The 54,173-nt window shown below is 43.6% G+C and carries 41 protein-coding genes, 2 tRNA genes and 1 riboswitch (1 of these 44 running past the window's edge); of the genes, 10 read left to right on the top strand and 33 right to left on the bottom strand.

The genetic code is table 11. From position 1 onward, the window contains the following. Positions 1 to 276 carry the end of an LPS export ABC transporter permease LptG gene (lptG, locus tag VPNCDNU1_RS09025; protein ID WP_104400039.1) on the top strand. The gene continues 795 nt to the left of window position 1, outside the view, so 276 of the gene's 1,071 nt are visible here — the last part of the coding sequence; the start codon falls outside the window, past its left edge; the stop codon is at positions 274 to 276. A gap of 68 nt (positions 277 to 344) precedes the next feature. Here the strand turns inward: lptG and VPNCDNU1_RS09030 are convergent, their stop codons facing one another. Then, positions 345 to 815: an RDD family protein gene (locus VPNCDNU1_RS09030; protein ID WP_104400040.1), complete on the bottom strand. Its 471-nt coding sequence runs from the start codon at positions 813 to 815 to the stop codon at positions 345 to 347. A 193-nt stretch (positions 816 to 1,008) separates the two neighbouring features. Here VPNCDNU1_RS09030 and VPNCDNU1_RS09035 point away from each other — a divergent pair. Further along, a tRNA-Leu gene (locus tag VPNCDNU1_RS09035) sits at positions 1,009 to 1,093 on the top strand. Between the two features lie 366 nt (positions 1,094 to 1,459). Continuing rightward, on the top strand, positions 1,460 to 2,275 hold the full coding sequence (locus tag VPNCDNU1_RS09040) for a hypothetical protein (RefSeq protein ID WP_104400041.1): 816 nt from the start codon (positions 1,460 to 1,462) through the stop codon (positions 2,273 to 2,275). 115 nt (positions 2,276 to 2,390) lie between these two features. Here the strand turns inward: VPNCDNU1_RS09040 and VPNCDNU1_RS09045 are convergent, their stop codons facing one another. Both VPNCDNU1_RS09045 and pmbA read right to left on the bottom strand, forming a co-directional pair. Further along, positions 2,391 to 3,401, bottom strand: a complete 1,011-nt coding sequence (locus VPNCDNU1_RS09045; RefSeq protein ID WP_104400042.1) for a DNA cytosine methyltransferase — start codon at positions 3,399 to 3,401, stop codon at positions 2,391 to 2,393. Between the two features lie 224 nt (positions 3,402 to 3,625). Beyond that, on the bottom strand, positions 3,626 to 4,969 hold the full coding sequence (pmbA, locus tag VPNCDNU1_RS09050) for a metalloprotease PmbA (protein WP_104400043.1): 1,344 nt from the start codon (positions 4,967 to 4,969) through the stop codon (positions 3,626 to 3,628). Between the two features lie 121 nt (positions 4,970 to 5,090). Here pmbA and yjgA point away from each other — a divergent pair, with 121 nt between their 5' ends. After that, on the top strand, positions 5,091 to 5,618 hold the full coding sequence (yjgA, locus tag VPNCDNU1_RS09055; RefSeq protein ID WP_101113389.1) for a ribosome biogenesis factor YjgA: 528 nt from the start codon (positions 5,091 to 5,093) through the stop codon (positions 5,616 to 5,618). Between the two features lie 111 nt (positions 5,619 to 5,729). On the opposite strand, the gene tldD is transcribed toward yjgA, so the two are convergent. The 26 genes from tldD to VPNCDNU1_RS09185 form a co-directional block, all read right to left on the bottom strand. After that, positions 5,730 to 7,175 carry a metalloprotease TldD gene (gene tldD, locus VPNCDNU1_RS09060; RefSeq protein ID WP_104400044.1) on the bottom strand — a complete coding sequence of 482 codons (1,446 nt, stop codon included), beginning with the start codon at positions 7,173 to 7,175 and terminating at the stop codon, positions 5,730 to 5,732. Then, the gene (locus VPNCDNU1_RS09065; RefSeq protein ID WP_104400045.1) at positions 7,172 to 7,999 is read right to left on the bottom strand and encodes a carbon-nitrogen hydrolase family protein; all 828 of its coding nucleotides are present in this window, start codon (positions 7,997 to 7,999) and stop codon (positions 7,172 to 7,174) included. The genes tldD and VPNCDNU1_RS09065 overlap by 4 nt, the downstream gene beginning before the upstream one ends. Before the next feature lie 37 nt (positions 8,000 to 8,036). After that, positions 8,037 to 11,909 (bottom strand): YhdP family protein, encoded by a 3,873-nt coding sequence (locus VPNCDNU1_RS09070; protein ID WP_272897565.1) that lies wholly within the window; start codon positions 11,907 to 11,909, stop codon positions 8,037 to 8,039. Positions 11,910 to 11,920: 11 nt separating this feature from the next. Then, a complete protein-coding gene (gene rng / locus VPNCDNU1_RS09075) occupies positions 11,921 to 13,390 on the bottom strand; it encodes a ribonuclease G (protein WP_101113392.1) in 1,470 nt (489 codons plus the stop codon). Between the two features lie 19 nt (positions 13,391 to 13,409). Then, on the bottom strand, positions 13,410 to 13,982 hold the full coding sequence (locus VPNCDNU1_RS09080; RefSeq protein WP_104400046.1) for a Maf family protein: 573 nt from the start codon (positions 13,980 to 13,982) through the stop codon (positions 13,410 to 13,412). Between the two features lie 17 nt (positions 13,983 to 13,999). Further along, positions 14,000 to 14,488: a rod shape-determining protein MreD gene (gene mreD / locus VPNCDNU1_RS09085; RefSeq protein WP_104400047.1), complete on the bottom strand. Its 489-nt coding sequence runs from the start codon at positions 14,486 to 14,488 to the stop codon at positions 14,000 to 14,002. Beyond that, on the bottom strand, positions 14,478 to 15,371 hold the full coding sequence (gene mreC, locus VPNCDNU1_RS09090; protein WP_104400048.1) for a rod shape-determining protein MreC: 894 nt from the start codon (positions 15,369 to 15,371) through the stop codon (positions 14,478 to 14,480). Before mreC ends, mreD begins: the two co-directional genes overlap by 11 nt. 32 nt (positions 15,372 to 15,403) lie before the next feature. Further along, a complete protein-coding gene (locus tag VPNCDNU1_RS09095; protein ID WP_101113396.1) occupies positions 15,404 to 16,447 on the bottom strand; it encodes a rod shape-determining protein in 1,044 nt (347 codons plus the stop codon). Positions 16,448 to 16,619: 172 nt separating this feature from the next. Then, entirely contained in the window at positions 16,620 to 21,053 is a 4,434-nt protein-coding gene (locus VPNCDNU1_RS09100) for a DUF6701 domain-containing protein (RefSeq protein WP_104400049.1), read from the bottom strand. 5 nt (positions 21,054 to 21,058) lie between these two features. Continuing rightward, positions 21,059 to 21,505 carry a hypothetical protein gene (locus VPNCDNU1_RS09105; protein ID WP_104400050.1) on the bottom strand — a complete coding sequence of 149 codons (447 nt, stop codon included), beginning with the start codon at positions 21,503 to 21,505 and terminating at the stop codon, positions 21,059 to 21,061. Next, the gene (locus VPNCDNU1_RS09110; protein ID WP_104400051.1) at positions 21,495 to 22,238 is read right to left on the bottom strand and encodes a PulJ/GspJ family protein; all 744 of its coding nucleotides are present in this window, start codon (positions 22,236 to 22,238) and stop codon (positions 21,495 to 21,497) included. Before VPNCDNU1_RS09110 ends, VPNCDNU1_RS09105 begins: the two co-directional genes overlap by 11 nt. Further along, entirely contained in the window at positions 22,238 to 22,804 is a 567-nt protein-coding gene (locus tag VPNCDNU1_RS09115) for a type IV pilus modification PilV family protein (RefSeq protein WP_104400052.1), read from the bottom strand. Before VPNCDNU1_RS09115 ends, VPNCDNU1_RS09110 begins: the two co-directional genes overlap by 1 nt. Continuing rightward, positions 22,794 to 23,291 carry a type II secretion system protein gene (locus VPNCDNU1_RS09120; RefSeq protein WP_167404755.1) on the bottom strand — a complete coding sequence of 166 codons (498 nt, stop codon included), beginning with the start codon at positions 23,289 to 23,291 and terminating at the stop codon, positions 22,794 to 22,796. The genes VPNCDNU1_RS09115 and VPNCDNU1_RS09120 overlap by 11 nt, the downstream gene beginning before the upstream one ends. A 115-nt stretch (positions 23,292 to 23,406) precedes the next feature. Continuing rightward, a complete protein-coding gene (locus VPNCDNU1_RS09125) occupies positions 23,407 to 23,886 on the bottom strand; it encodes a type II secretion system protein (RefSeq protein WP_104400054.1) in 480 nt (159 codons plus the stop codon). A 46-nt stretch (positions 23,887 to 23,932) separates the two neighbouring features. Beyond that, entirely contained in the window at positions 23,933 to 24,502 is a 570-nt protein-coding gene (locus VPNCDNU1_RS09130) for a prepilin-type N-terminal cleavage/methylation domain-containing protein (RefSeq protein WP_104400076.1), read from the bottom strand. 88 nt (positions 24,503 to 24,590) lie between these two features. Then, positions 24,591 to 25,037, bottom strand: a complete 447-nt coding sequence (locus tag VPNCDNU1_RS09135; RefSeq protein ID WP_104400055.1) for a hypothetical protein — start codon at positions 25,035 to 25,037, stop codon at positions 24,591 to 24,593. Positions 25,038 to 25,051: 14 nt separating this feature from the next. Further along, positions 25,052 to 26,275, bottom strand: a complete 1,224-nt coding sequence (locus tag VPNCDNU1_RS09140) for a type II secretion system F family protein (RefSeq protein WP_104400056.1) — start codon at positions 26,273 to 26,275, stop codon at positions 25,052 to 25,054. 9 nt (positions 26,276 to 26,284) lie between these two features. Further along, positions 26,285 to 28,012 carry a GspE/PulE family protein gene (locus VPNCDNU1_RS09145; protein WP_104400057.1) on the bottom strand — a complete coding sequence of 576 codons (1,728 nt, stop codon included), beginning with the start codon at positions 28,010 to 28,012 and terminating at the stop codon, positions 26,285 to 26,287. Beyond that, entirely contained in the window at positions 28,002 to 29,306 is a 1,305-nt protein-coding gene (locus VPNCDNU1_RS09150; protein WP_104400058.1) for a tetratricopeptide repeat protein, read from the bottom strand. Before VPNCDNU1_RS09150 ends, VPNCDNU1_RS09145 begins: the two co-directional genes overlap by 11 nt. Next, positions 29,303 to 30,148, bottom strand: coding sequence for an ExeA family protein (locus VPNCDNU1_RS09155; RefSeq protein WP_101113406.1), 846 nt, complete (start codon positions 30,146 to 30,148; stop codon positions 29,303 to 29,305). The genes VPNCDNU1_RS09150 and VPNCDNU1_RS09155 overlap by 4 nt, the downstream gene beginning before the upstream one ends. A 2-nt stretch (positions 30,149 to 30,150) precedes the next feature. Beyond that, on the bottom strand, positions 30,151 to 31,809 hold the full coding sequence (gene mshL / locus VPNCDNU1_RS09160; RefSeq protein WP_104400059.1) for a pilus (MSHA type) biogenesis protein MshL: 1,659 nt from the start codon (positions 31,807 to 31,809) through the stop codon (positions 30,151 to 30,153). Positions 31,810 to 31,824: 15 nt separating this feature from the next. Beyond that, the gene (locus VPNCDNU1_RS09165) at positions 31,825 to 32,154 is read right to left on the bottom strand and encodes an MSHA biogenesis protein MshK (RefSeq protein WP_104400060.1); all 330 of its coding nucleotides are present in this window, start codon (positions 32,152 to 32,154) and stop codon (positions 31,825 to 31,827) included. Continuing rightward, positions 32,147 to 32,791: a type 4a pilus biogenesis protein PilO gene (gene pilO / locus VPNCDNU1_RS09170; RefSeq protein ID WP_104400061.1), complete on the bottom strand. Its 645-nt coding sequence runs from the start codon at positions 32,789 to 32,791 to the stop codon at positions 32,147 to 32,149. Before pilO ends, VPNCDNU1_RS09165 begins: the two co-directional genes overlap by 8 nt. Beyond that, complete coding sequence (locus tag VPNCDNU1_RS09175) at positions 32,792 to 34,222, bottom strand: MSHA biogenesis protein MshI (protein WP_104400062.1); 1,431 nt, start codon at positions 34,220 to 34,222, stop codon at positions 32,792 to 32,794. 10 nt (positions 34,223 to 34,232) lie between these two features. Continuing rightward, positions 34,233 to 36,218, bottom strand: coding sequence for an RNase E specificity factor CsrD (gene csrD / locus VPNCDNU1_RS09180; protein ID WP_104400063.1), 1,986 nt, complete (start codon positions 36,216 to 36,218; stop codon positions 34,233 to 34,235). 274 nt (positions 36,219 to 36,492) lie between these two features. Further along, on the bottom strand, positions 36,493 to 37,050 hold the full coding sequence (locus VPNCDNU1_RS09185) for a single-stranded DNA-binding protein (protein WP_104400064.1): 558 nt from the start codon (positions 37,048 to 37,050) through the stop codon (positions 36,493 to 36,495). 452 nt (positions 37,051 to 37,502) lie between these two features. On the opposite strand from VPNCDNU1_RS09185, the gene VPNCDNU1_RS09190 reads away from it, so the two are divergent. From VPNCDNU1_RS09190 to VPNCDNU1_RS09205, 4 genes are all read left to right on the top strand, one after another. After that, complete coding sequence (locus VPNCDNU1_RS09190) at positions 37,503 to 38,162, top strand: LuxR C-terminal-related transcriptional regulator (protein WP_167404756.1); 660 nt, start codon at positions 37,503 to 37,505, stop codon at positions 38,160 to 38,162. A 91-nt stretch (positions 38,163 to 38,253) separates the two neighbouring features. Next, positions 38,254 to 39,123, top strand: coding sequence for a UTP--glucose-1-phosphate uridylyltransferase GalU (gene galU / locus VPNCDNU1_RS09195; RefSeq protein ID WP_104400066.1), 870 nt, complete (start codon positions 38,254 to 38,256; stop codon positions 39,121 to 39,123). 127 nt (positions 39,124 to 39,250) lie between these two features. Next, positions 39,251 to 42,073 (top strand): excinuclease ABC subunit UvrA, encoded by a 2,823-nt coding sequence (uvrA, locus tag VPNCDNU1_RS09200; RefSeq protein WP_104400067.1) that lies wholly within the window; start codon positions 39,251 to 39,253, stop codon positions 42,071 to 42,073. A gap of 71 nt (positions 42,074 to 42,144) precedes the next feature. Continuing rightward, the gene (locus tag VPNCDNU1_RS09205; RefSeq protein ID WP_104400068.1) at positions 42,145 to 43,932 is read left to right on the top strand and encodes a PglL family O-oligosaccharyltransferase; all 1,788 of its coding nucleotides are present in this window, start codon (positions 42,145 to 42,147) and stop codon (positions 43,930 to 43,932) included. A 35-nt stretch (positions 43,933 to 43,967) separates the two neighbouring features. On the opposite strand, the gene VPNCDNU1_RS09210 is transcribed toward VPNCDNU1_RS09205, so the two are convergent. Beyond that, a complete protein-coding gene (locus VPNCDNU1_RS09210) occupies positions 43,968 to 45,083 on the bottom strand; it encodes a pyridoxal-phosphate-dependent aminotransferase family protein (RefSeq protein ID WP_104400069.1) in 1,116 nt (371 codons plus the stop codon). Positions 45,084 to 45,280: 197 nt separating this feature from the next. Beyond that, positions 45,281 to 45,454: riboswitch (Lysine riboswitch) on the top strand. 118 nt (positions 45,455 to 45,572) lie between these two features. Here VPNCDNU1_RS09210 and lysC point away from each other — a divergent pair. Then, positions 45,573 to 46,943: a lysine-sensitive aspartokinase 3 gene (lysC, locus tag VPNCDNU1_RS09215; protein ID WP_104400077.1), complete on the top strand. Its 1,371-nt coding sequence runs from the start codon at positions 45,573 to 45,575 to the stop codon at positions 46,941 to 46,943. Between the two features lie 58 nt (positions 46,944 to 47,001). Here the strand turns inward: lysC and metH are convergent, their stop codons facing one another. Next, positions 47,002 to 50,628 (bottom strand): methionine synthase, encoded by a 3,627-nt coding sequence (metH, locus tag VPNCDNU1_RS09220; RefSeq protein WP_237324111.1) that lies wholly within the window; start codon positions 50,626 to 50,628, stop codon positions 47,002 to 47,004. Positions 50,629 to 50,882: 254 nt separating this feature from the next. On the opposite strand from metH, the gene VPNCDNU1_RS09225 reads away from it, so the two are divergent. Beyond that, entirely contained in the window at positions 50,883 to 52,151 is a 1,269-nt protein-coding gene (locus tag VPNCDNU1_RS09225; protein ID WP_104400071.1) for a cation:proton antiporter, read from the top strand. Positions 52,152 to 52,193: 42 nt separating this feature from the next. On the opposite strand, the gene metA is transcribed toward VPNCDNU1_RS09225, so the two are convergent. Together metA and VPNCDNU1_RS09235 are read right to left on the bottom strand one after the other, a co-directional pair. After that, positions 52,194 to 53,138 (bottom strand): homoserine O-acetyltransferase MetA, encoded by a 945-nt coding sequence (gene metA, locus VPNCDNU1_RS09230; RefSeq protein WP_101115574.1) that lies wholly within the window; start codon positions 53,136 to 53,138, stop codon positions 52,194 to 52,196. A gap of 866 nt (positions 53,139 to 54,004) precedes the next feature. Then, positions 54,005 to 54,081, bottom strand: a tRNA-Asp gene (locus VPNCDNU1_RS09235). Between the last annotated feature and the right edge of the window lie 92 nt (positions 54,082 to 54,173).

Here is a 54,173-nt window from a genome sequence, read left to right on the forward strand (position 1 = left end):
CGCTATGATTTGGCTTTCTGGCGTAAAGCCACTCAGCCCATATCGGTCGGAGTCATGATGTTTGTGGCCATGTCCTTTGTGTTTGGTCCACTTCGAAGCGTGACCATGGGGGCAAGAATTCTTTCTGGTGTTATTGCGGGATTTGGTTTCTACATTTTTGCCGAAACCTTCAGTAACGTCAGTTTACTCTATAAGCTCCCAGCCCCTGTGGGTGCACTGGTTCCCAGTATCGTATTTATGAGTATCGCTATTTTATTGATGCGGCGAAAAGTGTGAGCACTCCCCAACAATAGAAAAGGAGGGCACCCTCCTTTTCAAATTACTTTGAGCAAACGTGCTTTGAGTTAATTTGCTTTCGGCAGAACAACCACTTGTGTTTTTGCCCAAATGTCATGAAAGGCACGCTTCTTGGGATCAAATGGTACCGTAAGGTTTGCTAAGCCAAAACCAGAGGTTGCGACTCGGATGAGCGCTTGAGTCAACGAGATGGATGAACCATCTTCGTTTTGCACACGTAGCTTCCATGCTCGCATACCTAAAGTCTGTCCCGCTTTTGTCCAGAAGAATACAATAAACCCAATCCAAACTGCCGCGAGATACGCCGTGTACATAGCACTCCATACAGGGTGGTTGGTTAGAAAATCGCTGGCGTCGGCATAGCTTCCATAACTCATCAAACCTGCCGCGTGAAAGGCAAAGAGAATCGCAATTACTAGCCCCCCAGCCATCATTTCTATGGCGAGTATAATAAGGGCGTCGTACATCAGTGCGCCTAGCCTTCGAAGCAATCCTGCAGGTTTCGTTTGAAAAGACATAGTTCTCACATGGGTAATCGTTGGAAAGCGACAGAATATAAACTAGTACCAGAATTTGGAAGTGACTTAGCGCACAGCACGAGCACTTGTGTTGAAATAATCGCCAAACGAATGGTTTTTAAAGATTTAACTCTTGCACCCGCTTAAGTCATCCGTATAATGCCAATCATCGAAAGGGCAATAGCCCAGAGATGCCGGTGTGGTGAAATTGGTATACACGACGGATTCAAAATCCGTTGCCTTCGGGCGTGGCGGTTCAAGTCCGCCCACCGGTACCATTATTTAGAAAGGTCGCTATTTTTAGCGACCTTTTGTCGTTTTAGACTCTCAAAAAATTCGGCGTGACGTCAGGGATGCCTGTCCAATCAATCCGCCTCACGATACCACTATTCAGAAGCCACAATTTTAACGATCTTTCGTCGTTTTAGACTCTCAAAAACACCCACTCATTGAATTCTCTTCAAACAGCTACCGAGTAATATCCCACCTATCCCCGCTCAAGAAAATTAGCTTGTTATCAATTACCTGAATTATTTTAGTTACTCGCAAATATGGCAATAACTGAGCCACAATCCACATGTATTAATCACATAAGTGCATAATACCCATCTTTCAAAATTGCTGATGATGGTTGTAGGGGAAACATGTCTAAGAAAACCGATAAATTTGAAAAAGACGTTGCTGCGAGCGTAAACATTGGAGACACACTACCCAATGACTTACCTTCATGGATGAAAGATATCGGTGTAAAACCAGGAGCTAAAGTCACCTCCGTTCAAGCACAAGGTGCGATTGGTGGTAAGACAGATATCCTAATAAAGCTGTCGGATGGCTCCCCTATTAAGATTTCAGCAAAGATGAGCAGCGCGCATTACTTTGGCAACTGGTATTCGCACAATCGAATCATTGAAGATTTTGGAGTTAGAGCTTTTAATAAGCTGACAAAAGATTGCACTCAATGGGCAAAAGAATGGGTAAAAAGCCCTTCAGCTTCCTTTTTCGTTGGTGTCAGTATTTGTTTTGGAAAACGTTCAGGAAAAACAGCTAGAGAGTTTACCCAAGTCTTTGACTATCAGGATATTGTGAAGATAGTAGCAGGCGTAGGTAAAGGAAATTCAGTTGCTAACTGCCTATTGGTGAACAATAAAGTTCCCAGTAACTTACTTGAGCTCATACAAAAACTTGAACCGATAAACAATGAGGTAATACAAACATTAAGCCGCAATTTTAAAGTCGTTTACCGTCCAATTAATCCAAAAACGGAAGGAAGTAACCGAGGGAAGTGTACTTATACTCAATTTCGACCAACAAAGCGCTTAAGTAAGATGACAAAAGTCGAAACCCTTAAAGATCTAACGAGACTTGGCACCTTCGAGATCGTTTTGCCGAATGGTCTAAACCACAACCGCCTAATCCAAAATTTGAGAACCTATAATATCGACATTCCCACCAAGAAATAACCACCGAAAAAAACCTCAGTATTCGGCAAGAAACTGAGGTTTTTGTTTAGGCGGCACCAAAGGAGCGGGATCTAGCAAGAACAGTTAGACAACGAAAAGTAAACGAATGTCATGATTACGTAGCTTGAGATTTACCAATCGCTCCTGCTTTAGCCAGCGCACCTTTAATGCTTTCAGCAATGGCCGCAGCAAAATTCACCGCCACGGCATTGCCAATCATTTTGTAGCCCGCCCCAAGATCCTTGTAAATAAATTCAAAGCTGTCCGGAAAACCTTGGATTCGAGCGCATTCTCGAACACTTAAACGGCGATATTCGTGCCCATCCACAAAGACAAATTTGTCGGTTTCGACTTTCTGCATTTTCGGTGCACTAGGATGCAACGGTGCATGGCGTCCACCCGCTTGAATCGTAAATGAGGGCTCATCCCAAGTACGTACTCGGTTTCGACTCATAAACATGCTTGAAAAGCCTCCCGTCATGTATTCATGATTAGGAATTGCAACCTCTGGATTAGGCTTGGACTTTGCTATAGCAGGGACGGCTAATCCGTCTATATCTTTCAGGCAATCTTTTAAACTTGGCTTATATTCGTGTGGTTCAGGAAAATGATAATCGATATTGAGATCGGAGCGAAAGCCGATGAATATCACTCGCTTTCTATCCTGGGGAACATCGTATTCTGCAGCATTCATCAACTTAAAATGAAGATCGTACCCTGCTTCTCGGAACGTTTCTTTTATGTTTTCGAGTGCTTGTTTATGCCTTGGCGCCAGCATCCCACTCACGTTTTCTGCTAGAAAAAATTTCGGCCTTTTATCGGTAAGAATACGAATGAACTCGTAGAACAACTGCCCGCGGTGATCGTCTATTCCACGCTTGCTGCCCGCTTCACTCCAGCTTTGGCATGGTGGACCACCAATTATGCCATCGCAGTCTGGTACTTCTTCGCTTTCAATATTAACGATACTTCGACGATCCAGCTCAGTGGATGGGTGATTATGCTCGTACGTATCCCAGATTTGCTTATCGTACTCATTGGCGAAAGGGATGTGGAATCCCGCTTTTTCAAAGCCAAGATCTAAGCCACCAGCTCCACTGAAAAAAGAAGCGACCGTTAATTTCATTGATGCACTCGTTTGGTATCGGTTATGACAAGATTAAAGCATTTTACTGTACAAAACGTCAGTAAAAAGGGCGGGGATTATACCATATACATTCATTTTTGTGAGGAACAATGGTAGGAGAGGCAAGGGTAAAAACAAAAAAACGCCAATAAGTCATTGGCGCTTTTTCATAAGTATTAAGGCAAATATAAAAGCGTGGTCCTTTTCACTTAAGCCGTATGTTTCTACTCGCCTGCAATCTTCATGGATTCAATTAAAATAGACCCTGTTTGAATCTGAGAACGCGTTTCCACATCACTACCCACGGCAACGATTTTCTGATACATGTCCACGAGATTACCAGCAATCGTCACTTCAGATACTGGGTACTTTATTTCCCCGTTTTCAACATAAAAACCAGCCGCGCCACGAGAATAATCGCCAGTTACAGAGTTCACACCCTGCCCCATTAGCTCGGTGACTAAAAAACCCGTACCTAACTCTTTAAGCATGGCATCAAAGCTTTGTCCCGTTGATTCTACAAACCAGTTATGAATACCACCAGCGTGCCCTGTTGGTGTCATGTTCATTTTACGCGCGGCATAGCTCGTCAGTAGGTAAGTAGATAGAACACCATCCGTAATGATTTGTTTGTCTTGAGTAAAGACACCTTCGTTATCAAACGGGCTTGAAGCTAAGCCACGAAGCATATGCGGTTTTTCGTGAATGTTAAACCAAGATGGCAGAATCTGTTCGCCTAACTTGTCCAACAAGAATGAAGATTTTCTGTAAAGATTTCCGCCACTGATAGCCATCACAAGGTGACCAATCAAGCCAGTTGCAACATCCGCAGCAAACATAACGGGCATTTTCCCAGTTGGTAAACGCTGTGCATCTAAACGGCTTATGGTCTTTTCAGCCGCTTTTAAGCCAACCGTTTCAGGTGACCATAAATCTTCTTTTCGGCGTGAAACAGTGTAGTTGTAATCACGCTCCATATCGCCATTTTCACCCGCACCAATCACACAACAGCTCATGCTGTGTCTGCTCGAAGCATAGCTAGCCAGTAAACCGTGGCTGTTGCCATACACTTTTAAGCCATAATGGCTATCGTAGCTTGCGCCGTCACTCTGCTTGATTTTGTCGCTGTAACTGAGTGCCGCTTCTTCGGCTGCAATAGCGAGCTTAGCCGCTTGGTCTGGTTCCGGTTCGTCTGGGTGGAAAAGATCCAAATCAGGGATGTCCTTAACCATCAATTCTTTAGGCGCAGGACCTGCACAAGGGTCTTCAGATGTGTAGTTTGCGATATCAAGCGCTGCCATCACTGTCTGTTGAATTGCTTTTTCACTCAAATCAGATGTCGAGGCACTGCCTTTACGCTGGCCACGATACACAGTGATGCCTAAAGCACCGTCACTATTAAATTCGACATTTTCAACTTCACACATGCGAGTTGATACGCTGATACCGGTGCTTTTGCTAATAGCGACTTCAGCAGCGTCTGCCGTTCCTGTCGCAATTTCCAATGCTTTGCTGACAGCTTCCTCTAATTCCAACTTTTGTTGTGCGATTTGCGCTTTTACGTCCATACCGAAATAACTGTTGTTTAAGGGATTATTGATTAAGGATAACAAGGTTTTCGCTTTCGCCCCATAATTCTTGTTAAAATAAGCGATAATTGAACACTGATATCGAAGTAGGCAGACAGAAATGGCACGTAAAAACCAAAAAGCGCCGTGGGAAGAGGAAGAAGAAATCATCTGGGTAAGTAAATCCGAGATGAAGCAGGATATGGAAGAACTGCAGAAGCTAGGTGAAGAACTGGTGGAACTAAAACCGGCGGTATTGGAAAAATTTCCACTCAGTGAAGATCTGCGAGACGCCATCGCAGACGCGCAACGTTTCAAAAATGAAGCCAAACGTCGTCAGCTTCAGTACATTGGAAAACTGATGCGTACAGAAGATCCAGAGCCTATTCAAGCCGCATTGGATAAAGTTCGCAACAAGCACTCCCAAGCCACTGCGGAATTGCATAAATTGGAGCAATTGAGAGATCGCGTTATAGAGGAAGGCGATAGCGCGATTGCGGAAGTGTTAGAGCGATTCCCATCTGCAGACAGACAGCGCTTACGTCAGCTTTCTCGTCAGGCAAAAAGGGAAAAACAAAACAACAAACCGCCAAAATCCTCTAGAGAGATTTTCCAAACTCTAAAAGTACTTTTCGAAGAGACAGAATAGAGACACAAAAAAAAGCTGCCTAGGCAGCTTTTTTATATCTAACTGGTTTATTTCTACAACTCGGTCACAGCAAACAAAGCAAACTGCTATCCCGAGTTCAGGTTAAGTCATTTACTCTGTACCACCAACAGTGATGGAATCCAGTTTCAGTGTAGGTTGGCCGACACCCACTGGCACGCTTTGCCCAGCTTTACCACAGACACCAACACCACGATCTAAGGCAAGATCATTACCAACCATCGATACCTGCTGCATCGCTTCAATCCCTGAACCAATAAGCGTCGCACCTTTAACTGGTCGAGTAACCTTACCGTCTTCAATCAAATACGCTTCTGACGTTGAGAATACAAATTTGCCCGAAGTAATATCTACTTGTCCCCCACCAAAGTTAGGGGCGTAAAGGCCGTTTTTCACCGTTGAGATGATTTCTTCAGGAGAATGTTCACCAGCCAGCATGTAAGTATTGGTCATACGAGGCATTGGAAGGTGCGCGTATGATTCACGACGACCATTACCCGTTGGTGCAACCCCCATTAATTGGGCGTTGTGCTTATCTTGCATGTAGCCTTTTAACACGCCATTCTCAATAAGAGTGTTGTATTTGCCAGCGACACCTTCGTCATCAACGTTCAAAGAACCACGCAAGTCGGGCAAGGTTCCATCATCAACAATGGTGCAATGTTTTGATGTGACTTGTTCACCCACTTTGCCCGAAAACACAGAAGAAGCTTTCCGGTTAAAATCACCTTCTAATCCATGACCAACCGCTTCATGTAGAAGAACGCCCGGCCAGCCTGCCCCTAAAACAACAGGCATGGTACCAGCAGGAGCTGCGTCCGCTTCTAAGTTAACCATAGCTTGACGAATGGCTTCATCCGCAAAATCAAAAGCACGCTTTCGACCACCTTCTTCTTGAAGGAAAAACTCATAGCCATATCGACCACCACCACCAGAACTGCCACGCTCTCGACGATCGCCTTTCTTCGCCAATACACTGATAGACAATCGAACGAGAGGTCGAATATCCCCAGCATAAGTACCATCTGTCGCGGCTACCAGCATCTGCTCGTAAACGCCACTGATGCTAACCGAAACTTCTTGTATCAAGGGCTCTTTAGTACGAATGTACGCATCGAGCTGCTTTAGCAACTCAATTTTTTGCTGCTTCTGCAAACTTTCTAGCGGATTAACTGAACGGTAGAACTCCGGAGCTTGGTTGCGAGAAAACGCTTTAACTGAACCCGTTTGGCCTTGAGATGCGATACCGCGAGCTGCAATTGCACTTTGCTTTAATCCATTAAGGTCGATTTGATCGGAGTAAGCAAAACCCGTTTTCTCTCCGGTGATAGCACGAACACCCACACCACGATCAATATTAAAAGAGCCATCTTTTATAATACTGTCTTCCAGAACCAGAGATTCATGCCAGCTCGACTGAAAGTACAGATCAGCATAATCTACATCTCGGCTGGCAATCAGACCTAATGTCTCAGCAAGATCTTTCTCAGTGAGACCCGTAGGTGCCAGTAATTCTTGTTCAATTTGATTTATTGTCATTTGATCGGCTCTTTCTTCATTACGTTGCTAAAGCGATTGTGCTCTATCAACGGCATATTCTTTCTGATTGAGGCAAGCTGTTCTAAATCCAGCTCTACCAATAATGTTCCTGATTCTTGTTCTAATGAAGCGATGACTTCACCCCAAGGGCTTACCACCATTGAGTGTCCCCAAGTTTCACGCCCACATGCATGTGTTCCGCCTTGGTTTACTGCGATGACAAAGCACTGAGTTTCTATGGCTCTCGCTCTTAACAGAATCTCCCAGTGCGCCTTACCGGTGACGGCAGTGAATGCGGCGGGCACAAATATAATATCCGCACCTTGGTTTCTAAGTTCGCTAAATAGAGAAGGAAATCTTAAGTCATAACAAATTGTTAGACCAAGTGTAGCAGAGGGCGTATCAACTAGCGAAATCTTGTTGCCGTAGGCAAAGGTGTCGGATTCGCGATAGTTCCCCTGTTTGTCTACGACATCCACATCAAATAGATGAAGTTTGTCGTAGTGAGCAACGCATTCACCTTTTGGGTTATAAAGCAATGACGTTGTCGTGATACCTTTGGTTTGTTGAATTGGAAAACTGCCAATATGGAGCCAGACACCATAAGTCTGAGCTAAGTTCTGAAAAGCTTGTTGAAGCAACCCCTCCCCTAGCTTTTCGGCAACGGAGTGATACTCGTCTCGACTACCAAATACGAGTGCGTTTTCAGGGGTAGAAATCAGCTCTGCCCCCTGTTTGGCCAATGATTCAACCCCTTGCTCAATAATGTTTAAATTATGCTGAGGCAAAGCGTTTGACGTCATTTGAATCAGTCCTACTCGCATGTCCTTCTCCTTAGGTTTCAAACCTCAAACTACAAACTTAGTTTTGAGAGGTGTTGTCAGGTACCGTATATTCACCCTTACTTCTAGATATCTCCGTTACGCTTGGGTTATCCAATGCCCCTTTCACTGCATAATTTACCTTGGTAAACACTTCCACTACTGGAGATAGCGCGGTGGTTATCGCAAAAACATATATAGCGGTTTGTGGTGCCACTGCAAACGCGGTAATGACGGGAATACCTGATGTTAGATCGGGTACAAACTCTACTTCAGCATCCACTACTTGTGTTTCTAGGTTTGCTAATCCTTTAATTGACATGCGTCCTGCTACAGCATCCATCTCAATATCATTAGTAACAAAAATACCGTTCTTCACTTCACCAGATCCCGTAATGCTATTGAACGCCATCCCCTTATCAAACACATCACTGAAATCGAGCTGCATTTTACGAATAATGGAGTCTAAGCTGAACAGCCCAAGAAGACGCGCTGCACCACTCACATCGGATATTACACCTTTCCCTAGCTTAGAGGAGATGGTTCCATTCATAGAAGTCATTTGGGGCAACCAAGGTGCGCCATTCCATTCAAGATCTGTCTCCACGTCAAATGGCGCCTTTTGAATGCCGGAAGTAATACCGAAACGTTCCATCACTTCTGTATTGTTCTTACCAGACATCACCATTTTAAATTTAGAGCGACTTTGGTTCTCTTTGAGCATCCACCAACCGGAAGCCTTAAACTTATTGTCGCCACTTGAGAAGGAAATATTCTTCCATTCAAGACGATCGCCTTGCCTTAAAAAGTCCACATTGACCTTTCCGATCTTATAGCCTTGTAACCAAAAGTCGTCTATTGCCAACGTTAGGTTGGGTACCGCGTCATGAAATACTCGGTCAAAAGGTCGAATCAGAGGTTGGGGTTTTTCATCATCCAAAGCGAGTGGCTCAGGGTCTGTCGATTCATCGAAACCAGGGATATAGAGTTGCAGTCTATCCAGTGAAACCGTTAAATCATACGGTTCAAGGTAGCTTGCTTGACCTGATATCTCAGCCCCCTCCGCTTCCATCTTCCAGCCAAGACTCTTCTTGCGAGCGCTAAAGTTTAAATCATGCCATTCGACCCCGGCTAACGTCAGCGCTTTGCTCTCCACTTTAACGCTTTCTGGAACGGGGATTTTAGGCACATCTAATTCGCTCACTAGCGGTTGGGGACCGGTGACAGGTCCCAAAAAGAGCTCTAACCAATGATCCAGATTGAAGTTATCACGACGCACAACCGCACTGTGACCAACAATGGGGCTTACTCGGAATGCGCCACGCCCGACCACTAGGTGAGAGGCTCCGAATTCGGGTCTTTCATTGCTAATATCAATTTCAGCCTGATATTTAAATTCAGGAAGCTGTAAGCGTGCAGAAATGGTTTCTTGGTTACCAGAGGCTTGTAGCCTAGCACTGCCTTTCTCACCCAATGCTTTACCGAGAGGCTCTGGATATTGGCTGGCAATAAATTGAGTTTCCGCTTTCACATCAACCTGATAGGTAAAGCCGACATCGTTAATTTGCAAATCAACATCCATACTCCACGGCGCATGACCTTGTACGCGCTTCAACCACGTTTCGCCTACATACGGCACCAATGGTTGTACGTCCCAATCCCCAAGAACATCGATATTTACGTTGTAGTTCTTGCTCTGAGTTTGCCCTAAAAAGTCCAGAGAAATAGGCTGCCCTAAGAGTTCCGCAGATAGACCAGAGGACCGAACCACATCATTATCAAATTCGATTAAACCAGATGCATTACTTAGCGTCATTGAGGGTGTTTTAATATCAACTTGATTATCTGGTAGTTTTGCCCAGCCCCAAGCCCGAGTATCGCTTCCATCAAAAGGAATCTTTAGTTGAAAATCCGCATCAACCAAGCCTTTAACTTGAACGGCAGTTAAAGCGGCACCAACAGAATCAACCAAAGGTGTGGCCATCATGTAATCACGAACGGCATCACCTTTACCTCTTGCTGTGGCTTCTATTTCTATATGACCATTTTCCGACAACGACGGGATTCTTCCCGTAATTCGACTCGCCTTCACATCCATGAGTGTCGCGCTTCGAGAATCCATAAACATGGCTTCATTTTGGAATAACAAATCAAGCTGAAGGTTCTTAAGCGGCGGCCACGCCGTGTCAAAACTAAACTGCGACTGCTTTAAATTTACCAGTGCTTGGAACATGCCATCATTGTTAGAGTATGGGAATCGATCCAAGCTGCCATACCAGAGCAACTTAGATGTGCTCGCTTTACCTGCTTGAATCGCTGTTGATAGGTAATCCGTCAATTCCGTACCTAACGCCAGAGTTGGCAGATAGCGCCACGTTTCACCTGCGTTGAAGGCATCAGCTTCGGCATAAAAAGAAAGGAATGGGCTTTTCCCTTTAGGGAAATCCAATTTAAAGGCACCTAATACTTGGAGATCAGGTGTTGCTGCTGTTACTTTGTCTGCCCATAGGCTCCAACCCCAATCACCCAGATCTTTCCATGTGATGTCCACTTGGGCTTGGCGAATTTTGAGCGGGGCTTGAAATACATCACCATAAGGCAATTCATCATCAATCAAAGAAACACGAGCATTGATCTGCTCTAGAGAACCAGACACTTGAGCACTTAGGTGATGCAATTCAGGTAACAGCTCCCACTGTTTCATTGCTCCATCTTCAAGAATGGCAGAAAAGCGCATGCTCGACGGATCTTTGCCCATGGATACACGAATGTCTTCTACTCTACCTCCGAGCTGAACGGTATCCAGCCACCCGTTAAGCTTATCCGACTCAGGCATCAAGTGAACGAATGGCGTTAAAGTTGCGACATTGACTTCAGATACATTTAACTGCCAGTTTTCTTTGTTGAATTTAAATACCGCATCCAACAAGGGCCAAGGTGTATCATCTGTTCGGAGTCTAAGTGAGTGGGCATTCACTTGCCAGCCTGAGCCTGATGGAGCCATGCTAACAATACCGTGCTCCAGCATTAAGCTATGCTGCGCTTCCTTATTCCAACTGATTTCGCTTGGTAAAATTTCTAAGTAAGCGTTTTTAGGTTGCCCTTTGTCCAACGTAATCCAAGAATTAAAGCTAGCGTGCCCCTGAGCAATGCCTACTTTGTCTTTCAAGTACTTTGTAAGCCAAGGCGTCACTTGAAGGTTTTCGGCACTAACGAAGAAATCACCACTGATTCGAGACAAATCTCCCGACTCGGTAAAATCAGCTTTCACCGTTAGGCTATTTATGTCGTCATCTGCAATGCCAATAACGCCATCAGCCCGATGCTGGTTTCCAAAGTTCTGCCACTTTAAATGCTCAATTTCCAACGTTTTTATATCGCCGGTAAACGTCTGGTAAGTTACGTTTGAATTGGCAATCGAAAAATCGTTCAATTGGCGCAGAAGTAAGTGTTCAATGTCGCTTAAAACACTTTCAGATGAAGGGGAAGATACCTCTGGCTTTCCAATAGCTTGGTTGCTTTCTTTCAACCATTTAATGTGCTGAATATCTAAACTCAGCCCATCAACACGTAACGTCGACACGACAGGGGTTAGTTGGCGAAGTGAGGCAAAAATGTCTAGTTCTATTTCAGCTTCTCGGATAAGGATTTGGGTTTTATCTTCATCTGGAAGAATGGCTTGCAGGTTTTCTAATGCAATGAAAGGGTGAGTATTTTTCCAGTAGCCACTGACCTTTTCACTTTGGAATTCGATTCCCGTGGATTGAGAAACCCACGTTTCGATATCAGCTTGATACTTATCTAAACGAGGAAGAGAAACACGCAAAACAGTAACGGTGATCGCAAGGATCACCATTACGGTGACTAAACTCCAAATGAGCGTGCGCCAAAGTAGAGATGGCAGAAACTTCACTGTTGCTCCATTTACATCATAACGACATCAAATTGTTCCTGGACATACAGTGGTTCAGGTTGAATTTTCACTTCTTTTCCAATAAAGACTTCAAGCTCTGCCAATGCATGTGACTCTTCGCCAGTCAGAGTATCTGAAACGGCAGGAGACGCATACACGACAAATTTATCAGCATCGTAAGCGCGGTTTACACGAGTCACTTCACGCAGGATCTCATAACACACCGACTCGACCGTTTTCACTGAACCACGACCTTTACAGGTTGGACACTCGGAGCACAGAACATGTTCAATACTTTCGCGAGTTCGCTTACGTGTCATTTCAACCAAACCCAGCTGTGTGAATCCGTTGATGTTCGTTTTAACTCTGTCGTGAGCAAGCGCCAATTCCAAAGAAGTGATCACTCGCTTACGGTGTTCATCTGACATCATGTCAATGAAGTCGATAATAATGATGCCCCCAAGGTTGCGTAGCCTAAGCTGACGAGCAATCGCTTGAGTCGCTTCAACATTCGTATTGAATATGGTTTCTTCCAAATTTCTGCGACCAACAAAAGCTCCGGTGTTGATATCGACTGTTGTCATCGCCTCGGTCTGATCGATGATAAGGTAACCACCGGACTTAAGCTCAACTTTTCTGTCTAAAGAACGTTGAATCTCATTCTCGGTATCGTACATATCGAAAATGGGTTTATCGCCTTCGTAAAGCTTCAGTTTCTCATGCAGCTCTGGCACGAATTCCGATACGAATTCTCTAAGGTTTTCGTATACCAACCTTGAATCGACTTGAATGCTATCGAGTTCTGTTCCAACAAAGTCTCGTAGAATTCTCTGAGCTAACCCCAGTTCACCGTATAGCGTTGAACGAGTTTTGTATTTCTTTCGGCGCTCGATGACTTTCATCCATAAACGCTTTAGGAAAGCGGCATCTTGAGACAATTCTTGCTCATCTGCCCCTTCTGCAGCGGTACGGATGATAAACCCACCGTGTTCATCGCAATAACTGGAGACCGTTTTTTTCAATCGTTCGCGTTCATCTTCACTTTCTATACGCTGAGATACACCCACGTGGCTTGCGCCTGGCATAAAGACTAAATAACGGGAGGGAAGCGTGATGTCTGTAGTAAGGCGGGCACCTTTTGTGCCAAGCGGGTCTTTAACGACCTGTACGACAATGTCTTGTCCTTGGCGAACCAGCTCAGAGATATCTCTGACTTGGAATTGCTGCTTTTCATTTTCAGCAACACATTCTGTATGCGGAACGATATCAGAAGCATGGAGAAACGCGGCTTTTTCCAAACCAATATCGACAAATGCTGCTTGCATTCCTGGCAATACTCGGCTCACGCGTCCTTTGTAAATATTGCCTACAATGCCTCTTTTCGACTCACGTTCAATATGAACTTCTTGTAGTATTCCACCTACAATCATCGCCACTCGAGTTTCGCTCGGAGTAACGTTTATCAACAACTCTGCACTCATTCGTGTGCCTCAAATTAAATTAGAAAAACTTGTGCAAGAGCTGGTCAGTTTCCATCAATGGTAGCCCCATAACGGCATGGTAACTCCCTTCAATGCGAGAGATAAACTTCCCACCAATCCCCTGAATTCCATAACTGCCAGCTTTATCGCACGGTTCGCCTGTTTCCCAGTAACTTGTTATTTCTTGTTCTGACAGGGATTTAAACCATACGTTTGTTTCAACAAGTACAGACTCACTGCGAGTTTTGTCTAATACAGTCACGGCGGTTAGCACCTGATGACTGCGTCCTGACAAGCGGCTCAACATAACTCGTGAGCTTTCAAAATCTTCTGGTTTCTCTAGCGCTTCACCGTCAACAACAACAATGGTATCAGAGCCAATAACAATATCGGCTTGTTCAGTCATCATTAGACCGGCCTGCGCTTTTTCTTTAGCAAGTCGAACCACGTATTGGGAAACGGACTCACTGACGCTTTTTTCTTCTATGATATCTGGAGAAACCGTATCAAACGGGTAGCCCAACTTACCAAGTAATTCTTTTCGTCTTGGTGAGCTAGAAGCTAAGGTTAACCTGCGCTCTGTCTGGGACATACCTTTTTCCTTATCAATTACCGAATATGCCAATGGCGTCTCACTCGACGCAGCAAAAGGAATATCCATGGCCACAAAATACAGTTCACTACCGCAGCCCAAAGTGACAATGGGTTAAACGTGACATCCTGAATGAGGTATTCACCAAAAAACTCTAGTAATTCAGCCAATGCCGTCAGCGCACCAATAATGATGGCTTGCTGCCACAGTGCCATATTTCGTAAAACAAGAAAATTCATAGCCACTAAGTAAACGGTGATTGACATCATCATGCCACGTATACCTAGGGTGGAACCCAGTAGCAGATCCCAAATCAACCCAAGTACTAACGCTGTACCTACATTGACTCGATGTGGCAAAGCCAAGACCCAGTAAAACACGATGAGCAACAACCATGCAGGGCGGAATATTTCAAACATCCCCGGCCAAGGAATGGATTGAAAGACCAAAGCTATAAGGAAAGTCGCCCAAATGACCATGCGCCCCTTTAGAACACTATTCGCCATCACTCACCTCACTGACAGATTCACTGGTATTTCCATGGTCCACTGGCTGAATATCTTGTCTATTTTCACTTGGCCAAACCAATAGCAGATAACGTAATCGGTCAAACGCCACCACAGGTTCAGCAGTGATCGACGCGAACGGACGTCGATTATCGCGCTCAACAGTGGTGACGTAACCAACCGGGTAGCCTTCAGGGTATCGATCGCCTAGACCAGAAGTGACCAGTAAGTCACCCTCTTCAATTTCTGTACTGCTTGGGATATGTTCAAGCTGTATGGTATTGATGCTCCCGTTACCCGAGGCAATAACACGAATATCATTTCGTACCACTTGTACGGGGATGGAGCTGTTGGTATCGGTGATCAGTAATACGCGGCTATTGTGAGCGGCAACAAAGGTTACCTGACCAACAATGCCTTTCTCGTTGATAACAGGCTGACCGACATATACCCCATCAATTTGACCTTTATCGATCACTACTTGGTGGCGATAGGGTGAAGAGTCCACAGCCATTACTTCCGTCACTACCTTCCTTTCATCACGAATAAAAGGGGAGCCTAGTAACTTTCTTAAGCGTTGGTTTTCTTCACGGTACTGATCAAGTAGAGTCAAATTACTTTTGAGCCTGAGAACTTCTCGTTTCAATGCTTGGTTAGACGTGAGCAAGGTTTCGCGCGTGTTCATTCGCTCGTACATGCCATCAAACATGGTACGAGGTAAATTCGCCAAGTATTGGATTGGCGCAACGGAGCTGTTTAAGAAATAACGTACGCTGGAAAATGTGTCTAAACGACTATCAGCCAGCATAAGGCTGGCTGATAGTATGACCGCAAAAAACAGACGCAGTTGCAGGGATGGTCCCCTGCCAAATATCGGTTTCATCGCTGTTTACCCGAAGTTAAAAGCAGCAAGGCTTACTCTTCGCTAAACAGATCGCCGCCATGTACGTCGATCATTTCTAGCGCTTTACCGCCACCACGAGCAACACAAGTCAGGGGTTCTTCTGCCACAACAACAGGAATGCCTGTTTCTTCTGTCAGAAGACGGTCCAAATCTTTCAGTAGTGCACCACCACCAGTAAGAACCATACCATTTTCAGAAATGTCAGAGGCCAATTCTGGTGGGCATTGTTCAAGTGCAACCATAACAGCAGAAACTATACCAGTTAGAGGTTCTTGAAGTGCTTCAAGGATCTCATTGGAGTTCAATGTGAAGCTGCGTGGCACACCTTCTGCTAAATTGCGACCGCGCACTTCGATTTCTTCTACTTCATCGCCAGGGTAAGCGGAACCGATTTCGTGCTTAATTTTTTCTGCTGTCGCTTCACCAATCAAACTGCCGTAGTTTCGACGAACGTAATTGATAACGGCTTCGTCGAATCGGTCCCCACCGATACGAACAGAAGAGGAATAGACCACACCGTTAAGCGAGATAACGGCAACCTCTGTTGTACCACCGCCGATATCGACAACCATTGAACCAGTTGGCTCTGACACGCGTAAGCCTGCACCAATTGCTGCCGCCATTGGCTCATCAATCAGATAAACTTCACGTGCACCCGCCCCAAGAGCAGATTCACGGATAGCTCGGCGCTCAACTTGAGTAGAACCACACGGTACACAAACCAAAACGCGAGGGCTTGGTTTCAAAACGCTGTTGTCATGCACCTGCTTTATGAAGTGCTGAAGCATTTTTTCAGTAACATAAAAATCAGCAATAACGCCATCTTTCATAGGACGGATTGCTGAAATATTGCCCGGAGTACGACCCAGCATTTGTTTCGCTTCGTGCCCTACAGCTGCGACACTTTTTGCGGTACCAGCGCGGTCCTGTCGAATGGCCACAACGGAAGGTTCATCAAGGACAATGCCCTGACCTTTTACGTAGATAAGAGTATTGGCTGTACCTAAATCGATAGAGAGATCGTTTGAAAACATGCCACGAAGTTTTTTAAACATATTCTTCGTTCATCCTGCAAGCATTAAGAAGACATAAAATTGCACTAAATGTACCAATGCCTTGCGTTATCAGCAAGGCATTGACATGTAAACATGGGCTGAATCTCGCTTTTTCTTGCAGATTCTTTACTTAAGCCCTCATTTTTAATGTTAAGCGGTGAAAACCTCAGTTTTATCGACCAGTGATTCTTGGCTCTCCCCGGTAAATAATCCGGTCATTTCCTCGGTAAGTTCCAAAAGTGATAACTGCCGAAGGTATTTCATCCCCAACTCCTCTCCAATTGTATTTCAACCAATCTTGGTTTCCTGAAGAGCTCCAACATTCTATGTTGTTATCCGTTGGGTTTATTTTTCCTATCTGCCCAGTACCAATTCTTAACCATAGGCGCACTTGTTCTCTTATGGTGGCATTTTGTTTCGCAATTAGCTCATCACTCTCACCATGGGAAACTCTGCCAGATTCATTGAAACTCGCCGTTGAAAGCTCACTGCCTAGACTGTTCCATATTGTTTGACGGCAGAATTGATTTCCGACGAAGCTACTTTTGCTGTCGTCATTATTAACAACAAACTCTTCACCATTCCAAAATTCAGTACGCATGGGGACAGATACTCGACCATTCGATTGTGTACCCAGATCTTCCAAAATCATTCGACCATATCGAACATCTGGCTGTTGAGGTAAACGTATACGTTCTTCATCCGAGTTAGCGGAGAAACTCACAGGATCCACACCGCTGATTTTCAAGTCTATCTCTGTCGCGGTTGAATCAAGCACCGCTAAAATTCCGGAGTAATTAAACAATTTATCTGGATAAGTTTGAGTGCTACTCACCATTAAACGTGACCAAGTGACATCATCCGACGGATTGAATCGCCACAATGCATCGTTGCCCCACAACCCACTTCCGAGGTCGGAATCCTTAATAGAAAGCCGGTCTGCATGTTCTCCCACCAACGAGAAAGAGGCTTTTAAATGCTGGCTGTAGTGTTCTCCATAATTTAATGTCGGGAGAGGTACATTTCTTTCAGTCATAGCTGACAACGCTTTTACTTCAAAAACTACATCTTCGAAAGGCTGGTTCATGTAAACAAAGTTATTCTGCCCAGTAGGGTAAATAAATTCTGCTTTTTCAAGAGAGAAGTGAGATGGATAAAAGCGACCAATGGGGTGTTTAATAAAAGGCACAGACATACCATTTAAGTAGTTGTTCTTTTCAACCCACATCTGAATGCTGCCTACTTCAGACCATCTAAAGCTTTGATCAGAAATCCCCCGTTCATTGAAATTCACGGATATAGGTAAATAACCATTACTTGAGTTACTTATCTGATTTGCCATCTCAAGTATCCCTTTATGACCCAAGGAAGGAGTATGAAGGTCAAAATGCACATCAGCAGAGACTTCAAAACCGGTCACACTGTCTTCTAAACACAATAGCGGATCCATGTAACCGCCATCAGGAACACCATCATTATTAGTATCAGCGCTGGAATACCAGCGTAAAGCCCTTAGTCGCGAATCCACAAAATTACCTGAGCCAGTAAATTTATAACCTCCACTTGCGGTACCAGAAGGAAACAACTGAAAAGAGCCACCTTGTGGAGCATGACAAATTGATAAAGCGAAAGGACGGCTATTTATGGTGGCGCTTCCTGCTAAACCAGACCACGAAGGCATGCTGACTTGTGATGGTTGCCATTTCGCATCCGCCACATGGAGCTTGAACTGACCAGCTGACGAATAAACACTATCTAAGACTGCAACACCCTTATCAAACTGAATATTGGGTACAGTAGCTCCGGCAAGTGGATCGCTTCCTTTCGGAATGTCAGTATTGTGAACAACAAGAGAATTGTAGCTATTGATAAGTGATGGGGCAATCAGCTCATAGGACATGTTCAAGGACTGATGCCCGGAGTAATCTTCAATCGTCTGACATTGCCTAGGATTCGCTGCATTTGATGCGACTGCAGACACTTTAACACTAAAGGGACGACTTGCGACTTGCCCTTTATTGTCGTCGACTCGGTTTTCATCGGCAACTTTAAAACCATACGGAACAAATTGATATGGTCCGGCATCCGCAGACACATTGGTATTCTGAAGTAGCTTCCCTTGAATGTGGACGGGAGATAAAGAGGTACTGGACAAAGTTTTCGTCACAATCGCGTCTTGTCCTGCTACAAATTCATGCAGGAAAGGTGTCGTACAACGAACAGGGTCAGAATCGGAAAGCCAACAAGATTGCCCTGCAGCATTATTAGGAATGTCTACGCTAAGTGTGCCCGAATAGTTATTAAGTAGCTGCTTTGTGGCTTTATCCACCAATTTAAATGTTACTGGGATCCCGTCACAGGCAAGCCCTGTGGCAGCATCGGGTGTAATCACTAACTCGGGCTGTGAGAAACATTGGCTTTCACCGGTGATTTTGGCGCTATTCGACATGTTCAAATTCAGTGCGGTTACAGCACCATAAATATGAACACTATTGGACAGGTTAACCGTCGCTTCACTGTAAATAAGCCCTTTAAGTTTGTCATTTTTAGTCAAACTGATAACACAGCCACCAGCGGGACAAGATCCACCACTCTTTTCCGGATTGTACCCCACAATAAATAGGTGATCAGGATTACCCATATTATTAAACTTGGAGTCGTTAGAAAGTGTTAATCGCTGAACGTGCAGCACCACTTTTCCTTGAATGTTAATTGTTGTTTTACTATTGATATCTAGATTTTCAAAATAGTAATGACCCGATTGAAGAGTCACATTGGAACGCCCGATATTCAGTGTCTTTGATCGCAGTGGCGATAACGTGACCGTTTCGTCCCAAATATTAGAGATCGACGTATTGAGTGAAAAGTCAGGCAGTTTATCCATAGAAACCTGATAATTGGCATCATTGGCACAAGTACCACCATCACAGTTTGCTTGGTTGTTAAAGTTAGCGGATGAGAAACCAACGGTACGCTGACCATTGATCAATCGAGCATTTAAAATAGAAGCATCATTGGACATAGCAATATGACTGTTGCGACCCTCTTTCCACCCTTGAGCAGCAGACGGAAACAGTGTGCAAACATTAAATCTTGGAGTTGGAATATGTTGTTGTCCAAAAGCAAAATACCCCACCTCTTCATCCACATGTGACCGCTTAGAATTTGACCCAGATTCCGAAAGATCTTCGTCAATGACAAAACTCACTTCGTAATCACCATCATCGTCATCACTGGAGTCATCCTCACTGGACAATTTACAACGCCGCAGCCATCCACCATGACTACCACTTCGTTTTTGTTTATTAGCAATGATACCTGGCTCTGTTTTGTAGCCATGTTCGAGTTCTTCCAGGTCATTACAGGCATCTTGTATCGGAGTATTTCCACTGTGCTCATTAACCTCGACTTTTCCAAATTCGTAATGGACACCATTGGCTATACCTTTCCCTTCATCACTGACCAGGAAAGCGATTTTCTCTGTATTCGTAACGGGGGTATTTCGATTCACTCGAGTTAGCTCTAAAAACAAATCAATTGAATCGTCTTTAACGTTTTTGATACCCGCAGTCATCCATCGATTCGTTGGAGAGTTGATTTGTGCTAACGCAATAGGTTCATCAAATGTCGTATTTGAGAAGGAGGAATAATTCACTTTCACTTTATTGGGTGTACTGCTGGTTTGATCACCACGATACGCTTGTGTGTAAACATAACCTGCAACTACTTTATGCGCTTTGGTATCATCATCGTCGTCGTCATCGTCATCGTCGCTTCGACTCACAAATGTTGCTGTACCCGGTTCAATCACCATATAGCTTATTGAGTCCATCAGTACTTCATCCATACCATTGTATTCAGCAGCAGTGGGGGCGGTATCCTGAATAAAACTGAAGGACTGTTTTGTAACCGATGTAACGGATAACGCAGCAGGCTTATCGTTGTCGGCATTACTTGAAGCGACAGTTGGCATCAAAAATACCAATGGCTCCGTTCGATATTGTTTCGTAAATCGAATACTGCAGCCATTCTTACAATTCGCACCTTGTAAACGACCAAATTCATACTGGGCATCGTCATAGCCCATTTTTACGCGGGGAAAGGGAGGGCAATTTCGCCCCTTAGAAATACGGAAATTATCTGCAGAAAATTGGTTTCCCAGCACGCGAAGATTCAAAAAAGGGTCGCTAGTTGAAACGCCAACAGCCGTTGTTAGGTTAAAGTTCGTCTGCTCTTTTTCTTTAAAACCATCAACAAAGTACTTTACTGTACCCTTGATGTTATTTTGATTGTTTTGATCAGGAATAAACTGAACTTTGTACTGCCGTACTTGAGGGTCGGTAACATGCCGCGACTCATAGACAAATGGACTGTACCGTTGGTATGTGTTGTCATCCGTCCAAAATGGATAAAATCGAGTACCCTCTAAACGAGCTCGATTACTGCCATCTGAGTCCATATTAAAAACAAAGCAAAATCCATCGTTCGCATTGATGCTCGTTCCATTAGGCACTTCTGTCGCTGCTATCGAATGAAGTGGAAAGAGGATTAAAAGCAGAAACAAAGGCCACTTGGCTTGAACCAAGCGAAAAGCATTCAACATCATGAGGACTATTCCATGGCTTTAGCCCAAACTTCCTGTTCTCGGCTAACTTCAAAGGTATTGCTTCCGCCACATACCGCAACGGAACTGATTCTATAGAATGTTAAGTCACCCGACCCACTTTGAGCACAAGTGATGTTTAATGAAGAGCACGGAACATTAGAGTTTATGCGCAACGCATCTTCAGCTGCATTTGCAGCAGTATTTAAATTCGTACAACGAGAGGTTAACTGAGATGTCCCCGCACTTTCATTTAATGGGTACATGTAGGTCAAGCCCCACTCGTTACCGGAGTGAGCCAAAAACCACGCTTGTGTGCCAAGCACCTCACGAGTCAGAGTATCTTGGTTTGACCACTCCAAACGAACTAAAGTTAGCCCAAGCATCCCCATCACAACAATAACAAAAATGGCAATAATCAGCACGCTGCCTGTTTGGTTCTTTTTATGGGACATTAAGCACCTGCACATCATGATTGTAGTGACTTTGCTCACCATCGCTTTCGAATAGAATATCCATGTGGACTAAGCCACCACGCTGTAATGACATTCCATCGACAGCGAATGCCGCGCTGGTGGCATTTTCGCCTACCTGAACGACAGCCTCAGCATCTCGAGTAATTAGACCTGTTCCTGTATTCACGCAGTACTCGACTTGCTCCGAGGGTATGTAAATATAGTGTCGGTTGGCAATTGAGTTGCTCGAAAATGACGCAGAGAGACTGTAGATTGCACCGCTTAAACTGACCCCAGTTAACAATACTGAAGCAGAAGAAGGAGCGACCAAATCCGATATTTGACTTGGATTAATCACCAAACGGGCTCCAGCGCTGATTGCAGCATTCATGTCCGTCTGAGTAAAACCGTCATTGCCCACAATAAACTGCAACGTATCAGTGCCACCGCTTATCGAATCAATTATCTGGTAAAAGCCAGAATATCGAATTGGATAGAAGGATACGCACGAGCCGCCACTTGAAGTCGCCAAACTATTGGGTACAGCATGCCTTATTTCACGAGACATTTTTTCAATAACAAATCGCGCTTGATTGTGCAGAGCTTGCCTTCGAGTCGTGTCTGCATAACCTTGAGCACCAATCTTTACGAATCCAGCAATGCCTAAAAACATGATAGAGACGATCAATATCGTGACGATCATTTCCATCAAAGTGAACCCTAATTTTTTCATTAGTAGTTCCCCTTGTAAGCACTGAATCGAAACTCCCCATACTGCCCTGCAATTACCGTTAAGGTAATCCGCTTATATCTATGTAGAGAGTCGGCAAAACCCAGATCACTGCTTGGAACGTACACGACGGCTACTTCAGTTCTAAAGTTTGGATAGTCGCTAGCAATGTCAGAGCCGAAAATATCATTGAGGCTACCGCGAGCACTCAGTACACATTCCGACGCGTTATTATTGGTATGCCAGCACCCGATGTAATCATCAACATCATTAAACGTTGCTGTTGTTTCTCCAGTTTCTGGGCCTAACGTTACCGTACAAGTTGGAGCCCCAGTTTCATCGCACCGAATGATACTGCCATTCGGGTCACTTTCATGGTCAAACCCTCTCGCTAGAATTTCAGTCATGATACTTTGAGCCAAAATAGACGCTCGAACTTCATATTGTGAATACGCGGAGTTTTGAATACGAGGAAAAAGAATGGAGAGTAATACCGACATCGAAATGCCTAAAACAATAATGGCGATAATGCTTTCAACCAGTGTAAAGCCACGTTGTTTAACAGCCATAGACAAATCCTTCGCTGTTAATGCAAACTTGAGCCGATTCTACACCGTTGGAAATGCCAATAGAAATATTGCCCCCAGCAACAGGCGTGGTACAACCAGAAATACACGTTGGTACACCTAATAGATCAAACTCGACGATCATACTTGCAGGTGTAAAAGAAAAGGTTTGATCTTCAATGAAGACATAGTTGCTTCGGTTATCCGAAGTGCACCCAGTACCAGAACCTAAACAATTGCCTGAAACCACCAAGCGGTATTGGCTTTGATCGCCAGAGTAATCAAGAGAAGGTAAATTGGATTGCATTCGACCAAGCTGAATTTGCCGAATAATAGAGATGGATTGTTCTTGAGCAGCGAAAGTGGAGAAGCCAGAAACCCCTACATACTTGCTGGCAGCGTAGGTGGATATGATACCTAAAAGCACAATGACCACCACGAGCTCTGTAAGAGTAAACCCAACTTGTGAAGAAAACCGTTTATTGTCCACACCACTAACCATGAGTTCACATCGCTCCGAACAAAAGCAAGAGAGCTTTCAATTGGTATCCATTAACCAACAATAGAATTAACCAGAGGTTAGAAATTAACCTCTGGTATTTTGATTAACAGCCTGTAGCTACGACCGATATTGTAGGCGCACTACTAGAATTTGCAGCTTCGGTGTAGGAAACATAGCAGTTTGTACCAACTATTGCTGGGGCATCCGCATGTGTCGGGGAAGCTTTGAACGTTGCATAGTAAGAAGCTCCTGAGACGTTTGTATCCCAATCAGCAGGCAAACCTTCAACAGCAAGCTGGATACCATCTGTTGCAGCAGTAGGGTAACCAAAGTGAGTGTTAATACCACTTGCAGCAGGTGCTGTTGCAGCACCTTTACTGACGCCCTCTTCACCTTCAATGGCAGACTTGCCATAAACAATACCCGAAGCACCACTCATTGCGCCTTTTAAGCCCTGAAGAGATGATTCTCGAGCATCGCCCTGAAGGTTTAAAAACTTAGGTGCAGCGGTTACCGCCAGAATACCCAAAATAACAATTACAACCACTAATTCGATTAGGGTGAAACCGCCTTGTCTTTTCATAGTCACTTCTCTCTATGTTTAGATATTAACGCTGTAACCAATTCAGTTACTGCAATTCTACGGTCACACGACCAGTTTTTATTTCATACACAAACTTATGATCACTGCCTTCTTGCTGTACATAAGAACAAGTGTTCTCAGAACTGTTTGCTTCAGCAGTGTATTTTAAATCAGCGAGGTTGCTGCTTGCTGCATCCCCAACTTTTGGTGAATTTTGTAGCAAATTTTCCATCAAATTGACGCAATCAGATGAAGAGATAGCTGACGGAGCAGCCGTTTGACCCGTTGTTTTTAAAGCAATCGGATAGCCATCTCTAAACGAACTGTCATTACCATCGTCATCAAACGAACGGGTTAGCCAGAACTCCACACCATCATACTCAATGTAATGTTGCTTGCTATTTCCAGTCCCCACGCCCGGTCTGCCTTTCGCTTCCCACTGCGCTCGCGCTGAAAGAACACCAGTGGCATAGCCACCAGCAACCGCTTCAATGCTTGCTTTTTTGGCTTCATCTGTGACATCTAAGAACTTGGGCAATGCCGCCGCCGCTAGCAAACCAAGAATAACAATCACTACAACCAGTTCTACTAATGAAAAACCGAACTGCTTTTTCATTTCTTCACCTATTTTTTTACTCATTCCTGAGTGATTTCATTATATCGCACGCCGACCAGTAAGACTATGCTTTAGGTAGTTTAACTGCCTATTTTATAGTACTTATTGAGAGCTTCTTCTCATTCAAAACTAAGTCCAGCACCATTTCTTCATTAAATTTATATCGACAATGGTATGTCGGATAACCGGAGAGCATTTGTATGTCAGGTGCTGATAAATACGTACTTCCTAATCTAGGATACAATGTTTCTAGCCACCATTTGCAGTTCACTGCATTTCCATGCAAAGGTAATACCCATCCATTATCATCTAGCCGAACTTTTTTACCTTCATACTCAATAAAACTGGGCTGCTTACTGATAACCCATTGCTGCCTATAGGCATTTGCGCGCTCAGTAATTTGGTTTTCCAGCATCAAAAAAGTGGTATCTGAAGCTTCATCGTCAATTTTTTGCCAATTGAAAACCAAAGTGGCAAGCAAAATGCCTACTAAAAATGTCCAAATGGCGAATGACGAAACAGCTTTAGCCTCCATGTTAATGCACCCAACTATTTTTGAATCGCATCCAACATGCCCCACATTGGCAAGAAAATCCCCATAGCCAAAATCAAAACCATACCTGCAACAATAGTCAGCAGTAGAGGCTCTATTCTTGCCGTTAATGTTTTCAAGTCGTAATCCACTTCACGATCGTAGAAGTCCGAAACTTCAAGCAATAGCTCATCTATTCGACCAGTTTCCTCTCCTACAGAAATCATCTGTATTACCAAAGGGGTGAAAATTTGGCTCTGAATTGCCGTTGACGACACAGTACTTCCCGCTTCAATCGCCGATTTCATTTCTAAAATTCTAAGTTCTAAGAATCGATTCCCGAGCGCTTCGCCAGATAAAGCTAAAGACTGGTTTAACGGAACCCCAGATTTCAACATAAGAGCAAAAGTTCTTGAAAATCGTGATAGTTGAGCACGATTCACAATATCCCCCACAATAGGAATCCTTAACCTAAATTTATCCCACTTTTCTCTGCCATCAGGTGTTCCTATCCAAGCTTTCATGCCAAACAAAAAGGCAAAAAAGGCAAAAATCAGCCATACCCAATAATTTACAAAAAAGTTAGATGTACTAATCAAAATCCTTGTAGGCAAAGGCAAATCCACACCAAACCTTGCAAACATTGTAGCAAACTGCGGAATTACTTTAACATTCAACACTATCATTGCAATTGAAATAAAACTCAATACGAAAATTGGGTATCTCATTGCCGTTTTTATTCTTTTCCGCGTTTCCAATTCTTGTTCATAATATTGAGAAAGCTGCAACAAGGCTTGGTCTAAACGCCCCGTATTCTCACCAACATTGATCATTGAAATAAATAACGGACTGAATACTTTTGGGTATTGCTGCATGGACGAAGATAAGTTTCGACCATTGGTCAGCTCATTCCCGACATCTTCCAAAGCGTGTTTGAGTTGCTTGTTCCCACAATTTTGAACCAACCCTTTGATAGCTCTTAAGATGGGTACACCTGCTTTCGTCAAGCTATACAACTGTCGGCAAAATATAACGAACACTTCCAGCGGAATTGACGGCGTAAACAGCGCAGAAACATCGAATCCGGCACCGCCTTCTGCACTTTTTCCTTTACTTATCGAGGTCGGTATTACCCCTTTGTTTATCAATGCCTCAGCTGCGAGCTCTTCAGTCGGGGCATCAACCTGCCCTGCCACCTTACTGCCTTGTAAATCTCTGCCTTGGTATTGATAAGTCGCCATGTCGTAACCTTAGAGCAGAATCGGTTCAATCGTCGCTGAAGAGTCGCCTTCACCGAGATTCATAACTTCATCTAGACTCACTACACCTTTTAATGCGAGTTCCATAGCAGAAGCCAGCAGCGGTTTATACCCTGTAGCTCTGCGTGCTTGCTTTGCAAATTCGACTGCATCTCCTGAGCGAAGCGCATCCATCATATGCTGTTCGAGCTCAAGTAATTCGAACACACCAACACGCCCTCTGTACCCAGTGAGGTTACAGTTTTGACAACCAACACCTTTATAGAAAGTGGCATTCGCCTGATTTGGAAAACGACTCTCCAACCACTGCCTTCGAGCATCATCAATGTGATCTTCTGTGCGACAATCCGGACATATTTTCCGAACTAACCGCTGAGCCAACACTGCCCGAACAGCACTGGCAACCAAATACCCAGGAGCGCCCATATCCATCATACGCAGTGCGCTGTCGATGGCATCGTTTGTGTGTAAAGTGCTTAATACTAAGTGACCTGTTAATGCTGCTCTTAGCCCAATTTCCACCGTTTCTTGGTCACGCATTTCCCCCACTAATATAATGTCAGGATCTTGACGCAAGAATGTTCTTAATATCTTAGAGAACCCAAGATCAATCTTAGTATTCACCTGAACTTGGTTGACGCGCTCAAGCCTATACTCAACTGGGTCTTCCGCAGTTATGATTTTCTTGCCTGGTTCATTTAATTCAGAAAGCGCACCATAAAGCGTGGTTGTTTTACCAGAACCCGTCGGCCCCGTAACGAGGATCATGCCATGAGGGCGTCGAAGCTGTTTTCGCAATCTCAGCAGCAAACCTTCAGGTAAGCCAGATTCATCAAGTTTTCTAACGCCTGCAGATTGGTTGAGCAATCGCATAACGACCGATTCGCCATGCTGAACAGGCATAGTAGACATACGAATATCTACAGACTGCCCTTTAACGCGAATATTGAAACGACCATCTTGAGGTAAGCGTTTCTCTGAAATGTCCAGATTCGCCATTAGTTTAAGCCTCAAAACGAGTGCTGAAGCGATATTCACCTCATTCAACAGTGTTTCATGAAGCACACCATCAACACGCTGTCTGAGCCTTAGTACATTTGAATCAGGTTCAATGTGAATATCGGATGCGCCAACTTGAATCGCATCCTCAAACAGAGAGTTAACCAGTTTTACAACCGTCACCTCTTCGCTGTCTTCATCGTCTCCAAAAGAAAAATCGAACGTATCACTCACCTGATGCTCAGCTTGAAGCTGCTCTGCAAACGAGGCTATTTCTTTTGTTCGGCGATAGTATCGGTCAAAGCCTTCTACTAACTGCTTTTCTGGCGCGATGACAAAATCAAGCGCGTATTGTTGAAGCTGGCTTAGCAGCGATTCTTGAGCAAACAAATCAGCGGGGTCACTCATCGCAACACGCAATGTGTCACCCTGCCGACCTACAACTAACGCTCTCAATCGGCGGGCATGTACCTCGGGAAGAATTTGAACAGCATCAACATCAACGTTTGCTCGGCTAAGATCGATCAAAGGCACGTTAAGTTGCTGCGACAAGAAAGTCAGCATTTGCGTTTCAGTTAAGAAACCAAGCTGTATTAAAGTATCACCAAGCTTTCTGCCTGTACTCTTTTGGTGACTTAGGGCTTCGTCAACTTGATGTTCTGAAATGATGCCTTCTTCAATCAACAAATCACCAAGACGTTTACGTAATTTAATCTGCATTTGAAGACGCCTCTCTGTCATTGATATAAGCAATACGTTCACGAATAAAACTGTTGGTCTGTGCCGACAGTCCTACTCGATTAAGTGCTTTTTGATATGAGGCTTTTGCTTGAGAATACTTAGCGCTTCGCTCTTGCTGTATTCCCAGCCCTAACCACCACTTGCCATTATCCTTGTCTCTTCTCACTAGCATTTGATAACTTTCAAGTGCTATCGGATAATTTTTGAGTTGCTGTGCCAACCCAGCCCTAGCAGCGAGATAGTCTTGTCCTGGCTGAGGCGGCAAATACTCAAGAACATTTAAAGCCGCTTCGTTAATCCCTTCTTTTACCAAAATATTCATAGCGGCTAGCCTCAGTACTTGGCTATCTCGGTCTAGCACGATGCCTTTTTGCAATATTTCTAGAGATTGACGTACATTGCCACGCCCATAATAAAGCGCAGCCAATTTTTTACGTATCACTTCATCTTTAGGTAAGTAGCGTAGAGCCGATTGGTAGCCCTTTATCGCTCCATCAAAATCATTAGCATCTAACGATTTTTTTGCCCTCGACAATGCCTTATCCGCTAACTGCTTAGGAGTAAGTTCAACCTGCTGAATCGCAATTGCACCATCCGTTACAGGCTGTGGTGGTAGTTCAAATTCATCTGTTTCTGCAATTGAAGAAGCGCTTGCCAATTGAACTTTAGATGCTTTCTCAGAAACATCCTTCGCTTTTTCGGGATTTTCTTCTTTCTTTGAAGTGATTGTTTTCTTAGAAGTAAGTGCTTCCTTAGAAGTGACTGATTTTGGAGCGTCTAATTTTTTAACAATTTGTTTTTTCTCTGCCTTAACCTGTTTTTCTATAGGCTTAAGTGTAGATTGAGGTGTGACAATACTCTTTTCAGACTCAACAATTGCGACCTGTTCCTCATCAGTTACTGGGGATAATACGGAGCTTACTGATACTTCAGGATCTTCCGTAGCCTGATCTTGGTATATGTTAGCCACCGACTCAGATACGGTTTGTTGAGTTGGTGAAGCTACCTCCATCGTGACGACTGTAGTCACAGGTTTCACAACATCAGAGACGTTATCAGAGTTCACCTTTTCAGAAATTTGAGTAATTTCCGGATTGTCAGCAGATTGACCAAAAATAAACCAAGAACCACTGGCAACCAGTAGGGCAATGAATACAACCACCCAAATAGTTTGTGGACGTTTTTTAACGGGAGAAACATCCACTTTTTCAATGCGCCCTGAAGGCGATTTCTTATCTGACATTTCAGATAATGCTTTATTTATAACACTCATGATACCCCCCACCCCCATAGAAATGGCTTTTTAAACCGGGGTTTTACGGTGTCTAGCGTGTCATTAATCGCGTTATAAACGTGCTCCATATGGATATGAGTCGCGTTGGCAGTAAATGCTAATAGGAGTGCTTTATGGCAAACTTGGTTAATTAAGCGTGGAACGCCTCGAGAGGCTTTCCAAATCGCTTTTTTTACTTTTGCATCAAACAGGTTGACGTTTCCACCGCTCACCTGAACGCGATGGTCGATATACGCAAACGCTTCTTCAATAGAGAGCGGTCTTAATGTCGCGCTAAAGGAAATACGTTGGCGTAGCTGTCTAAGGTGGTGGTGCTCCAATCGGGCATCAAGCTCCGGCTGACCTAGCAAAACGATCTGCATCAGCTTAGCCTGCTCCGTTTCTAGATTTCCAAACAATCGGATCGCTTCGAGGGCTTCATCACTCAAGCCTTGTGCTTCATCGATCAACGCCACAACACGCTTCCCGTTCAGGTGCAGTTTTAGTAGTTGCGCTTGAATATCATCGACCAAGCTATCACTGTCTCGAATTTCGACCTCAAGCTCTTTTGCTATCGCAATCTTTAGTTCTTCACCGGTAAGCTGCGGGTTGGGTAAGTACACCAACGACACTTCATCGACTAGCTGGTTAATGAGCATACGGCATACCATGGTTTTCCCCGTGCCCACTTCTCCTGATACTTTTATAACGCCTTCACCCATGTCAATAGCAGACAAAACGGTTTGGATCGCCTCATAATGCGGTACTAACCCCTGAAACAATTCAGTGTTGGGGGTTAGCGAAAAAGGCGCTTGTTTAAATCCAAAAAATGTCTGATACATAATTATTCTTCAGGGAACCACTCTTGTAATAAGTCTCGTGAACGTTCCAATTCTTGCTGCCATGTGTTAACGCCGACCACGGTTGGTCTTAGTAAAATCACTAGCTCTGTTTTTTGAGTAAGCTTGGTCACGTTTCGGAACAAATGCCCCAAGCCAGGAACATCGCCTAAAAATGGTACTTTGGAAACTTGATCAATTGTGTTTGACTTCATCAAGCCGCCGATTACGACAACATCACCATCTCGTGCTCGAATGACCGAATCCGATTCACGAATCGAGCTTTTAGCTAGAGGGACTTCGTATTTTTTACCCTCAATATTGATGACTTTTGTTTGTGTTTGCACATCAATCACCGCAGGGTGGACATGAAGAAGAACAAAGCCATCATCATCAATTTGCGGTGTTACGTCCAAAGAGATACCTGAGAAAAATGGCGTTAGCTCTATGTCTGGTGCAACATTTGCGTTGTCTCCACTGCCTACCACACTAGAAATGTCGGTGACGAAATATTCATCAGAGCCTACTTTTATGACGGCTTTCTGATTATTTGCTGCCGTAACCCGTGGGCTAGACAAGACATTAAGATCACCTTGTGTGCCAACAAAGCTCAACACACCATTGAAATCACCATTTTTAATGGTGACATTGGTTTGACCGCCTAACAGTGAGCCAATTGCATCAAGACCAGGTAAAGCAGGTATACTTCCATCAGCAGGAATTAGACCCCGTCCTATGGAAACACTCGCGTTCCCAAATGTTGATGTTAGACCGCTCCAATTGATCCCTTGTTGGTAACCATCAGATAAAGTGACCTCAAGGATTTTCGCTTCTAAAATCACTTGTCGCTGCATGCGCTGCTGCGACACACCAAGGAATTGCCTTATCTCTCTTATCTCGTCTGGGTATGCTCGAATCGTTAAAACACTGGCTTGAGGTGAAACAACCACATTCCGGCCATCTCCTGTGCCGATAAGCGTCTGAGCTGCTTTTTCTAATTGAGCCCAAAAATCACTTTCACTGATGGTTTCTATCTCAGTGCCACCAGTAGGAGAAGTACTGGAACTGCTAGACGAGCTCGAATTATTACTGGAGCTTGAGGAGCTAGAGCTGTTGCTTGATGAACTAGAGCTACTTCCGCCATCCTTACTGGTAATAGATCCGGTTGTAATAGAAGTAAGTGAACGCCCTAACCGTTTAAATTGAAGGTAGTCGATTGGAATGGTTTCGGTACGCAATCCAGCTGGGTAAACCTGAATAAGCTTTCCACTTTGGACGACTTCGAACCCGTAAAGATCACGAACCACTTTAAGCACTTCGTCTAACGTTACATCAGTCAGATTAACGGTAATTCGCCCCGCAACATCAGGGTGGATCGCTGCGCTGTAGTCCGTCCCTTTAACAAGGCTTGCAAAGAAGGTTTTTGCCTCGACACCATTGGCTTGTACTCGAAAGCGCTTCAGGGTTGGAGAAACCGCAAACTCTTCGTTTGCTAACTCAGGCATCAAATCAGCCTGAACGGAAGCAGGAAGCTCATCTAAGCTTTTACTACTCGCTTCATTGATCACTTCATTAAGCGCTTCTTTAACCTCGACAGGCTCCCGGTGCCCCATGGAGCAAGCCGTTAGTGACGCGATGATGGCTACTACTACAATATTACGCATAATGTCTATGAAACCTTAGTGTTTAATGTCAGAGGGAAATAGCTCTAGTCGCCATTTTTTCCCGCTCTTTATCAAATCTACAAATTCTGGTTCGATCCTGTTGGCCAGATACCCTTGGATGTACTTCCCTTTCTCTACAATTTTATCATTTAAGATGGCATAGCATGGCGCACCTTCTGCACAAATAATGGATTGCAGCTTTGGTACTGGAGCGACTGTTTTTTTCTTAGTTTGTTTCTGTATTGTTGTCTTTGGTGCTTGCCAGCCAAGTGGAGCTGTAGGGTCTTGGTTGGCGTGCCCAAAAGAGCTAAATATTATTGCTAAAGCTAAAAAAATTCTAACCACCGATAAACTCCTGTCCCGTACCTAATGTATAGACAATAAGAACCAAACGCGCCGACGGATAATCTTCAACTTGATATTGATAACTGCGCCAAAAGTACGTGGTAGGCATACTCTCAAGTTCAATCAAATAATTTTTTATATCAAAGTATCGACCTGTAACTTCAATTTTCACAGGATGAATGTAGTACCCAACCGCTTGAGAGCTTCCCCCTGCGATGATGGGCTCCGCAGGTAGAGAGTTTAGACTTTCTAACTTTAGCCCTTTACTCCCGATGAGTACATTTTCTAACAATTCAGCCATTTGGCTAGGTGTAACTAAAGATTCAACCAATAAATCTAGACGCTCAGATAACTGCTGGCTGTGTTTTTTTAAGCGAGCAAGCTCTTCATCGACCTCTTTGTTTGGATCAGTCCTAAGCTGTTTATTGACCGTTGCTATTAGATCTTTGGTTGTTTTTATGGACTGTGTTAAAGAAGAGTACTCACTGTTTTGAGAAGCTTTGACTTTAAATGACGGTTCCAAAAAGAACGTCAATATGATGAAGAAGATCGCGACCCATCCACCAGCAGTAATTAACCATTTCTCTCGGCTAGAAAGAGCTGAAAACTTCTCACTTAAATCTTGAAGAAGTGCCATTTATTCACCTCCTCTTTTAGCTTGCAGATCAAATGTCACTATATCGTCGTCATTTCTACCGATATTGAGCTGCTCAAAATTACGCCCGACTAAATCTAACTCACTTCTAAATTGTTTAATCCAGCTAGGAACTGCACTAGGTGTTCGAGCTAGACCTGATACGTTCAGTGTGTTCTGGCTAATAGTTATTTGGCTGAGTGATATATCATTTCTCCCTAACCGAGATAACGCACTCATAATTCCCGAGTAGCCAACTTGCTTTTGATTATCAAACTGCCCGACTGCATTAAGAGAAGCTTCTTTTGCTTTTATGTCTTTTTCAATTCTAACCACGGCATCCAGTTTATTTGGGGAGGGTTTATGCTCACCCAACATGGTTTTCAGTTCAGATAGCTGAGTCTTAAGTACTTTAGATTGCTCTGACAAACGTGCAATTTTCGTTTTTTCAGTACGAATCTGATATTCATTGAACCCATAATAGCTCAGCATAACCAAACCAACGATCAACCAACTTGCAGCTACAACTGGCAAGGTAAAGAATTCTTTTTTGGGCTTTAGGTGTTCTGGGTATAAGTTGACGTGGTATTGGGCGCCAAGAGCGTTATGAGAAAGTACTTCCCCACAACGCTTGTCTTCTTCCATTAACGTTCCGACTTTGACACTTAACCTTTCTTCCAGTGCCGAAGTCAGTTCTTCATCAACTTCATCATCGCAACATATAAACAGTTTATGGAACTGTGCCTGTTTGATTTGAGAGCTGAGATAATCGATCGAACGTTGCATTTCGAGTGCAAGTCCGTCAATTTGCAAGCTACTTGCTTGAGGACCTGTAAGCGGAGGGGACACTCCACGAATGGTCCTGTGAAAGCATATATCTCTTCCTACATAAGCATTTATTTTAAAACTGCTGTGTGCACTTTGATGGAGCAATAAAAAATCTTCAGCCTGCTGATGAGTCTGACCCCAAACTTCATCTTCAGGTAAAATTCTATCCAACTCTACTTGGCATTTTTCCAATATAGCAAGCAATGGAGTGAGTATTCGCTTACTCATTACATAGGCTTGAATCTTATTGCTGTTAGGTAATGCGATGCCATCTGCAACGATGTCTGATACTCGTTCGGCGATCAGATCTTTAAGTAAAAAAGGAAGGGCGACCGACCATTCCTCTTCTGGCAACTCAGGTCGTTCAATTTGATAAGTTTGGTAATGGTGAGATCCTAAAACAATAACAACACTGGAATTCGCATATTGTTCTTCAGTCAAAAGCTTAAGAAGTGTTTTTTCCCAACCTTTCTCTTTTACTGAAAATGATTCGACTTTGTTGTCAAATGAGCAGTAAACGGCATCTTCAAGGAGAGCAATACTCACCTTTTTAGTACTGGAACTTTTCCCTTTCAAGCGTTCTAGCAAAGAAACCATTTTATTCATTAGTTACTGCTCACATTTTCTGTCGCCATCGATTTCTGCGACCAATTTTAACCTTTGATGCAAGACGCTTAGGAAAGAGTAGTTCTTCTTTTACGAAAAACCGACCTTGCCCCCCGTCAATACCCAAATTTTGTAAAGCTATCCATTCAGAGCTATTTTCGACCCCAACAGCAATAACTTTAGTTTTACTGTCCATGCAAGCGCCAATTAAGCTTCTTATGAACAACTGATTTTCTTGTCTTTGGTCTATTTTTTTTATCAAACTGCGATGCAATTTAAGATAATCAACATCCAAATCTTTTATGTAATGTGTACTTGCAATTGTCCTGCCAGCTTGGTGAACAATAATTTTGCACCCCAATCCAGAGATCATACGAATAACCGGACGAACATAGTCCAAGTTTTTTACCAAACTACTTTCCGAAAATTCAAAGCTAATGCTCTTTCGTATTTCGCTTGGCAGTTGTAATAGCTCATCTCGCAGCCAACGTGTATAGAGTTTTTCTTTGAATGGAAGCACATTTATATTTAAAGAATAACATATTCTTTCATTTTTCGTCTTTAACCAGTCAAGAATTTCTTGAATTACAACACGATCCATGGTCATTTCATAACCAACTTGTTCGATAGCTGCCATAAATCTGGATGCTTTTATAATTGCACCGCTTTCATCCTTCAATCTTAGAAATAATTCATGATGCAATAATTCTTCTTGTTGATTCTCTCTTATAAAGCAAGGTTGTGAATATATTTGTATATTAGATGAGCAAAGTGTTTTGTCGAACAATGTCCTCCAACGGACGTTTCCTCTGGCAATATCTTTCTTTTGCTTTTTATCAAACCGAGACCAATTATTCACCGGCTCTATTTGTGCTGTTTTCAGTGCAGTTTCAGCCTCATCTAATATATAACCACGCCTCTCCCCTTCTGAATATAAACTTGCACCGATATGGCACCAGTTATCGGGAGATAATGGCGAAAGTGGCTCTATTTTGGAAATCTGCTTTATGACTTGGCTACAAAGTGCTTCTATTTCTTTGCTGCCTTGGTGAGGAATCAAAATGGCAAAGTCAGACTCGTAGTAGCGCGAGAAAATAACATCCGGAAAACGCTGAACAATGTTTGATAAACTTTGTCCAACTTCAATAGTGAATTCATCAACAGAAACTTTATCATTGATTGAGATTACATCATCCCAAGCTTTGATTCTAAATAATACAATCCCGCCGTATGATCCCGCCTCTTGTAAACTTGCTTCTAACTTTGAGTCAAAGAGTACTCGATTAGCAGCGCCTGTAAGTTGGTCTAAAAAAGTATGAGTGCGAATAAAGGTGTCAAAGCGGCTACGTTCTTGCCGCGAATCTCTCAACTCTTCGATTAACTTGTCTAACGCCTCACTTGCGGTGTAAGGCCACTCTCGCAGATCACCTTCGGCAAATTCTTGTGTTTTGCCAGCTAGGATCATTCGCCCTCTTTCTTCTAACAGTTCGGAGCCATATAGCTGCTCTTTCAGCCACTTAATGCCTTGTATTAAACAAAAAACAATCAATAAAACCGCTAGCGTAATCGAAGACATTGCACCAACAGAATACTCAAGCCCAACATAAGGTGGTAATACTGTAAAATGAATCTGGTAGCCTGAGTGGTGTTGTAGCGGATAAGTGAGTTGTTGCGCGCGTTCTACTTGCAAAAATGAGCGGGTATCTTTGTAGTGATACATCGAACCTGATGGCGAGGTGACATCCATTTCAAGCACATTACTCGCTTGCAGCAGTTTTGGCAGCCATTTCGCCATAGATTCTGCAGCTTCAGGGTTATCTAGTTCAGAATCAACAACATCTGCGATGCCTGAGATATAGTGATGGACATATTCCTGCCCTATTCGCTTAAACGAAAGCGTCCCACCAATAAAAAGAATGAACATGGCACTGACGACGATCATGGTCACAAATGCAACCAATCGAGTGCTTAATTTGAGCGTAGGGGTGTATCGCATTGTCAGGCGAATTCCTTTTCTTGTTAGTTCAAGTAAGACTTCCTGGCTCTGTTGAACGAGCAACACGAAGTTTCATTTTCTAAGAATCGCACAATCGATATCATGCCCAAGTAGCCTAATACCTTGAGGTTACTTGGGTATATTGTGAATAGGGAATGGATGATACACAAGTTATTCGATGAAAAACCTAAACAAAAGCCGCGAAAATTCGCGGCTTTGTTGAATATTACGAAATGCTCAAAGATTGAGATTTGTTTTATTCTTCTGAAAATCTCTAGAATGGAATATCGTCATCGAAATCCATTGGCGGCTCATTGTATTGAGGTTGAGCCTGTTGAGGCGCTTGTTGCTGCGGCTGTGACTGCTGCTGTTGCGCTGCAGGTTGTTGATAAGACTGCTGCTGTTGCGTTGGCTGTTGTGGCTGCCCCCAACCTCCTTGCTGCTGTCCCATGCCTTGACCTGGAGCACCTTGCCCTTGCTGGCGACCGCCAAGCATTTGCATTACACCATTGAAGCCCTGAACAACCACTTCTGTTGTGTAGCGATCTTGACCACTTTGATCTTGCCACTTACGAGTTTGCAATTGACCTTCAATGTATACCTGCGAGCCTTTACGCAAATATTCACCCGCTACTTCAGCCAGTTTTCCAAACAAAGCAACACGATGCCATTCTGTTTTTTCACGCTGTTCGCCTGTCGCTTTATCACGCCACGATTCTGAAGTCGCAATGGTAATGTTTGCCACAGCACCGCCGCTAGGCATATAGCGGATTTCTGGGTCATTACCTAAATTCCCCACTAAAATAACTTTATTTATTCCACGGCTAGCCATGTTTTGCTCCGTCTAAAATTCACTTCGACTAAAATTTAACGCTCAAGGATACCATGATATCAGCAATGCTCAAATCAAGACCTACATACTAAAATTATAGTCCCAAGTTACCTCTTGGGTTAGAGTCTTTCAACTGGGAGCAACTTGAGTGTCAACGTTATTTGTATGCGATCATCATGGCAGATAAGCACATGAAATCGCAATGAGATATTGGATCATTCTACTCTTTTTTAGAGACTGTCTAATTTCACATCACTATTATAAATATCAATTACTTAAAATATTATCCTCTGCATTTCCATTTTGGGATGCTCTACAAGAAACGAAGCCAGTAACCGCCATTTTGCTTTATAAAAAATGATTGATAAATTATTTTTGAACGTTAGATATTCAAACTATTTTATAATCTTGATGAATACTTCATCGTGAACCTTTTGGCCATGGATTCAAACATGAACGAAAAACCGCTATCACCTGCTATTCTCTTGGTTTCTGATAACAGCCAAGGTCACACGCTTCTTTCAAAGACTTTGCTACCAAAACTCTCCAGCAAAATAGGTAAAGAAGCGAAAGCCGTTACAGCAAAAGATGTTCATTGCCTTGATGAAACCATTAATCCTCTTCTTTTCCTAATCGATACAGCGCAGGTTTTGGATGATGCCATGCTTCAAGAAGCACTTTTTAGCTTCCCCCAAAAGGTTTACACCATATTGTTAAATGTTGATAAGAAAATGACGCTTTCTGAAATACTAAAGTGGCGCTGCCTGTATGGTTATTTCTTAAAAACAGACACACAAGATGATATCTGCAAGGGTGTCGAGTGCATAGCGAATGGTCAAAGTTGGTTACCACGAGATACGATGACTCAAATGGTGGACTATTATCAAACGGCAATGATCAGTCATAAGCCCGCATTTGATGTTGAATTGACCCGCAGAGAACTTGATGTTCTGCAAAGCCTTAAAACCGGTGCTTCCAACATGGAGATTGCTGATGAGCTTTTTATCAGTGAGCACACTATAAAATCACACCTATATAATATTTTTAAGAAACTGGATGTTAAAAATCGCATTCAAGCAATGGCGTGGGCTAAACAACATTTGTCTTCTTAAAAATGTTCAATTTTTACAGTTCGATTCACACAGCGACCATGGTAAAGTTAGGCACAATTTTAGGAACCAAATAATTCAATTAGGATAGATTATGATTAAAAAGTGTTTGTTCCCTGCAGCTGGCTACGGTACGCGCTTCTTACCTGCAACAAAATCGATGCCCAAAGAAATGATGCCAATCGTGAGTAAACCCCTCATAGAGTACGGCGTAGAAGAAGCGATCGAAGCAGGCATGGATGGTATGTGTATTGTGACTGGTCGTGGTAAGCACTCCATCATGGATCATTTCGATAAAAACTACGAACTTGAGCACCAAATAAACGGCACCAACAAAGAAGAATTGCTGGTCGACATTCGAAACGTGATTGAGTCGGCTCATTTCACATACATCCGCCAACGCGAAATGAAGGGCTTAGGACACGCAATCTTAACTGGCAAAGAGTTGGTTGGTGACAACCCATTCGCTGTTGTGCTTGCTGATGACCTTTGTGTAAACGAATCACAAGGCGTCTTGGCTCAAATGGTTGCTCTTTACAAGCAATTTCGCTGCTCAATTGTTGCGGTACAAGAAGTACCAGAAGATGAGACTCATAAATACGGTGTCATCTCTGGTGAAATGATCAAAGACGATCTATTCCGTGTTGATGATATGGTGGAAAAACCAGAAGCAGGAACAGCGCCAAGTAACTTAGCCATCATCGGACGCTATATTTTGACTCCTGACATTTTCGAACTTATCGAACAAACGGAGCCTGGCAAAGGTGGGGAAATTCAAATTACCGATGCCCTTCTAAAACAAGCGAAATCAGGCTGTGTTCTGGCGTATAAATTTAAAGGTAAAAGGTTCGACTGCGGCAGTGTGGAAGGATACATCGAAGCGACAAACTACTGCTTTGAAAACCTTTACCAAAAAGATAAAAAGAAGACAGAGTTAGATAAACACTCGACTCACAAAGCATAACGTCTTCTTTGCTGGATTAAGTAACAGTACTCAAGCTGAATACTGTTATTTTATCCAGTATTTTTTCTTTGCACAAAAATAAGTCTATGTAATACTTGTGGCTATCAATTACACAAGAGCATAGCAGATGGACACCATTGATGTACGTGGCGCTAGAACCCACAACCTCAAAGACATAAACCTCACTATTCCACGAGACAAGTTAATTGTCATTACTGGGCTTTCTGGCTCAGGAAAGTCTTCTTTAGCCTTTGATACTCTTTATGCAGAAGGGCAACGCCGTTATGTCGAGTCTTTATCAGCTTATGCTCGCCAGTTTCTTTCATTGATGGAAAAACCGGATGTTGACCATATTGAAGGTTTATCCCCTGCCATTTCGATTGAGCAAAAATCAACGTCTCACAACCCAAGATCGACCGTAGGCACGATTACTGAGGTATACGATTATCTTCGACTTTTATACGCACGTGTAGGTGAACCTCGTTGCCCTGAGCACAAAACTCCATTGGCAGCTCAAACGGTTAGCCAAATGGTCGACAAGGTATTGGAACTGCCAGAAGGCAGCAAAATGATGTTGCTTGCCCCCATCGTTAAAGAACGAAAAGGGGAGCATGTTAAAACATTAGAAAATTTAGCCGCACAAGGTTTTATTCGAGCACGAATTGATGGTGATATTTGCGATCTGTCTGATCCTCCAACTTTGGAGCTTCATAAGAAACATACAATAGAGGTTGTTGTAGATAGGTTTAAGGTACGAGGCGACCTTCAGCAACGTTTAGCCGAGTCGTTTGAAACGGCATTAGAACTGTCTGGTGGCATTGCCTCAGTATGCGATATGGATGACTCATCCAAGCAAGACATCATTTTTTCTGCTAATTTCGCCTGTTCGCACTGTGGCTATAGCATGCAGGAACTTGAACCAAGGCTGTTTTCATTTAACAACCCTGCTGGCGCATGCCCTACTTGTGATGGCTTGGGTGTACAGCAGTTTTTTGATCCTAGCCGAATCATCGTTGACGCATTCATCAGTCTTGCGGATGGCGCAATTCGAGGCTGGGATAGAAAAAATTATTACTACTATCAAATGCTGGGGTCCGTTGCTGATCATTACGGGTTTGACTTAGACACACCTTTCGACAAATTGCCGAAAAAATTTCAAGATGTAGTGCTTCGAGGCTCTGGTCGAACTCAAATTGAATTTACCTACATCAATGATCGAGGTGATAGCCGAACGAAGAAGCACCCATTTGAAGGGATTCTCAATACGCTAGAACGCCGATACCGAGACACTGAATCCAACTCTGTTCGTGAAGAGCTTTCCAAATACATTTCAACCAAATCTTGTAGTACCTGTGGCGGTACAAGGCTTCGCACTGAAGCGCGTAATGTGTTTATCGAAGATACGCCATTACCTGCCGTTGCTGAAATGAGCATCAGCGATGCGATGTCGTTTTTTCAAAACCTCGAGCTGACAGGTCAAAAAGCTAAGATCGCCGATAAGGTGATGAAAGAGATCAACGACCGACTGCACTTTCTAGTCAACGTTGGTCTTAATTACCTCAACCTTTCTCGAAGCGCCGAGACTTTATCAGGTGGTGAAGCTCAAAGAATCAGACTGGCTAGCCAAATCGGTGCTGGCTTAGTTGGCGTTATGTATGTTCTGGATGAACCTTCCATAGGTCTTCACCAGCGAGACAATGAAAGGCTGTTAAAAACGCTGATACACCTGAGAGATTTAGGTAATACCGTTTTGGTTGTCGAGCACGACGAAGATGCCATACGCTGTGCTGACCATGTGATTGATATTGGTCCGGGAGCTGGTGTTCATGGAGGCGAAGTGGTTGCAGAAGGCGATATGCAAGCTATTCTCGACAATCCAAACTCCCTCACAGGTCAATACCTCAGCGGAGCAAAATCCATTGTGGTTCCTAAGGATCGTACGCCAATGGATCCGAAAAAAGTAGTTGAGCTGCTTGGTGCCTCTGGAAACAATCTTAAGAATGTCGATCTATCCATTCCAGTAGGGCTCTTCACCTGTATTACAGGTGTATCGGGATCGGGTAAATCTACCTTAATCAATGATACTTTTTACAAGATTGCACAAACTCAGCTTAATGGTGCCAGTATTGCGACTCCTGCACCTTACAAAAAAGTCGTTGGGCTTGAACATTTCGACAAAGTCATCGATATCGATCAAAGCCCAATAGGTCGAACACCACGTTCAAACCCAGCAACATACACGGGTATATTTACGCCTATTCGTGAGCTCTTTGCAGGCACTCAAGAATCACGCGCCAGAGGATATAAGCCAGGTCGCTTCAGCTTTAACGTTCGTGGAGGACGCTGTGAAGCTTGTCAGGGGGATGGGGTAATTAAAGTTGAAATGCACTTCTTACCTGATGTCTATGTACCTTGTGATGTTTGTACGGGTAAACGCTACAACCGAGAAACATTAGAAGTTCGATACAAAGGTAAAACCATTGATGAAGTGCTGGAAATGACTGTCGAAGACGCACGTGAATTCTTTGACCCTGTACCTGTCATCGCAAGAAAGCTTCAAACATTAATGGACGTCGGTTTGTCTTACATTCGACTTGGTCAGGCGGCGACCACACTATCAGGCGGTGAAGCTCAACGAGTAAAATTAGCCAGAGAGCTCTCTAAACGAGATACAGGTAAAACACTGTACATTCTTGATGAACCGACAACGGGTCTGCACTTCCATGACATTCAGCAGTTGCTGACGGTCTTACATCGCCTGAGAGATCATGGGAATACCGTTGTGGTTATCGAACATAATCTGGACGTTGTCAAGACCGCAGATTGGGTCGTCGATCTAGGACCAGAAGGTGGACAAGGTGGCGGTGAAATTATTGCGCAAGGAACTCCGGAGGAAGTCGCAAAAGTTAAAGGTTCCCATACGGCTCGCTTCTTAAAGTCTATGCTTTAAAACGAAAAATGATAGTATCACTCAACGGTCTGGCTGCAGACCGTTGAAATCTATTAAGGAAACATTCAAATATGGCAACTCTGCTCGTCCGAGGATCACAGCTCGAGTCCAATAAAACCCGAACACCACTCAATCGGAAATTTTTAATCGTAATTGCGTGTACGTTTTTAGTTGCCATGAATGTTTTTATGCCAAATCCGGGTGGTTCAGGGTTGGCTTTATCATTTAACCCTTCAACTTGGATAGGGCTTTCTTTTGCTCTAGCACTAGGGTTCTATCAGATATCACACCGCTACCAGATTCGTTATTCCAAACTCGGTGTAGTGCTTCTTTTATGTGGTGCAGTTCTTACCATCCCCATATTCCTCCCCAACGCCATTCTAGAAGAGTCTACAGGTCGAATTTTGGGGTTATGGTCTGGACTAATTTTATTTTTTGTCCTTCAACAGTTTCAATTTACGAACAAGCAAAAGCAGCGCTTACTTTGGTTTATTCTCATTGCCACTGTATTACAAGGTCTCTACGGATACGTACAGTTCCTTGCCCTAGAGCCCGATAACATATTGGGGTACAACACGGTAGCTAACCGTCCTTATGGCATTTTTCAGCAACCAAATGTTCTTGCCAGCTTTTTAGCAACGGGATTAGTCCTTTCTGGTTACCTGCTTGCGAGACAACCTCAAAAATACAGACGGAAATTGGGGCAATTGATTTTCCTTGTTTCCGTACCGGCACTCAGCGTATCGTTGCTTGTTATAGTTGCTTCCAGAACAGGGTGGCTAGGGGCAACACTCGCATCATTACTGGTCATACCTTATTTAATAAGATTTTCTACTCCCAAAAGAGTCTGCGCTTGGCTAACATCCATTGTCGTTGGCATATTACTTGGTCTTACTGTTCCTCAATTGACTGAATCCAACTTTGACAATCTTTTAAAAGATAAACAGCATTTAGATAGTGTAAGAACAGTTTTTTTCCCACAAGCCATCGATATGATCATCGAGAAGCCATTTACGGGGTATGGGTACGGTCATTTTGAATCTTCCTATGTTTTGTACACTGCGAGGCAACATCAATTAAATAGTGATTACCCACCAGCAGTAGCAGCATTGGATCACCCTCATAATGAGCTTATGTTATGGGGAGTAGAAGGCGGTGTGGTTACGATAGTCGCAATTCTATTGGCTGGGGTATATATCATTTATAAGGCTTCATCAGCCCGAAAAGGAACCAAACTGGGACTTTTAGCGCTCTTTGTTCCAATTGCTGTCCACAGTCAATTAGAGTATCCGTTTTATCACTCTGCCATTCACTGGATGACATTCATCATTCTGCTATATTGGCTCGATCAAAGAACAGCTCGATACAAAGCAGTGAATTTTAGCGTCGTCAGTAAAATTACGCTGAGGGTATCCAGTCTAGTGTTACCCATTTTAACCACGTTCTATATGCTCAGTACGCTGCACACAAATTACGTACTTACCCAATTTGAAAAATCGCAGCCAAGAAACCCTAGTATCCTAGAAAAAGTCAGTAACCCTGTTGCGTGGAAAGACAGATACAATTGGGATATTTACAGCACATACCTAACCATAGGGTTATTTACGAAAGACAATACACTTATCGAACCCTATATTGAGTGGTCTCAAGATATTATACAAAGAAAGCCGAGACCAGCTTTTTACAATAATCTGATCGTGGCGTATAGAGGGATGGGCAACGAAAGCAAAGCGAAACAAATTCAAGAAGAAGCTGAATACCTTTTCCCAAAACTTGATTTCTCAAAAGTACGATACTCAAAGGCATCGCAAGCAATTATCACTGAAAATCATGATGAATCAAAAAAAGCCGCTGAATAAGCGACTTTAGCGATGAATACAACGGTCTCAATAGTCTAAAGCGTATCTTCTAACGCCTTGAGACAGAGTGCTACATTTTCTTCACGTGCTCCATACCCCATTAATCCAATTCGCCAAGCTTTACCCGCTAGAGCTCCAAGCCCAGCCCCTATCTCTAGGTTGTATTTTTCAAGTAAAGTAGCACGTACGCTAGCCTCATCAATACCTTCAGGTATGTATACGGCATTCAGCTGTGGTAAACGTGAATCTTCTTCGACGACAAATTCAAACCCTAAGTTTTCTAACCCACTTTTAAGCTTGTTGTGCATCGCTTTGTGTCTTGCCCATGCGCCCTCAAGCCCTTCCGTTTTTAACTTCAGTAACGCTTCATGAAGTGCGTATAAGCTATTCACTGGCGCAGTATGGTGATAACTTCTTTTTCCTTCGCCACTCCAATAACCCAAAACTAAACTCTGATCTAAAAACCAACTCTGCACGGGGGTACTACGCTGCGTAATCTTATGAACGGCTGCTTGAGAGAAGGTTAACGGCGACAATCCGGGCACACACGACAAACATTTCTGACTGCCAGAGTAGACAGCGTCAAGCCCCCACTTATCAACGTACAATGGTACACCACCTAAAGACGTAACCGCATCGACTATCGTCAACGCACTATGTTGCTTAGCAATACTGGCAAGAGTTTGGGCATCAGAGCAAGCACCTGTCGATGTTTCAGCGTGGACAAATGCAAGTACCTTAGCATCAGGGTGTTGGTCAAATGCGGCTTGCACTTTTTGTACGCTTACCGGCTCCCCCCACTCATCATCGACAATAACTGCATCACCGCCACAGCGCAGAACGTTTTCTCTCATACGCTCTCCGAATACACCATTTCGACACACAATTACTTTGTCACCGGGTTCAACCAAATTGACAAAACAGGCCTCCATACCCGCACTGCCAGGGGCCGATATCGCGATAGTGAATTCATTCGTTGTTTGAAAGGCGTATTTCAAAAGATGCTTTAGCTCATCCATCATATTGATAAACAACGGATCGAGGTGACCAACCGTCGGGCGACTGATCGCTTGAAGAACCTCAGGATACACATCCGATGGCCCTGGTCCCATTAAAATGCGTCTTGGTGGGTTAAAGCTTGTTATTGTCATAGATGTTCTCATTTTATTGTAATTGTAGGTTTAAAAAATTGTATACAAGTCTTACTGTACAAATTTTACTCTAATGCATCAAATAGGCTTAGGTCGAGCGTCTAGAACGCAATTTTTACATAGCCAATATCACAAAATAACAAATTCACGCTTTGTGATTGACATTTTGGTCATAAAACCGTTCAATAAACGGGCTTTCTAGCAGAAGAGGAGCATTGCCCAGGCAGGTGTGGTGTGGAACCCCAATTCCAATACACTTCACTCAGGGGGAGCAGTGCCGAGATGATGATTCATTGCGGGTGAATTACACATCGGGCGAGTAGGTTGAATCCTACCGACTGTCACCAACAAGGTGAAGAGCTTCTGAGGTGCGCATTCCTTTCTTATGCTTTCCCTCTGCTCTACGTAATCTCTCTTCAACATCGGATGTTAAGTAGTCCCTTTGACTACTGTGTCGTTATTCTTGGACGTATTTTGGGAGACAGTGCTTTGAACGAGAACAAAGCTACTAGCGCATTTAATGTAGCGAAATTTGGCGGAACCAGTGTTGCAAACTTTGAGGCAATGAGCCGCTGTAGCACGATAATAGAAAACAACCCGAATACGCGGTTGATTGTAAGCAGCGCCTGCTCAGGCGTGACAAACTTACTTGTTGAACTTGCGAATGGCGTTCAAGAAGCAAGTAAGCGTCAAGAGTTAATTAAGCAGATCACAGATATACATCATCAAATTTTAGATCAGCTTGCAGATCCTGCGCATGCAGAAAAACAAGTCCATACTATTTTAGATTCCGTTGCGAGTGCTGCTGAAGCGGCATCATTCCAATCAAGTGAGAAGCTGACGGATCATTTGGTGTCATGCGGAGAGCTCATGTCTACGCACATTCTGACTCAAATAATGAAAGAGCGAGGCATTGATGCCGTCCGGTTTGATATTCGTGATGTCATGCGCACCGATTCAGTCCATGGAAAAGCGCAACCGGAATTAACAGAGATTTCTCGACTGGCACAAGAGAAACTGGTTCCGCTATGTCACCAGCAGGTGGTGGTAACACAAGGTTTTATCGGCTCAGATGAGGATGGAAACACCACTACATTAGGGCGAGGTGGCAGTGATTACAGTGCCGCATTGATTGCAGAAGCAGTTGAAGCAGCAGGTCTTGAAATTTGGACAGACGTCCCAGGTATCTACACCACTGATCCACGAATCGCACCTAAAGCGAGCCCAATTCCAGAAATCAGCTTCAGCGAAGCATCAGAAATGGCTAATTTTGGTGCCAAAATCTTACATCCATCGACTTTACTGCCAGCACTTCGCCACCAAATACCTGTTTTTGTTGGGTCATCAAAAGCACCAGAGAAAGGCGGAACTTGGATTCGTCAACAAGTAGAGAGTGCCCCCCTATTTCGTGCACTAGCATTGCGCTGCAATCAAACCATGGTGACATTACGTAGCCCAAATATGTTCCAAGCATACGGCTTTCTTGCTGATGTGTTCCAAATTCTCGCTAAATACAAAATCTCGGTTGATTTAATAACCACATCCGAGGTCAGCGTTTCGCTCACTCTTGATCAAACCAATACGAGTGGTGGAGCACCAGAGTTGCCTGCTGAAGCTAAGCGCGAGCTGGAAGAACTATGTACTGTAGATATAGAACATAATCTATGTTTAGTGGCTCTAATTGGAAACAATATGAAAGAGAGCAAAGGCTACGCGAAACAGGTATTCAGTACGCTGGAAGACTTCAATTTACGTATGATCTGCTACGGAGCAAGTGCCCACAACCTTTGTTTCTTATTGCACGAATCTGTGTCTAAGAAAGCCGTACAAGCACTCCATCAAGAGCTTTTTGAAAAGTAACCTTCAGGCAAAAAAGGGTTAGTACTTACCAACCCTTTTCCATTCTTTTACGTATTTATCAGTTAAGGTTGGGGCCAAGCCATTTTTCAGCCTCTTCCCACTCCCATCCTTTTCTTTCTGCGTAATCTCTTGCTTGATCTTCTTGGATCTGCGCAATGGCAAAATAACGGGAATCTGGGTGTGAAAAGTACCAACCCGACACTGACGCTCCAGGCCACATCGCGTAACTCGTGGTCAGTGACATATCGATCGCCTCTTCAACTTTAAGCATTTCCCACAACGTACCTTTCTCGGTGTGCTCAGGACAAGCGGGGTAGCCCGGTGCAGGTCGAATACCTTGATACTTTTCACGGATCAAATCTTCATTACCAAGATCTTCATCTTTTGCATAGCCCCAGATTTCTTTTCGTACCTGCTCGTGGAGATATTCAGCAAATGCTTCTGCCAATCGATCTGCTACCGCTTGAATCATAATGGCATTGTAATCGTCACCTTGCGCTTTATACGCGTCAGCGAGCTCTCGCTCCCCAATACCGCCGGTTACAGCAAATGCACCAATCCAGTCTTTCTTACCGCTGGATTTTGGTGCGATATAGTCAGACAAGCAGTAGTTAAACCCTTTGGGTTTTTCGGTTTGCTGGCGAAGGTTATAAAGCGTGTGAGCAACTTCTGTTCGACTTTCATCCGTGTACACTTCAATATCATCCCCAACGCTTGCGGCAGGAAACAGAGCACACATTCCTCGAGCTTCTAGCAAGCCTTCTCTTTCAACGCGATCCAACAGATCATTGGCATCTTTAAACAATCGCTGTGCTTCTTCACCCACTTCTTCATGTTCAAATATTGCAGGGTATTTACCTACCAGCGACCACGTCATAAAGAAAGGTGTCCAATCTATGTATTGACGTAGCGTGGATATTTCAAAATCCTCAAATACGTGGACACCAGGCTTAGCTGGTACTGGCGGTGTATAATTCCTCCAATCAATCGCGACTCGATTATCTCGCGCTCTCTCGACGGTCACAGGTTTAGTTCTAGGCTTCTTACGGTTGTGCTGGTCACGAACTCGAACGTAATCTGCATCCAACTTTTCAACAAAACCTGGATACAACTCATTAGATAACAAAGAAGTACACACACCAACCGCACGTGAGGCATTATTCACGTACACCACGGGCTTGTGATAATTCTGTTCAATTTTTACCGCAGTATGAGCTTTGGAAGTCGTTGCACCACCAATAAGAAGTGGAAGTTCAAAGCCCTGTCGCTCCATTTCTTTGGCAACATGAACCATTTCATCCAAAGAGGGAGTAATAAGACCAGATAGTCCAACAATATCAACGTTTTCTTCTTTGGCGACTTTAAGGATCTTCTCGCAAGAAACCATCACACCGAGATCAATGATTTCATAGTTATTACACTGTAATACAACACCTACGATGTTCTTACCAATATCATGAACATCCCCTTTTACAGTCGCCAACAGTATCTTTCCGTTTGTCGAACCTGCTTGTTTAGAGGCGTTAATATAAGGCTCTAAGTGTGCAACGGCCTGCTTCATAACACGAGCCGATTTTACTACCTGAGGAAGGAACATTTTACCTTCACCAAACAGATCACCCACTACATTCATGCCGTCCATTAGAGGACCTTCAATCACTTCAAGAGGTTTGGTCGCATTTTGGCGGGCTTCTTCCGTATCATCAACGATGAATTCTGTAATCCCTTTAACTAAAGCGTGTTCCAAACGCTTTTCAACAGGATAGCTTCGCCATTCAAGTGCTGAAGCGTCTTCTTCTTTACCTACGCCCTTTCCGGCAAACTCAGCTGCAATATCAAGTAAACGCTCTGTACCGTCATTACGACGGTTTAGAACCACGTCTTCAACCGCTTCTCGAAGCTTTTCTGGGACGTTATCGTAAACCTCAAGTTGACCAGCATTAACGATACCCATGTCCATGCCGTTCTTGAAACAATGGTATAGAAACACGGCGTGGATGGCTTCACGAACGTAGTTATTACCTCTAAAAGAGAAAGAAACGTTGGACACACCACCTGAAATCATAGCGTGTGGCAATTTTCGTTTGATATCGCCAACTGCTTCTATGAAATCGACCGCGTAGTTGTTGTGCTCTTCTATACCCGTTGCGACCGCGAAAATATTCGGGTCAAAGATAATGTCTTCTGGTGGAAAACCAATTTCGCCAACCAGAATATTGTAGGCATTGGTACAGATTTCAAGCTTGCGTTCACGTGTTTCAGCCTGACCGACTTCGTCAAACGCCATTACGACCACAGCGGCACCGTATCGTCGAATTAACTTAGCCTGTTCCAAGAATTTCTCTTTCCCTTCCTTTAGGGAAATCGAGTTAACAATACCTTTACCTTGAATGCATTTTAGACCCGCTTCGATGACTTCCCATTTAGAGGAGTCAACCATAATCGGAACTTTGGATATTTCTGGCTCAGAAGCACAAAGGTTCAAAAAACGAACCATACAAGCTTCCGCATCTAGCATCCCTTCATCCATGTTGATGTCGATGATTTGCGCACCGTTTTCAACTTGCTGACGCGCGACATCTAACGCTTCATCATAGAGCTCTTCTTTGATAAGGCGCTTGAAGCGTGCTGAACCTGTTACGTTAGTCCGCTCACCTACGTTAACGAATAAGGTATCTTTCGCTATCGTCAGAGGCTCTAAACCAGACAAACGACATGCCACAGGTATGGTAGGCAACTTACGAGGAGGAACACCTTCGCAGGCTAGTGCCATTTGGCGAATGTGTTCTGGTGTAGTACCACAGCACCCACCTACTAGGTTAAGGAACCCAGCTCTCGCCCATTCACCAATATGTTCAGCCATATCTTCTGGTGATAGATCATACTCTCCAAACGCATTAGGTAAGCCCGCGTTCGGGTGAGCAGACACACTGCACTCTGAAATACGTGAAAGTTCTTCAACGTATTGACGCAGTTCGTCTGGCCCCAACGCACAGTTCAGACCAAATGAAATGGGCTTAACATGTCTTAGCGCATTGTAAAAACCTTCCGTAGTTTGACCAGAAAGTGTCCGACCAGATGCATCGGTTATCGTACCTGAAATCATAACGGGCAATTCAATGCCCATTTCTTCAAATACAGATTCAACCGCAAATGCACATGCTTTAGCGTTCAACGTATCAAAAATTGTTTCAAGAAGAATAAGGTGTGAACCACCTTTGATGAGTGCGCGCGTCGATTCAGAATACGCTTCGACTAACTCGTCAAAACTCACGTTACGATATCCAGGGTCATTTACATCTGGAGAGATCGAACACGTTCGGTTAGTGGGACCAAGAACGCCAGCAACATAGCGTGGCCTGTCTGGGTTTTTTGCCGTCCATTCATCAGCAGCTTCTCTTGCCAGCTTCGCTGCTTCGAAGTTGATCTCTTCGCTCAGGCTTTCCATATCATAGTCAGCCATTGCAATGGTGGTGGCATTGAATGTGTTGGTTTCTAATATGTCAGCACCTGCTTCGAGATACTGACTGTGTATGTCTTTAATAAGCTGAGGCTGAGACAAAACTAAAAGGTCATTGTTCCCTTTTAAATCACAGTGCCAATCGGAAAAGCGCTCACCACGATAATCCTCTTCTTCCAACTTTAAGTCCTGAATCATGGTACCCATACCACCATCGATGAGCATAATTCTTCGGGAAAGTTGTTGTTCGATTTGTTGTCTTAAATTGCTTCCAGCCACACTACAGCCTCATTCCTTATCTTTGCTCTCATCCTACCATACATCCAATAGAAATCTAGACGTCCAAACCAGTAAATTATCGATCTATCACTGCTGCTTTTTTGCTAAATAGATGAGCAAAAAAAGTATTTGATATTGTGCAAAAGTAGGAGGAAAATCCGCCAATCACACATTTTGTTACATTTGGGATACCCTAGGTCATGTCTGTTTATTACACCCTGTGCTTTCTTTCCGCAGCTGCAATGCTGATCGCATTTATAAACAGTAAGATAGGAAAGATGCAGACAACAATAGCCATCACCGCAGGTGCGCTGATCTTATCGCTATTTATTATTATTGCAGGTCAAAACGATTGGTTTCACTTAACCAAAGTCGCTGCTGGAACAATGAGTACAATTAATTTTGAAGCGTTTTTGCTCAAAGGCGTATTAGGCTTTCTTTTGTTTGCCGGTGGATTGGGAATAAAGCTTCCTAATATGGAAGATCAAAAGTGGGAAATTACAATTTTAGCGCTTGGTGCCACATTGTTTTCAACGGCGTTTATTGGCGGTGCGCTCTACCTATTCTGTCAAGTAATTGGTATTCAATTCGATCTCGTATACTGTTTGCTTTTCGGAGCTCTTATCTCACCAACCGATCCCATTGCGGTGCTGGCCATCGTGAAAAAGCTTGATGCTCCCAAACGCATCTCAACTCAAATTGAAGGTGAATCCCTTTTTAATGATGGATTTGGTCTCGTCATTTTTGTCACGCTTTATACCATGGCATTTGGTACGGAATCCCCTACTATAACAAGCGTTACTTTACTGTTTGCTCAAGAAGCTATTGGCGGCGTCGTATATGGTTTTGCCCTTGGATTACTATTCCATTATTTAATCAGCGCTACCAACGATCATTCTATGGAGCTCTTATTAACGATAGGAATTCCGACTGCAGGGTATGCCTTTGCAGATGTAATTCACGTATCCGGTCCATTGGCCATGGTGGTTTCGGGGATTATGATCGGCAACTGGACTCGATTTATCGGCTTTTCAAAAGAAAGTGAAGAGCACTTAGATCATTTCTGGGAGTTAGTCGATGAATTTTTAAATGGTGTTTTATTCTTACTTATCGGTATGTCTATGCTTCTGTTTGAATTCCATCACGAAGATTGGATCCTAATGGCATTTTCCATCCCCCTTGTTTTGACCAGTCGATATTTGAGTGTTTGGCTCTCTTATTTAGGCTTCACTCGATACCGTAGCTACAATTCTTGGTCAGTAAAAATTCTCACGTGGGGAGGGCTTAGAGGAGGGCTAGCTCTCGCAATGGCTCTATCTATTCCTCCTGGTATTTTGGTGATTCCTGATAAGCTGATTGACGTAAAAGAGATCATTCTCGTGATGACTTATTCTGTTGTTGTATTTTCCATTCTTATACAGGGCTCCACTATTACCCCAATGATAGAGAAAGCCAAAAAAGAAGAATAAAAACAAAGGGCAGCGATTACGCTGCCCGAATTTTATAGCGATTTATTCTTCGTCTTTCGTAAAATTAGCTTCCGAAAAAAGAGACAAGTCATATGGTGTCTGCTGATAAACACAGTAGTTTAGCCAATTTAGAAATAACAAATGTCCGTGGCTTCGCCAACTGGCATTAGGTTTGTTATCAGGGTTGTTGTTTGGGTAGTAATTGACAGGAATCGGTGGCTCCATCCCCTCCCCTAGATCTCTCACATATTCGTTATGTAATGTGTGAGAGTCATATTCAGGGTGTCCGGTGACAAATACATTTCGCTTATCCTTCGTTGTCGCAAGATAAACACCGGCAACATCCGATGTAGCCAAAATATCTAAGTCTGTATGCTCCGATAAATATTCTGGTGAGAAGTCAGCATATCGAGAATGTGGTGCTAAGAAAGTGTCATCAAACCCTCTCAGAACAGGGTGGTAGGGTTGCAAGACTTGATGCTGATACACTCCAGACAACTTTTCTTTCCGAGTGCGTTTAGGCAGATTGTACAGTAGCTTTAAACCAGCTTGCGCAGCCCAACATACATATAATGTTGAGGTTACATGCTCTTTTGCCCAGTTCATGATTGTTTGAAGGTGCTCCCAATAGATAACATCTTCAAATTGAACGAGCCCTAATGGTGCACCTGTAATAATTAACCCATCAAAGTTCTTGTTTTTCACCATTTCGAACTGACGATAAAACGTATCTAAGTGTTCTGTTGGCGTATTCTTACTTGGTCGATTATCAATTCTTAATAGCTCTACGTCTATCTGTAATGGGCTATTTGATAATAGGCGAAGAAACTGAGTTTCCGTTTCAATCTTCTTCGGCATTAAATTAAGAATGAGTACTTTAAGTGGGCGTATTTCCTGCGTCGTTGCGCGAGACTCTGGCATTACAAATATATTTTCATGCCTTAGCGTATCCAAAGCTGGCAATTGATCAGGAATCTTAATGGGCATCTTACTTTCTCCCTAAAGCGTTTAGACGTCTATATGTCCAGACTATATCAGCTAATACCGTATGTCGAGCAGAAACTTTAAGGGAAATGGAACTATCAAATTGAGTAACTATTATGAGTCAAAGACGGCTACTGGAGCTTTTTTATAGATAAAATACATTAGTTCATAATGACAAAAGCCCACTCTATTCGACCTGGCATACTAGTAAGTGATAGGGCTATTGCAGTTACACTCGACTGGATTTGTTCGACCACAAGTTGATTACGTAGCTCTAAAACTCAAAAACCTCAACATTTCTACTGAGGTTTCTTAAATAAATGGGGGAGTGGCTGGGGTCGCACACGACCGGGACTCGTTCAACCGTAGGTTGAATGTATCTTTCTAAACGCAAAAAACCTCAGCATTTCTACTAAGGTTTCTTAAATAAATGGCGGAGCGGCTGGGGTCGCACACGACCGGGACTCGTTCGACCGTAGGTTGAATGTACCTTCCTAAACGCAAAAACCTCAGCATTTCTGCTAAGGTTTCTTAAATAAATGGTGGAGTGGCTGGGGTCGCACACGACCGGGGCTCGTTCAACCGTAGGTTGAATATACCTTCCTAAACGCAAAAAACCTCAGCATTTCTACTGAGGTTTCTTAAATAGATGACGGAGTGGCTGGGGTCGCACACGACCGGGACTCGTTCAAGCGTAGGTTGAATGTGCCTTCCTAAACGCAAAAACCTCAGCATTTCTGCTGAGGTTTCTCAAATAAATGGCGGAGCAGCTGGGGTCGCACACGACCGGGACTCGTTCGACCGTAGGTTGAATGTACCTTTCTAAACGCAAAAAACCTCAGCATTTCTGCTAAGGTTTCTTAAATAGATGGCGGAGTGGACGGGACTCGAACCCGCGACCCCCGGCGTGACAGGCCGGTATTCTAACCAACTGAACTACCACTCCGCAGTGGTATCTTTACTAAATAAAGTCTTATGGTTAGCTCGCTTTATCTAGTTTTGCCTTCAGATTGTTCAAAATCTGAAAACATAAAGTAA

The sequence above is a fragment of the Vibrio penaeicida genome (assembly GCF_002933855.1).
GTDB classification, from domain to species: domain Bacteria; phylum Pseudomonadota; class Gammaproteobacteria; order Enterobacterales; family Vibrionaceae; genus Vibrio; species Vibrio penaeicida_A.

What these genes read in the sequence shown, in the direction of transcription:
- VPNCDNU1_RS09045 (WP_104400042.1), bottom strand. Translation starts at nt 3,401, where the DNA reads ATGAAATTAACGGTCGCTTCTTTTTTCAGTGGAGCTGGTGGCTTAGAT.
- VPNCDNU1_RS09095 (WP_101113396.1), bottom strand. Translation starts at nt 16,447, where the DNA reads ATGTTTAAAAAACTTCGTGGCATGTTTTCAAACGATCTCTCTATCGAT.
- galU (WP_104400066.1), top strand. Translation starts at nt 38,254, where the DNA reads ATGATTAAAAAGTGTTTGTTCCCTGCAGCTGGCTACGGTACGCGCTTC.
- VPNCDNU1_RS09040 (WP_104400041.1), top strand. Translation starts at nt 1,460, where the DNA reads ATGTCTAAGAAAACCGATAAATTTGAAAAAGACGTTGCTGCGAGCGTA.
- VPNCDNU1_RS09030 (WP_104400040.1), bottom strand. Translation starts at nt 815, where the DNA reads ATGTCTTTTCAAACGAAACCTGCAGGATTGCTTCGAAGGCTAGGCGCA.
- tldD (WP_104400044.1), bottom strand. Translation starts at nt 7,175, where the DNA reads ATGACAATAAATCAAATTGAACAAGAATTACTGGCACCTACGGGTCTC.
- VPNCDNU1_RS09065 (WP_104400045.1), bottom strand. Translation starts at nt 7,999, where the DNA reads ATGCGAGTAGGACTGATTCAAATGACGTCAAACGCTTTGCCTCAGCAT.
- mshL (WP_104400059.1), bottom strand. Translation starts at nt 31,809, where the DNA reads ATGCGTAATATTGTAGTAGTAGCCATCATCGCGTCACTAACGGCTTGC.
- VPNCDNU1_RS09205 (WP_104400068.1), top strand. Translation starts at nt 42,145, where the DNA reads ATGGCAACTCTGCTCGTCCGAGGATCACAGCTCGAGTCCAATAAAACC.
- VPNCDNU1_RS09140 (WP_104400056.1), bottom strand. Translation starts at nt 26,275, where the DNA reads ATGGCGACTTATCAATACCAAGGCAGAGATTTACAAGGCAGTAAGGTG.
- VPNCDNU1_RS09150 (WP_104400058.1), bottom strand. Translation starts at nt 29,306, where the DNA reads ATGAGTGTTATAAATAAAGCATTATCTGAAATGTCAGATAAGAAATCG.
- VPNCDNU1_RS09210 (WP_104400069.1), bottom strand. Translation starts at nt 45,083, where the DNA reads ATGACAATAACAAGCTTTAACCCACCAAGACGCATTTTAATGGGACCA.
- csrD (WP_104400063.1), bottom strand. Translation starts at nt 36,218, where the DNA reads ATGCGATACACCCCTACGCTCAAATTAAGCACTCGATTGGTTGCATTT.
- VPNCDNU1_RS09105 (WP_104400050.1), bottom strand. Translation starts at nt 21,505, where the DNA reads ATGTCCCATAAAAAGAACCAAACAGGCAGCGTGCTGATTATTGCCATT.
- rng (WP_101113392.1), bottom strand. Translation starts at nt 13,390, where the DNA reads ATGAGTGCAGAGTTGTTGATAAACGTTACTCCGAGCGAAACTCGAGTG.
- pilO (WP_104400061.1), bottom strand. Translation starts at nt 32,791, where the DNA reads ATGGCACTTCTTCAAGATTTAAGTGAGAAGTTTTCAGCTCTTTCTAGC.
- VPNCDNU1_RS09190 (WP_167404756.1), top strand. Translation starts at nt 37,503, where the DNA reads ATGAACGAAAAACCGCTATCACCTGCTATTCTCTTGGTTTCTGATAAC.
- metA (WP_101115574.1), bottom strand. Translation starts at nt 53,138, where the DNA reads ATGCCCATTAAGATTCCTGATCAATTGCCAGCTTTGGATACGCTAAGG.
- pmbA (WP_104400043.1), bottom strand. Translation starts at nt 4,969, where the DNA reads ATGGACGTAAAAGCGCAAATCGCACAACAAAAGTTGGAATTAGAGGAA.
- VPNCDNU1_RS09110 (WP_104400051.1), bottom strand. Translation starts at nt 22,238, where the DNA reads ATGAAAAAATTAGGGTTCACTTTGATGGAAATGATCGTCACGATATTG.
- VPNCDNU1_RS09155 (WP_101113406.1), bottom strand. Translation starts at nt 30,148, where the DNA reads ATGTATCAGACATTTTTTGGATTTAAACAAGCGCCTTTTTCGCTAACC.
- VPNCDNU1_RS09080 (WP_104400046.1), bottom strand. Translation starts at nt 13,982, where the DNA reads ATGTCCCAGACAGAGCGCAGGTTAACCTTAGCTTCTAGCTCACCAAGA.
- uvrA (WP_104400067.1), top strand. Translation starts at nt 39,251, where the DNA reads ATGGACACCATTGATGTACGTGGCGCTAGAACCCACAACCTCAAAGAC.
- VPNCDNU1_RS09175 (WP_104400062.1), bottom strand. Translation starts at nt 34,222, where the DNA reads ATGAATAAAATGGTTTCTTTGCTAGAACGCTTGAAAGGGAAAAGTTCC.
- VPNCDNU1_RS09135 (WP_104400055.1), bottom strand. Translation starts at nt 25,037, where the DNA reads ATGGAGGCTAAAGCTGTTTCGTCATTCGCCATTTGGACATTTTTAGTA.
- VPNCDNU1_RS09115 (WP_104400052.1), bottom strand. Translation starts at nt 22,804, where the DNA reads ATGGCTGTTAAACAACGTGGCTTTACACTGGTTGAAAGCATTATCGCC.
- VPNCDNU1_RS09125 (WP_104400054.1), bottom strand. Translation starts at nt 23,886, where the DNA reads ATGAAAAGACAAGGCGGTTTCACCCTAATCGAATTAGTGGTTGTAATT.
- metH (WP_237324111.1), bottom strand. Translation starts at nt 50,628, where the DNA reads ATGCTCATCGATGGTGGTATGGGTACCATGATTCAGGACTTAAAGTTG.
- mreC (WP_104400048.1), bottom strand. Translation starts at nt 15,371, where the DNA reads ATGAAACCGATATTTGGCAGGGGACCATCCCTGCAACTGCGTCTGTTT.
- VPNCDNU1_RS09225 (WP_104400071.1), top strand. Translation starts at nt 50,883, where the DNA reads ATGTCTGTTTATTACACCCTGTGCTTTCTTTCCGCAGCTGCAATGCTG.
- VPNCDNU1_RS09130 (WP_104400076.1), bottom strand. Translation starts at nt 24,502, where the DNA reads ATGAAAAAGCAGTTCGGTTTTTCATTAGTAGAACTGGTTGTAGTGATT.
- VPNCDNU1_RS09100 (WP_104400049.1), bottom strand. Translation starts at nt 21,053, where the DNA reads ATGATGTTGAATGCTTTTCGCTTGGTTCAAGCCAAGTGGCCTTTGTTT.
- mreD (WP_104400047.1), bottom strand. Translation starts at nt 14,488, where the DNA reads ATGGCGAATAGTGTTCTAAAGGGGCGCATGGTCATTTGGGCGACTTTC.
- yjgA (WP_101113389.1), top strand. Translation starts at nt 5,091, where the DNA reads ATGGCACGTAAAAACCAAAAAGCGCCGTGGGAAGAGGAAGAAGAAATC.
- VPNCDNU1_RS09145 (WP_104400057.1), bottom strand. Translation starts at nt 28,012, where the DNA reads ATGCAGATTAAATTACGTAAACGTCTTGGTGATTTGTTGATTGAAGAA.
- VPNCDNU1_RS09185 (WP_104400064.1), bottom strand. Translation starts at nt 37,050, where the DNA reads ATGGCTAGCCGTGGAATAAATAAAGTTATTTTAGTGGGGAATTTAGGT.